The 52,117-nt window shown below is 72.4% G+C and carries 49 protein-coding genes; 29 read left to right on the forward strand and 20 right to left on the reverse strand.

Annotated elements, in window-relative coordinates:
• The first annotated feature begins 375 nt into the window (after positions 1-375).
• A complete protein-coding gene (locus ABTZ99_RS02500; protein WP_230566947.1) occupies positions 376-528 on the forward strand; it encodes a hypothetical protein in 153 nt (50 codons plus the stop codon).
• Positions 529-606: 78 nt separating this feature from the next.
• Here the strand turns inward: ABTZ99_RS02500 and ABTZ99_RS02505 are convergent, their stop codons facing one another.
• Entirely contained in the window at positions 607-1,482 is an 876-nt protein-coding gene (locus ABTZ99_RS02505) for a dioxygenase family protein (protein WP_499607555.1), read from the reverse strand.
• A gap of 125 nt (positions 1,483-1,607) precedes the next feature.
• The gene (locus ABTZ99_RS02510) at positions 1,608-2,504 is read right to left on the reverse strand and encodes a helix-turn-helix transcriptional regulator (protein WP_498783010.1); all 897 of its coding nucleotides are present in this window, start codon (positions 2,502-2,504) and stop codon (positions 1,608-1,610) included.
• A gap of 265 nt (positions 2,505-2,769) precedes the next feature.
• On the opposite strand from ABTZ99_RS02510, the gene ABTZ99_RS02515 reads away from it, so the two are divergent.
• From ABTZ99_RS02515 to ABTZ99_RS02530, 4 genes are read left to right on the forward strand one after another with little or no spacing between them, the layout of a single operon-like run.
• Positions 2,770-3,834, forward strand: coding sequence for an ABC transporter substrate-binding protein (locus tag ABTZ99_RS02515; protein WP_499607558.1), 1,065 nt, complete (start codon positions 2,770-2,772; stop codon positions 3,832-3,834).
• 1 nt (position 3,835) lies between these two features.
• Positions 3,836-5,338: a sugar ABC transporter ATP-binding protein gene (locus ABTZ99_RS02520; RefSeq protein WP_499607561.1), complete on the forward strand. Its 1,503-nt coding sequence runs from the start codon at positions 3,836-3,838 to the stop codon at positions 5,336-5,338.
• A complete protein-coding gene (locus tag ABTZ99_RS02525) occupies positions 5,335-6,285 on the forward strand; it encodes an ABC transporter permease (RefSeq protein WP_499607564.1) in 951 nt (316 codons plus the stop codon). Before ABTZ99_RS02520 ends, ABTZ99_RS02525 begins: the two co-directional genes overlap by 4 nt.
• Positions 6,286-6,338: 53 nt before the next feature.
• Positions 6,339-7,226 carry an ABC transporter permease gene (locus tag ABTZ99_RS02530; protein ID WP_498783054.1) on the forward strand — a complete coding sequence of 296 codons (888 nt, stop codon included), beginning with the start codon at positions 6,339-6,341 and terminating at the stop codon, positions 7,224-7,226.
• 21 nt (positions 7,227-7,247) lie between these two features.
• On the opposite strand, the gene ABTZ99_RS02535 is transcribed toward ABTZ99_RS02530, so the two are convergent.
• The gene (locus ABTZ99_RS02535) at positions 7,248-8,738 is read right to left on the reverse strand and encodes an AAA family ATPase (protein WP_499607567.1); all 1,491 of its coding nucleotides are present in this window, start codon (positions 8,736-8,738) and stop codon (positions 7,248-7,250) included.
• A 112-nt stretch (positions 8,739-8,850) separates the two neighbouring features.
• On the opposite strand from ABTZ99_RS02535, the gene ABTZ99_RS02540 reads away from it, so the two are divergent.
• The 4 genes from ABTZ99_RS02540 to ABTZ99_RS02555 are packed head-to-tail and all read left to right on the forward strand — an operon-like array spanning position 8,851 to position 13,709.
• A complete protein-coding gene (locus ABTZ99_RS02540; RefSeq protein WP_499607570.1) occupies positions 8,851-10,506 on the forward strand; it encodes a phosphorothioated DNA-binding restriction endonuclease family protein in 1,656 nt (551 codons plus the stop codon).
• Positions 10,507-10,515: 9 nt separating this feature from the next.
• Positions 10,516-12,318: a DNA helicase RecQ gene (recQ, locus tag ABTZ99_RS02545; protein ID WP_499607573.1), complete on the forward strand. Its 1,803-nt coding sequence runs from the start codon at positions 10,516-10,518 to the stop codon at positions 12,316-12,318.
• Positions 12,315-13,112 carry a pentapeptide repeat-containing protein gene (locus tag ABTZ99_RS02550; protein ID WP_499607576.1) on the forward strand — a complete coding sequence of 266 codons (798 nt, stop codon included), beginning with the start codon at positions 12,315-12,317 and terminating at the stop codon, positions 13,110-13,112. The genes recQ and ABTZ99_RS02550 overlap by 4 nt, the downstream gene beginning before the upstream one ends.
• 60 nt (positions 13,113-13,172) lie before the next feature.
• Complete coding sequence (locus ABTZ99_RS02555) at positions 13,173-13,709, forward strand: hypothetical protein (RefSeq protein ID WP_499607579.1); 537 nt, start codon at positions 13,173-13,175, stop codon at positions 13,707-13,709.
• Here ABTZ99_RS02555 and ABTZ99_RS02560 read toward each other — a convergent pair.
• Both ABTZ99_RS02560 and ABTZ99_RS02565 read right to left on the reverse strand, forming a co-directional pair.
• Complete coding sequence (locus ABTZ99_RS02560) at positions 13,678-15,693, reverse strand: NACHT domain-containing protein (RefSeq protein WP_499607582.1); 2,016 nt, start codon at positions 15,691-15,693, stop codon at positions 13,678-13,680. The two genes, ABTZ99_RS02555 and ABTZ99_RS02560, sit on opposite strands and share 32 nt — an antisense overlap.
• Before the next feature lie 127 nt (positions 15,694-15,820).
• Positions 15,821-16,621 (reverse strand): alpha/beta fold hydrolase, encoded by an 801-nt coding sequence (locus ABTZ99_RS02565; RefSeq protein WP_499607585.1) that lies wholly within the window; start codon positions 16,619-16,621, stop codon positions 15,821-15,823.
• A gap of 90 nt (positions 16,622-16,711) precedes the next feature.
• Here ABTZ99_RS02565 and ABTZ99_RS02570 point away from each other — a divergent pair, with 90 nt between their 5' ends.
• Together ABTZ99_RS02570 and ABTZ99_RS02575 are read left to right on the forward strand one after the other, a co-directional pair.
• Positions 16,712-17,095 (forward strand): RidA family protein, encoded by a 384-nt coding sequence (locus ABTZ99_RS02570; RefSeq protein WP_499607588.1) that lies wholly within the window; start codon positions 16,712-16,714, stop codon positions 17,093-17,095.
• Positions 17,096-17,167: 72 nt separating this feature from the next.
• Positions 17,168-18,418, forward strand: a complete 1,251-nt coding sequence (locus ABTZ99_RS02575) for an MFS transporter (protein ID WP_499607591.1) — start codon at positions 17,168-17,170, stop codon at positions 18,416-18,418.
• Here the strand turns inward: ABTZ99_RS02575 and ABTZ99_RS02580 are convergent, their stop codons facing one another.
• Complete coding sequence (locus tag ABTZ99_RS02580) at positions 18,419-18,838, reverse strand: CoA-binding protein (RefSeq protein WP_499607594.1); 420 nt, start codon at positions 18,836-18,838, stop codon at positions 18,419-18,421.
• 90 nt (positions 18,839-18,928) lie between these two features.
• Between ABTZ99_RS02580 and ABTZ99_RS02585 the strand changes: the two genes are divergently transcribed.
• Positions 18,929-20,209, forward strand: a complete 1,281-nt coding sequence (locus ABTZ99_RS02585; RefSeq protein WP_499607596.1) for a phosphoinositide-specific phospholipase C-related protein — start codon at positions 18,929-18,931, stop codon at positions 20,207-20,209.
• Here the strand turns inward: ABTZ99_RS02585 and ABTZ99_RS02590 are convergent.
• The 6 genes from ABTZ99_RS02590 to ABTZ99_RS02615 form a co-directional block, all read right to left on the reverse strand.
• Positions 20,206-21,036: a S1 family peptidase gene (locus tag ABTZ99_RS02590; RefSeq protein WP_499607599.1), complete on the reverse strand. Its 831-nt coding sequence runs from the start codon at positions 21,034-21,036 to the stop codon at positions 20,206-20,208. The genes ABTZ99_RS02585 and ABTZ99_RS02590 overlap by 4 nt on opposite strands.
• Positions 21,037-21,079: 43 nt before the next feature.
• Positions 21,080-22,165: a CaiB/BaiF CoA transferase family protein gene (locus ABTZ99_RS02595; protein WP_498783040.1), complete on the reverse strand. Its 1,086-nt coding sequence runs from the start codon at positions 22,163-22,165 to the stop codon at positions 21,080-21,082.
• A gap of 7 nt (positions 22,166-22,172) precedes the next feature.
• Positions 22,173-23,327, reverse strand: coding sequence for an NAD(P)/FAD-dependent oxidoreductase (locus ABTZ99_RS02600; protein ID WP_498783042.1), 1,155 nt, complete (start codon positions 23,325-23,327; stop codon positions 22,173-22,175).
• Positions 23,308-24,810 (reverse strand): aldehyde dehydrogenase family protein, encoded by a 1,503-nt coding sequence (locus ABTZ99_RS02605; protein WP_499607603.1) that lies wholly within the window; start codon positions 24,808-24,810, stop codon positions 23,308-23,310. Before ABTZ99_RS02605 ends, ABTZ99_RS02600 begins: the two co-directional genes overlap by 20 nt.
• A gap of 64 nt (positions 24,811-24,874) precedes the next feature.
• A complete protein-coding gene (locus tag ABTZ99_RS02610; RefSeq protein WP_498783046.1) occupies positions 24,875-25,384 on the reverse strand; it encodes a DinB family protein in 510 nt (169 codons plus the stop codon).
• A gap of 10 nt (positions 25,385-25,394) precedes the next feature.
• Positions 25,395-26,978 (reverse strand): thiamine pyrophosphate-binding protein, encoded by a 1,584-nt coding sequence (locus ABTZ99_RS02615; RefSeq protein ID WP_498783048.1) that lies wholly within the window; start codon positions 26,976-26,978, stop codon positions 25,395-25,397.
• 221 nt (positions 26,979-27,199) lie between these two features.
• Between ABTZ99_RS02615 and ABTZ99_RS02620 the strand changes: the two genes are divergently transcribed.
• The 7 genes from ABTZ99_RS02620 (at position 27,200) to ABTZ99_RS02650 (ending at position 34,157) form a co-directional block, all read left to right on the forward strand.
• Positions 27,200-28,162, forward strand: a complete 963-nt coding sequence (locus ABTZ99_RS02620) for a hypothetical protein (RefSeq protein WP_498783050.1) — start codon at positions 27,200-27,202, stop codon at positions 28,160-28,162.
• Between the two features lie 206 nt (positions 28,163-28,368).
• Complete coding sequence (locus ABTZ99_RS02625) at positions 28,369-28,974, forward strand: ANTAR domain-containing response regulator (RefSeq protein WP_053718528.1); 606 nt, start codon at positions 28,369-28,371, stop codon at positions 28,972-28,974.
• A gap of 278 nt (positions 28,975-29,252) precedes the next feature.
• Positions 29,253-30,428: a branched-chain amino acid ABC transporter substrate-binding protein gene (locus tag ABTZ99_RS02630; RefSeq protein ID WP_498783052.1), complete on the forward strand. Its 1,176-nt coding sequence runs from the start codon at positions 29,253-29,255 to the stop codon at positions 30,426-30,428.
• Between the two features lie 127 nt (positions 30,429-30,555).
• The gene (locus ABTZ99_RS02635; RefSeq protein WP_498780825.1) at positions 30,556-31,518 is read left to right on the forward strand and encodes a branched-chain amino acid ABC transporter permease; all 963 of its coding nucleotides are present in this window, start codon (positions 30,556-30,558) and stop codon (positions 31,516-31,518) included.
• Positions 31,515-32,681: a branched-chain amino acid ABC transporter permease gene (locus ABTZ99_RS02640; protein WP_498780824.1), complete on the forward strand. Its 1,167-nt coding sequence runs from the start codon at positions 31,515-31,517 to the stop codon at positions 32,679-32,681. Before ABTZ99_RS02635 ends, ABTZ99_RS02640 begins: the two co-directional genes overlap by 4 nt.
• 41 nt (positions 32,682-32,722) lie before the next feature.
• A complete protein-coding gene (locus ABTZ99_RS02645; RefSeq protein WP_498780912.1) occupies positions 32,723-33,463 on the forward strand; it encodes an ABC transporter ATP-binding protein in 741 nt (246 codons plus the stop codon).
• Complete coding sequence (locus ABTZ99_RS02650; RefSeq protein WP_498780822.1) at positions 33,453-34,157, forward strand: ABC transporter ATP-binding protein; 705 nt, start codon at positions 33,453-33,455, stop codon at positions 34,155-34,157. The genes ABTZ99_RS02645 and ABTZ99_RS02650 overlap by 11 nt, the downstream gene beginning before the upstream one ends.
• A gap of 24 nt (positions 34,158-34,181) precedes the next feature.
• Here the strand turns inward: ABTZ99_RS02650 and ABTZ99_RS02655 are convergent, their stop codons facing one another.
• On the reverse strand, positions 34,182-34,736 hold the full coding sequence (locus tag ABTZ99_RS02655) for a DUF4352 domain-containing protein (protein ID WP_498780821.1): 555 nt from the start codon (positions 34,734-34,736) through the stop codon (positions 34,182-34,184).
• A 61-nt stretch (positions 34,737-34,797) separates the two neighbouring features.
• On the reverse strand, positions 34,798-35,220 hold the full coding sequence (locus tag ABTZ99_RS02660) for a hotdog fold thioesterase (protein ID WP_498780820.1): 423 nt from the start codon (positions 35,218-35,220) through the stop codon (positions 34,798-34,800).
• Positions 35,221-35,285: 65 nt separating this feature from the next.
• Here ABTZ99_RS02660 and polA point away from each other — a divergent pair, with 65 nt between their 5' ends.
• Positions 35,286-37,961 carry a DNA polymerase I gene (gene polA / locus ABTZ99_RS02665; protein WP_498780819.1) on the forward strand — a complete coding sequence of 892 codons (2,676 nt, stop codon included), beginning with the start codon at positions 35,286-35,288 and terminating at the stop codon, positions 37,959-37,961.
• 85 nt (positions 37,962-38,046) lie between these two features.
• Entirely contained in the window at positions 38,047-38,496 is a 450-nt protein-coding gene (locus ABTZ99_RS02670; protein ID WP_499607611.1) for a hypothetical protein, read from the forward strand.
• Here ABTZ99_RS02670 and ABTZ99_RS02675 read toward each other — a convergent pair.
• A complete protein-coding gene (locus ABTZ99_RS02675; protein ID WP_498780817.1) occupies positions 38,485-38,940 on the reverse strand; it encodes a winged helix-turn-helix transcriptional regulator in 456 nt (151 codons plus the stop codon). The genes ABTZ99_RS02670 and ABTZ99_RS02675 overlap by 12 nt on opposite strands.
• Positions 38,941-39,017: 77 nt before the next feature.
• Between ABTZ99_RS02675 and ABTZ99_RS02680 the strand changes: the two genes are divergently transcribed.
• The 7 genes from ABTZ99_RS02680 (at position 39,018) to ABTZ99_RS02710 (ending at position 45,381) form a co-directional block, all read left to right on the forward strand.
• The gene (locus tag ABTZ99_RS02680; RefSeq protein WP_499607614.1) at positions 39,018-39,521 is read left to right on the forward strand and encodes a GNAT family N-acetyltransferase; all 504 of its coding nucleotides are present in this window, start codon (positions 39,018-39,020) and stop codon (positions 39,519-39,521) included.
• Positions 39,522-39,535: 14 nt separating this feature from the next.
• Complete coding sequence (locus tag ABTZ99_RS02685; RefSeq protein WP_499607617.1) at positions 39,536-40,837, forward strand: hypothetical protein; 1,302 nt, start codon at positions 39,536-39,538, stop codon at positions 40,835-40,837.
• 201 nt (positions 40,838-41,038) lie between these two features.
• Positions 41,039-42,331: a Gfo/Idh/MocA family protein gene (locus tag ABTZ99_RS02690; RefSeq protein ID WP_498780812.1), complete on the forward strand. Its 1,293-nt coding sequence runs from the start codon at positions 41,039-41,041 to the stop codon at positions 42,329-42,331.
• Positions 42,332-42,340: 9 nt separating this feature from the next.
• Complete coding sequence (locus tag ABTZ99_RS02695) at positions 42,341-42,937, forward strand: P-loop NTPase family protein (protein WP_499607621.1); 597 nt, start codon at positions 42,341-42,343, stop codon at positions 42,935-42,937.
• Positions 42,934-43,527: a Rossmann-fold NAD(P)-binding domain-containing protein gene (locus ABTZ99_RS02700; protein WP_498780810.1), complete on the forward strand. Its 594-nt coding sequence runs from the start codon at positions 42,934-42,936 to the stop codon at positions 43,525-43,527. Before ABTZ99_RS02695 ends, ABTZ99_RS02700 begins: the two co-directional genes overlap by 4 nt.
• Before the next feature lie 86 nt (positions 43,528-43,613).
• Positions 43,614-44,594, forward strand: a complete 981-nt coding sequence (locus ABTZ99_RS02705; protein ID WP_499607624.1) for a serine/threonine-protein kinase — start codon at positions 43,614-43,616, stop codon at positions 44,592-44,594.
• Positions 44,595-44,601: 7 nt separating this feature from the next.
• A complete protein-coding gene (locus tag ABTZ99_RS02710) occupies positions 44,602-45,381 on the forward strand; it encodes a hypothetical protein (protein ID WP_499607627.1) in 780 nt (259 codons plus the stop codon).
• Here ABTZ99_RS02710 and ABTZ99_RS02715 read toward each other — a convergent pair.
• From ABTZ99_RS02715 to ABTZ99_RS02735, 5 genes are all read right to left on the reverse strand, one after another.
• A complete protein-coding gene (locus ABTZ99_RS02715) occupies positions 45,378-45,971 on the reverse strand; it encodes a TetR/AcrR family transcriptional regulator (protein WP_498780806.1) in 594 nt (197 codons plus the stop codon). The genes ABTZ99_RS02710 and ABTZ99_RS02715 overlap by 4 nt on opposite strands.
• A complete protein-coding gene (locus ABTZ99_RS02720; RefSeq protein ID WP_498780804.1) occupies positions 45,968-47,863 on the reverse strand; it encodes a YhgE/Pip family protein in 1,896 nt (631 codons plus the stop codon). Before ABTZ99_RS02720 ends, ABTZ99_RS02715 begins: the two co-directional genes overlap by 4 nt.
• Complete coding sequence (locus ABTZ99_RS02725) at positions 47,860-48,489, reverse strand: P-loop NTPase family protein (protein ID WP_498780802.1); 630 nt, start codon at positions 48,487-48,489, stop codon at positions 47,860-47,862. Before ABTZ99_RS02725 ends, ABTZ99_RS02720 begins: the two co-directional genes overlap by 4 nt.
• A gap of 96 nt (positions 48,490-48,585) precedes the next feature.
• Positions 48,586-49,509 (reverse strand): GNAT family N-acetyltransferase, encoded by a 924-nt coding sequence (locus ABTZ99_RS02730; protein ID WP_498780800.1) that lies wholly within the window; start codon positions 49,507-49,509, stop codon positions 48,586-48,588.
• Between the two features lie 10 nt (positions 49,510-49,519).
• Positions 49,520-50,350 (reverse strand): class I SAM-dependent methyltransferase, encoded by an 831-nt coding sequence (locus ABTZ99_RS02735; protein WP_498780798.1) that lies wholly within the window; start codon positions 50,348-50,350, stop codon positions 49,520-49,522.
• 191 nt (positions 50,351-50,541) lie between these two features.
• On the opposite strand from ABTZ99_RS02735, the gene rpsA reads away from it, so the two are divergent.
• Entirely contained in the window at positions 50,542-52,038 is a 1,497-nt protein-coding gene (gene rpsA / locus ABTZ99_RS02740; RefSeq protein ID WP_033442914.1) for a 30S ribosomal protein S1, read from the forward strand.
• Positions 52,039-52,117: the final 79 nt, after the last annotated feature.

Genomic DNA, 52,117 nt, shown 5'->3' on the forward strand with positions numbered 1-52,117 from the left:
ACACGGACACAAGATTGACGACCACCCCGTACAACCACGGGAGGGCCGGGTTCGTTCCCCGGACCCTCCCCGGGTGGCCCAAGTCACCCGTTCGAGGGTGGGAGGGGTCACGGGCATCGCTAGTACATTGTGGACAGACGGGTGCGGGGTGCGATCCGCCGATCGGCCGTGTCGTCGGAGCCGACGTCGTGGTGGTGCGCCCGACACGCCCGCGCCAATGCTGTGGCGGTCACGGCACCGCGACGTGTACCGTAGGTCTCATCGGGGCGTTTCTCTATCTTCTCGAACCCCGAACACCCTCGCGCCGTGCGGGGATCTCCGGACCGGCATCGCCGACCGTGAGCACGCATCGGACGCGGAGAAAGTCGGAAACCCATGTCATCCACGTACCACGACCTGTTCAGCCACCCGGACACGGACCGGCCCGAGGACACCAGCGGCCCGCGCCGCGACGAGCAGCGCGCCTACACCGACCTGTTCCGCGAGCCGGCCGATGTGCCGCCGCAGGGCACCGGCAACACCGCCTGACCAGGGCACTCCACCCGCGCGGGAACCCCCGGTGTCATCCGCACACCGAGGGCTCCCTTCGCGGGCGTCAGGCCGCACTCACTCCGCGCGCCACAGCGCGGGCACGTTCGGCGGTTCCCAGCCCGGCTGGGCGAGGTGCCCCTGCAAGCACACGTACCCCACGCCGTTGTAGGTGACGGTCGCGCCGATCGCGTAGTTCGTGCCCACCGCCCACGTGCCGCCGCCCGGTGACGACGGGGTCGTGGTCGTGGTCGTCGGCCGCGTGGTGGTGCTCTGCGGCACGTTCAGCACGAAGTCGAACTTCGCCTCACGGCCGCCGCCGACGGTGCGCACCTCCATCAGCAGCCGCGGGTCGAAGATGCTGTCGGTGTTGTTGCGCGGCTCGCCCGGGAAGTACAGCTGGGTGGTGAGCACGGGCCGGCCGGGCGCCTGCAGCTTCACGTGGATGTGCCTGGTGCGGCCGGGGTAGAGGCCGGGCACGATCGTGCTCAGCGTGAACGTGCCGTCCGGGTTGGTGAACTGGTGGCCGCGGAACCGGTAGCCGGTGTTGTCGTACACGCCGTTGACGTCGGCCTGCCAGAAGTCCATCAGCACGTTGCCCAGCGGCAGGCACGCCAGGCCGAACACGTAGCCGGTGACGGTGAGCCTCGTGCCGGGCGTCCCCGCGTCGACCAGCGACGTGCGGCGCGGCGAGTTCGGCTTGAAGTACGGTCCCTCGGTCTGCGGCGGCGTCGGGTCGTCGCCGTCGTCGCACTCCGGCGTCAGCGCGACCTGCTCGCCGTTCGCGCCGACCGTGCGGGCCAGCGCGGGCACGCCCATCATCGCCACCGGCAGCGCGACCCCCGCGGCCACCGCGGCGCGCAGCACCGTCTTGCGGCTGAGGTGGCGTGCGTCCGACTCGTCGGCCGAGGGCTGCCCGGTCGTGCCGCGGTCGCCGTCCGTGGATGCGTCCATACCTGCTCCTCGTGGGGGCGTTCGGTTCGGGATCGACCACGAACCTACGGACGCCGCTCACCCGCGGACGATGGACTGGCGCCGCCGTTCGTGGTGATCCTCGCGGTCTCCGTTGCCGTTCGCGCTCACTGTGAACGGCCTGCCGCGCGGCGGAACGCCCCGGGGCTCGCGCCCGTCTCGCGGCGGAAGAAGCGGCAGAAGTAGGCGGGATCGTCGAAGCCGACCCGGTTCGCCACCTGCCGCACGCTCAGCTCCGTCTTGGCCAGCAGCCGTTGCGCCTCCTGCGTCCGCGCCTGGCGGACCAGCTGCGACGGCGTCCGCCCGGTCGCGGCCTTCACCGCCTCGGTCAGGTAGCCGGGGGTCACGCCGATCCGCTCCGCGTACGCGCGCACGGACCACAGCCGGTGGTCCGTGCGGCCGGACAGCCGGACGAACTCCTCCGCCACCGCGCCGGGTCGGGCGGGCGGCGGCGCGGCAGGTGTCGCGGTCAGCCGGGCCGCGCGCACGACGAGCACGTGCAGCAACGCCCGCAGCACCGTGTCCGCGCCCGCTTCGCCGTGCCGGTACTCCTCGTGCAGCTCGCCGATGAGCCGGCCGATCCGGGCGTGCGCGGGCTCGTCCAGCGTCAGCCAGGGCCGTTCGCTGAGCCGGCGCAGCAGGTCGCGGTCGGCGGGGTGGTCGAGCAGGAAGTCGTCGGTGAACAGCAGCACCGAGCCCTGCAGGTCGTGCGCGTCGTCCCAGTGGTGCACCTGGCCGGGCGCGATCACGCACAGGTGCGGCGGGCGCAGCTCCCAGCGGGCCAGGTCGACGACGTGCGTGCCGGTGCCGCCGGTGACGTGCACGATCTCGTGGAACGTGTGCCGGTGCGGGAACGGCGCGCGCGACATCGGCCCGATGGTGTCGAACGTGCCGACCGCGAACGGGAGCGCGCTGGGCGCCGGCACCTCCAGCCGGTGCAGCGGCAACTCGCCCTCGCGCGGCTCCCGGCACGGCGTTCCCGGTAACACGGTGGTGCCGCGCATAGTCCCGATCCCCTCTCCGGTGAAGGTCCAGACCAATTCTCGCTCTCGACCACCATGGCACGACCGGGCGCGCGGGGGAACGGCGGCGAGGTCGTCCGGTCGTCCTGGGTAAGCGCTTGCCTGCGGTGCGTCGGCCGTTCGCCGTCCGATCGCGCTCCGCAGCGCTGGCGGGGCGAACCTTTACAACGTTGTATCAACGATGTAAAACGGAGCCGCCCTTGAAGAGTGACGCCGCTCACTCACACCCGGATCGAGGAGCGCACGAATGCCCCTGCCTGCCCGCGTCGGCGTCGCGGTGGTCGCGACCGCCGCCCTGCTGACCTCCTGCACCAGCCGTGAAGCCGAACCGTCCACCCGCGGCACGGGCGGTCCCGCCGCCTCGGCCGCCGCCTCCCAGGCGAGCGGCCCCGGCTGCGCCCGCGAGCGGATCGGCTACCCGAAGATCGACGTCAAGGACGCCGTGATCGGGTTCTCCCAGTCCGAGAAGGAGACCAACCCGTTCCGCATCGCGGAGACGAAGTCGATCGAGGAGGAGGCCGCGAGGCTCGGCGTCCCGGCCGACAAGCTCCTCGTCACCAACGCCCAGAGCGACCTGAACAAGCAGATCAGCGACATCAAGTCGCTGCTGGACCGGGGCGCGCAGCTGCTGGTCGTCGCGCCGCTGAACTCCGACGGGCTCCAGCCCGCGCTGGACGCGGCGAAGGCCAAGAAGGTCCCGGTGGTCACGATCGACCGCAAGGTGACCGCCGAGCCGTGCGCCGACTACCTGACGTTCATCGGCTCGGACTTCGTCGAGCAGGGCAAGCGCGCCGCCCGGGCGATGGTCGCGGCGACCGGTGGCGTCGGCAAGGTGGCCATCCTGCTCGGCGCGTCGGGCAACAACGTCACCACCGACCGCACGAAGGGCTTCAAGGACGAGATCGCCAAGACGCCGGGCATCACCGTGGTGGCCGAGCAGACCGGCGAGTTCGACCGCTCCAAGGGCCAGGCCGTGATGGAGCAGCTGATCCTCGGCAACCCCGACATCACCGCCGTCTACGCGGAGAACGACGAGATGGGCATCGGCGCGGTCACCGCGTTGAAGGCCGCGGGGCGCACGCCGGGCCAGGACGTGAAGATCGTCTCGATCGACGGCACGCTCACCGCCGTCCAGCTCGTCGCCGACGGCGGGTACGACGCCGTGATCGAGTCGAACCCCCGGTTCGGCCCGTTGGCGTTCCAGACCTTGCAGGACTTCGCCGACGGCGAGGAGATCCCGCCGGCCGTGATCATCGCCGACGACTCCTACGACCGGTCCAACGCCGCCCAGAAGCTCGCGAACGCGTACTGACATGGTGTTGGAGGTCGTCGACGCCACCAAGGAGTTCGTCGGCGTCAAGGCATTGGACCGGGTGTCGTTCTCGGTGCGGCCGGGTGAGGTGCACGCCCTGGTCGGCGAGAACGGCGCGGGCAAGTCGACGTTGATCAAAGTGCTGACCGGCGTGCACCGGCCCGACTCCGGGCAGGTGCGCCACCGCGGCGAGCCGGTCGAGTTCCACCGGCCGCTCGACGCGCAGCGGGCCGGCATCTCCACCATCTACCAGGAGGTGAACCTCGTCCCGCTGATGAGCGTGGCGGCGAACTTGTTCCTCGGCCGGGAACCGCGCACCCGCTTCGGCCTCGTCGACCGGGCCCGGGTGCACGCCGAGGCGGCCGAGGTGCTCGCCGGGTACGGGATCCACGACGACGTGCGCCGCCCGCTCGGGACGCTCGCGGTGGGCGCCCAGCAGATGGTCGCGCTGGCCCGCGCGGTCGCGGCGGACGCGCACGTGGTCATCATGGACGAGCCGACGTCGTCGTTGGAGCCGCGCGAGGTCGAGACGCTGTTCTCGGTCATCGAGCGGCTGCACGGGCGCGGCATCGCGATCGTGTACGTCAGCCACCGCATGGACGAGCTGTACCGGATCTGCGACCGCGTCACCGTGCTGCGGGACGGCCGGCACGTGCACACCGGGCCGTTGGCGGACCTGCCGCGCATCGAGCTGGTGTCGATGATGCTCGGCCGCAGCGTCGGCGACATCCGCGCGCACGGCGCGACGGCGTTCAGCGAGGAGCACCGGGCGGGCGCGGAACCGTTGCTGCGCGCGGAGGACCTCACCAGCGGACGGCGGTTGTCGGGCGTCTCGGTGTCGATCCGGCCCGGTGAGGTCGTCGGCCTCGCCGGGCTGCTCGGATCCGGTCGTACGGAGACGGCGCGCGCGATCATCGGCGCGCTGCCGCTGGACTCCGGCACGGTCCTGCTCGGCGGCAAGGCGTTGCCGGGCAACGTCGGCGCGGCCGTGCGCGCGGGGGTGAGCCTGCTGGCGGAGGACCGCAAGACCGAGGGGATCGTGCCGAACCTGTCCGTGCGGGAGAACATCGTGCTCGCCGCGCTGCCCCGGCTGTCCCGCTTCGGCGTGGTCAGCCGGACCAGGCAGGACCGGGTGGTGGAGACGTTCATCCGGCGGCTGCGGATCAAGGTGTCCGGGCCGGAGCAGAAGGTCGCCGAGCTGTCCGGCGGCAACCAGCAGAAGGTGCTGCTGGCGCGGTGGCTGTGCACGCAGCCGAAGGTGCTGCTGCTGGACGAGCCGACCCGCGGCATCGACGTCGGCGCGAAGGCCGAGGTGCAGGCGTTGATCGACGAGCTGGCCCGCGACGGGCTGGCGGTGCTGCTGATCTCGTCGGAGCTGGAGGAGCTGCTGGACGGCGCGGACCGGCTGGTCGTGCTCAAGGACGGCGCGGTGGTGTCGGAGCTGGTCGGCGACCGGCTGACGCGCGACCACGTGCTGTCCGCGATCGCCTCGGGGGACTCATGACGGCTCTGGTCCGGGACCGCGCGCGCACGGCGCGGTGGTTGCAGGAGTACGGCGTGTACGTCGCCGTGGTGGCGTTGCTGTTGTTCAACATCGCGTTCACGTCGAACTTCCTGACCGCGGGCAACCTCCGCACGCAGCTCGTGCAGGCGGCGCCGGTGTGCATCGTGGCGTTGGGCATGGCGCTGGTGATCGGCACCGAGGGGGTGGACCTGTCGGTCGGCGCGGTGATGGCGCTGTCGGCCGCGGTCATCCCGCTGTACCTGGGGTACGGGCCGTTGCCGGCGATCGCCATCGCGCTGGTGGCGGGGCTGATCGCGGGCATGTTCAACGGGGTGCTGGTCGCCTACCTGGGCATCCAGCCGATCGTGGCCACGCTGGCGCTGCTGGTCGGCGGTCGCGGGTTGGCGCTGGTGATCGCGGAGGGGCAGTTGGTGCAGCTGCGCGACCCGACGTTCCTCGCGCTGGGGACGGGCGACGTGTTCGGCGTGCCGGTCGCGGTGGTGGCGGCGGCGGTGTTCGCGGTGGCCGTGGCGCTGATCGTGGGGCGCACGACGTTCGGCAGGCAGTTGGTCGCGGTCGGCGGCAACCGGGCGGCGTCGGTGCTGGCGGGCGTGCCGGTGCGACGGGTGCTGGTCGGCGTGTACGCGATCTGCGGCGTGCTGGCGGCGGTGGCGGGCGTGCTGTCCACGGCGCGGCTGGGCGCGAGCGACCCGGCCGACATCGGGCTGCTGATGGAGCTGTCCGCGATCACCGCCGTGGTGGTGGGCGGCACGCCGTTGACCGGTGGCCGGGTGCGGGTGCTCGGCACCGTGGTGGGAGCGCTGCTGATGCAGCTGGTGCGGGCGACGTTGATCAAGCACGACCTGCCCGACTCGACCGCGCAGATGGCGCAGGCCGCGATCATCGTCGGCGCGGTGTACCTGGCGCGTGAGCGGAGCAGCCGGTGACCGGGCTGCGCGGCGGGGTCGGCCGGCACGGCGCCGCGGTCGCTCTGGTGCTGATGGTCGTGGTGGCGTGGCTGTCGTTCCCCCGGTTCGGCAGCCTGGACAACGTGCGCGACCTGGCGTTGCAGGGGTCGTTCCTGGCGATCGTGGCGCTCGGCATGACGTTCGTGATCATCACGGGTGGGATCGACCTGTCGGTGGGGTCGGTGTACGCGCTGGGCGGCGTGCTGGCCGCGTACGGCTCGCAGTGGGGCTTCCTCGTGGCCCTGCTGCTGCCGCTGGCGGTGTGCGGGTTGATCGGGTTGCTCAACGGCCTGCTCGTGGCGCGGACCGGCATGGCGCCGTTCATCGTCACGCTGGCGACGTTGTTGCTGGCGCGCGGGCTGCTGCTGGCGATCACGTCCGAGGGGTCGACGACGTACCGGATCGCGTCCGGGTCGGCGTTCCTGGAGCTGGGGCGGGGGACCGTGTTCGGGTTCGGGTACCCGGTGTTCCTGGCGGCGGCGCTGTGCCTGGCCGGTGGTCTCGTGCTGCGGCGGACGGGGTTCGGGCAGTCGGTGTTCGCCACCGGCGGCGCGGAGCAGTCCGCGGTGCTGATGGGGCTGCCGGTGGCGCGGACCAAGGTGGTCGTCTACACCGTGAGCGGGGTGCTGTCCGGCTTCGCGGGCGCGGTGACGGCGGCGTACCTGGAGTCCGGCGTGACCGTGATCGGGGTCGGGCTGGAGCTGGACGCCATCGCCGCGGTCGTCATCGGCGGCACCCTGCTGACCGGCGGGCTGGGCACGGTGCTGGGCACGGTCGTCGGCGTCGCGCTGCGGGCCGTGATCCAGAACGTGATCAACCAGATCGGCACGCTGGACAGCAACTACCAGTCGGTGGTCAGCGGCGCGTTCCTGCTCGTGGTGGTGGTGCTGCAACGCACCCTGGCCGGGCGGGGCGGTTGAGCGCTCGTGGCGCCCGACCGCTTAGTACCTCTTGGTGGCCCTCACCGTGATCCCCTGCGGCGCCAGGCCCGGTTGCGCCGGGCCCGGCCCGCCGGGTCCCGGTCCGGTCGCCGTGCTCGCCGAGCCGCCGAGCAGGATGCCGGTGAGCGACGCGCGTTCGGCGGCCATGGCCCGCGCCACGTCGGCGAGCTCGTCGCCCACCACCGGCACGCCGCCCGCGCCGTCCGCCCGCACCGCGCCCAGGACGGCCCGCCGCAGCAGCTCCTTGATGAACGACGCCGTGACGCCCTCGGTCGCCTCGACCACCGGGCCCAGGTCGGCCCGCAGGTCGACGCCGCGCCCGTACAGCTCGACCAGCCTGCGGCGGCCGTCGGCGTCGGGTCGGGGCACCTCGATGGCCAGGTCGACGCGCCCCGGCCGGTCGGCGAGCGCGCGTTCCAGCTCGTCGGCCCGGTTCGTGGTGAGCACGAACGTGACGTCCGCGTCCGCGCCGACCCCGTCCATCGCGTCGAGCAGCGTGAACAGCAGCGGGTTCGTGGGGCCGGCCGCGTAACCGCGGTCCATGGCCACCAGGTCGACGTCCTCCACCACGACCATCGACGGCTGCAACCGCCGCGCCAGCGCCGCCGCCTGCCCGATCAGCCGCATCGCCTGGCCGGTCAGCAGGATCACCGTGCAGTCGGACAGCCGGCTCATCAGGTAGCGGACGGTGTGCGTCTTGCCGGTGCCGGGCGGTCCGTGCAGCAGCAGTCCGCGCTTGAGGTGCTGGCCCGCCGCGAGCAGCCGTTCGGAGTGCTCGGCGATGCCGACCACGTGCTCCTCGATCGTGTCCAGCACGCCGTCCGGCAGCACGACGTCGTCGGCGTCCAGGGCGGGTCGGGGGAGGAACGTCAGCAGCTCGTTGCCGCGGTGCTCGCTCACGCCGAACGCCAGCACTTGCCGCCGGAACACGTCGTGCTCCCGCATCAACCGCTCGATCTCACCACCGACCGCCCGCGCCGCCGCCCGATCGGCCGCGAGGACCTCCAACCGGCAGGCCGGCGGCCCGAAGTCGTTGGACCCCCGGATGCCCACCAGCACGGGCGTGCCGTCGGGAGCCGTGGTCGGCACCAGGCCGAGCTGGACGACCTCCACGCTGTCCTCCGGCCCCACCGCCGCGGTCGCGTAGTCGGCCGACCCGAGCCCGAAGCCGACCGAGTGCCGTGCGGCCAGGAGCATCCCCATGAAGTCCTCGTGGCCGCGGTGGTGCCCACCGACCCCGAACCACTCGGCCTCCGGCGTGTGCTCCGCGAGGTAGGCGTCGACACCCCGCTGGAGGTTGACGTGCTCCCACGCCTCGAACTTCGTGGCGACCGACAGCACCTGCGCCAACTCGCACCCGAGGTGATCCCGGAGCCGCGCGAGCAACGGCGCCGCCTCACCGTCCTGCTCGACGAGGTTCGCGGTCAACTGCATCAGGCGCCGCAAACTGCCGGCGAGCGCTTTCGCCTCGTCCCCGGAGAGTTCCCCCATGGCCGCCACCCCCTGCACGCCATCATCACGCATCCGGGGCCGCCGTGTCCCCACATGACCTGATGTCCACGTCTCCCGGATTTCACCCCATCGTGTCTGGCACGGTAGAGCGGTGCGAGTTGCGGACGATGCCGGCCACGTGTTGAACGCCGAGTTCTCGGTGAAGCCGGACGGTGAGCACCTGGCGGTGCTGTTGGAGAGCGCCGGCGGGCAGACCGCCGACGGCGGGGTGCGCAACGCCGACTACCGGCCCGGGTTGACCGCGCTGCTGAGCAGGCTGGCGGCGGTCGACGCCGTGCTGCTGGACGCGCTGGTCGACTCGCGCCAGGTCCGCGACCTGGCCGAGGACGAGCGCAGGCTCCTCCCGGAGCCGGTGTGGCTGGGTCGGGGCGTCGACATCTCCGAGCTGCGCCGGCGGCTCACCAGCGGCCAGGGGCGCATCGGGCAGCGGCCGGGCGCGCCGAAGGCGGGCAACAACAGCAAGCGCCTTCGGTTGCGGGTCGACGTGCCGGGGTACCGGCCGGCGGAGGCGGACGCCGAGCGGCTGGCGAGCGACCTCGCGCGGCCACTCACTCGGCTCCCCGAGCGGTTCCGCGTGCCCGACCTGCTGGCCGCGTTGGAGAGCCTGGTCGCGCACCGGCAGGGCGGCCGGGTCACGCTGCACAAGCCCTTGGCGCTGACGTGGGCCCTCGGGCAGCTCGCGGCCGGGCACGGCCGGTTGTTCGAGTGGGCCGAGTTCCGGACGCCGGTCGCCGCGCTGTTGCGCGAGTTCGGGCGGCCCGGCGCGAGCGCGACGCCCCAGTACCCGTTCTGGCGGCTCCGCTCCGCCGACGCCCTGTGGGAGACGCACGGGTTGACCGGCGAGCCGACGGCCGCGGACGGGTCGGCCCTGGCAGGGTTCACGGAGCAGGCCGCCGAGTTGCTGTCCGATCCCGTCGTGCGCGCGCAGGCGGCCGAGGTGTTGCGCGTCACCTACCTCACCGAGGTCGACCACCGGGCTTTGTGGCGGTGGGTCGGCCTGTCGGTCGCCGAGCCGCCGCGGGCGCTCGACGTGCTGCGAGACCTCATCGGCGCCGAGTTGCCGACGGCGTCCGGGCGGACCGTCACGGTGGTGGGAGTCGATGCGTCGGCCGCCCGGGTGGCGACCGCCGACGGACCGGTCGAGATCGCGGTGGACGAGGTCCAGGCGGCGCTCGACCGGCTCACGGAGGACGGGACCGCGTCCGTCGGGCAGAGCGAGGTCCTGGCCGCCGTGGTGGCGACGGTCGCCGGTGCGGCCGTCCAGGCCGGTCAGGCCGTGCTGGGCGCCGGCCGGGACGGGCGCGACAAGCACTTCGCCGAGCTGGACGGCCGGGTGGTCGCGAAGTACCGCAAGGAGCAGGGCGAACTGCGGAAGGTGCTGGTCGGGGACGCGGCCGAGGCGCCGTGCGCGCTGTGCGGGCGGGTGTTCCCGGTCGAGTTGCTGATCGCGGCGCACATCAAGCGGCGGGCGGTGTGCGACGACGACGAGCGCAACGACCTGCGCAATATCGCGATGCTCGCGTGCTCGTTCGGCTGTGACCGGCTCTTCGAGCTGGGGCACGTCTCGGTGGGCGAGGACGGCGTCGTGCTCGTCGCCTCCGACGGCGGCCTGCTCGATCCGCACCTCGAACACCTGCGCGGCCGCGTCACGGAAGCCTTCCACCGGCGGTCGGCGCGGTACTTCCGGTGGCACCGCCGCAACGTGTTCAAGGGTCGGACCGGAGAGGGTGTCGGAGGGGTCGGTTAGGATCGCGCGATGGCTTCGCAAGAGGTGCTGCGAAGGATTTTCGGGTACGAGTCCTTCCGCGGGGAGCAGCAGGACATCGTCGACCACGTCGTCGCCGGCGGGGACGCGTTGGTGCTCATGCCCACCGGCGGCGGGAAGTCGTTGTGCTACCAGATCCCCTCCCTGGTGCGCGAGGGCACCGGGGTGGTCGTGTCGCCGCTGATCGCGTTGATGCAGGACCAGGTGGACGCGTTGCGCGACCTCGGCGTGCGCGCCGGGTTCCTCAACTCGACCCAGTTCCCCGACGAGCGCTCGATGGTCGAGGCCGAGTTCCTGGCCGGCGAGCTGGACCTGCTCTACCTCGCCCCCGAACGCCTGCGCACCGAGCAGACCACCCGCCTGCTGGAGCGCGGCCGGATCGCGCTGTTCGCCATCGACGAGGCGCACTGCGTCTCCCAGTGGGGCCACGACTTCCGGCCCGAGTACCTCGCGCTCTCCCACCTGCACGAGCGGTGGCCGGAGGTGCCCCGCATCGCGCTCACGGCGACCGCCACGCCGGCCACCCACGCCGAGATCGCCGAACGCCTCAACCTCGGTGACGCGAAGCACTTCGTCGCCAGCTTCGACCGCCCGAACATCCAGTACCGCATCGTGCCCAAGAACGAGCCGAAGAAGCAGCTGCTGGAACTGCTGCGCACCGAGCACCAGGGCGACGCGGGCATCGTCTACTGCCTCTCGCGCAACTCGGTGGAGAAGACCGCCGAGTTCCTCAGCCAGAACGGCATCCCGGCCCTGCCCTACCACGCGGGCCTCGACTCGGGCACCCGCGCGCGCAACCAGTCGCGCTTCCTGCGCGAGGACGGCCTCGTGATGGTCGCCACCATCGCGTTCGGCATGGGCATCGACAAGCCGGACGTCCGGTTCGTCGCCCACCTGGACCTGCCGAAGTCCGTGGAGGGCTACTACCAGGAGACGGGCCGCGCGGGCCGCGACGGGCTGCCGTCCACCGCGTGGCTGGCCTACGGCCTGCAGGACGTCGTCCAGCAGCGCAAGATGATCGACGACTCCGAGGGCGACCAGCAGCACCGCCGCAAGCTCATGGCCCACCTCGACGCGATGCTCGCGCTGTGCGAGACCGTCGAGTGCCGCCGCGTCCGGCTGCTGGACTACTTCGGCCAGTCGGCCACGGCGTGCGGCAACTGCGACACCTGCCTCGCGCCGCCGGAGACGTGGGACGGCACGGTGGCCGCGCAGAAGGTGCTGTCCACCGTGGTGCGGCTGCGCAACGAACGGCGGCAGAAGTTCGGCGCGGGCCAGACGATCGACATCCTGCTCGGCCGCAAGACCGCGAAGGTCATCCAGCACGACCACGACCAGCTGAAGGTCTTCGGCATCGGCACCGAGCTGAACGAGAGCGGCTGGCGCGGCGTGATCCGCCAACTCCTCGCGCAGGGCCTGATCGCGGTCGAGGGCGAGTACTCCACGCTCGTCGTCACGCCGGCCAGTGACGAGGTGCTCTACCAGGGCCGCAAGGTGGCGATGCGGCGTGAGCCGGAGCGCGCGGCCAAGGTCAAGACCGCCAAGGCGGCCAAGAACGCGCCGGTGGACCTGCCCGCCGAGGCCGCGCCGGTGTTCGAGAAGCTGCGCGCGTGGCGGACCACGCAGGCGAGGGAGCAGGGCGTCCCGCCCTACATCATCTTCAACGACGCCACGCTGCGGCAGATCGCCGCGACCACCCCGTCCACCTTGGACGAGCTGAGCGCGATCAGCGGCGTCGGCGAGAACAAGCTGGCCAAGTACGGTCAGCAGATCCTGGACACGTTGAGCGCATGAACGACCTCCGCGCCGACTGCACGCGCTGCTTCGCCCTGTGCTGCGTGGTGCCCGCCTTCGGCAAGTCGGTCGACTTCGCGATCGACAAGCCCGCCCGCACGCCGTGCCCGAACCTGCTCGAGGACTTCCGCTGCGGCACCCACACCACGTTGCGGGACAAGGGTTTCACCGGCTGCACGGTGTACGACTGCTTCGGCGCGGGCCAGCAGGTGGCGCAGGTGACGTTCGGCGGCACGAGCTGGCGTGACGACCCGGCGTCGGCGTCCACCATGTTCGACGTGTTCCCGGTCATGCGCCAGCTGCACGAACTGCTCTGGTACCTGACCGAGGCGCTGGACCTGGAGCCGGCCCGCGAGCTGCACCCCGCCGCGCGCGAGCTGAAGGAGACGATCGAGGCCCTCACCGCCGGCACGCCCGAAGAGCTGGTGGAGCTGGACGTCGGACCGCACTGGGAGCGCGCCAACGCCCTGCTGCTGCGCGCCAGCGAGCTGACCCGCGGCAAGGGCAAGAACCGCCGGGGCGCGGACCTGATCGGCAAGGACCTCAAGGGCGCCAACCTCCGGGGGTCCAACCTGCGCGGCGCTTACCTCATCGGCGCCAAGCTGACCAACGCGGACCTGCGGCTGGTCGACTTCATCGGCGCGGACCTACGAGGCGCCGACCTGTCCGGCGCGAACCTGACCGGGAGCTTCTTCCTCACCCAGGCCCAGGTGGACGCCGCCAGGGGCGACGACGCGACGAAGCTGCCGAAGTCCGTGACCCGCCCGGCGCACTGGGTACGTCGAGGGGCGTAGTCGCGGGAGCCGCTGCCGGACCGACGCGGTGACGGGCGCCGGCGCGCCACGCTGTGCGCCATGGAAGCCGCGAAAGCCACCGAAGCCACCACAGCGGGGAAACCCGCCCGGGCCGGGAAACCCACCAGGTCCGCGAAGCCCGTCAGGGCCGGCAACGGCCTGAAACCCAAGGCCGGCAAGACCTGGCTGCTGCTGCACGTCGTCACGTCCGTGGGCTGGCTCGGCGTCACGATCGGGATGCTCGTGCTCGCGCTGGCGGCGTTCGACGCGCCGCAGCTCTACCAGGCGATGGAACTGCTCGGCGACCTCGTCGTGCTGCCGCTGGCACTGGGCGCGCTGGTCACCGGCGTGGTGCTGTCGCTCGGCACGAAGTGGGGCCTGGTGAGGCACCGGTGGGTGCTGGTGAAGTTCGTGCTGACCGTCGTCGCCGTCATCGCCACGACGTTCTCGCTGCGCTCGGGCCTGCACGAAGCGGCGGACGGTGTCGTCGCGGCGGGTGGCGACGTGCTGGCGGCGGCGTGCGTGTCGTTGGCGCTCTACACGTTCAACACCGTGCTGTCGGTGTTCAAGCCGTGGGGCCGGACCCGGTGGGGCTGAGCTCGGCGCGCCTGCGCTCGACGCTCGCCGTCAGCTCGACCGGGTCGCACTCGGCGAGGTGCTCGCGGACCAGGTCGTGCGGGAACCGGTGCTCGTCCACCAGCAGCACCCGGTCCCGCGCGGACTGCAGGACCGCCTTGCGCCGCAACGGGAACTCGTCCAGCGCGAGCGGCCGGGCCAGCAGCTCCGCCAGGAGGTGGAACGGCCGGTTCGCGATCGGCGTGACGGCCAGGCCGACCAGCAGCCCGGTCACCGCGCCCAACGCCGACAGGCGGACGTCGGCGCCCACCAGCGCCGCGAGACCCACCCCGACCGCGCCCGCCGCGGGCAGCCAGCGCAGGCCGCCGGCCGGGCGGACCCGCACCCCGGACCACACCTCGCGCAGGCCACCGACGAACGCGCCCACCAGCGCGCCCGTGCCGAGCCCGATGCCCAACCCGGCCGACACCTCCGCCGACGGTCCGGTCACCACCATCACGCCGGCGGGCACGAGCGCGCACGCCACCGCCCAGTACCGGTCACGGGTGTTGCCGTACGCGACGAGCAGCGCGACCACGACGACCAGCCCGTACCCGACCGCCGCGGGCCACCGCGCGACCTGCGTGCCGACCAGGCCGCCGAGGAACGCCACCCCGCCGGCCACCACCGCCCCGGCGACGAAACCCGTTGCCGCCCAGACGTTCCCCCGGCTCGGGTCACCGCGCGTCACCCGGAAAGCGCTGTGCGGCACCAGCACCGTGGCCACGGCGGCGACCGCGGCCGCCACCAGGCCGAGCCGCACGCCCACCACGAAGCACAACGCCGCCGCCGCGCCCGCCAACGCGCCCGGCGCGGCCCGCCGGAACAGCCGCCACACCGCCTCCGGGCCGACGAAGTCCAGCCACACGTGCCGCGGTGGCAGCCGCGACCGCGCCAGCAGGTCGTGCTTGCGCCGCGCGATGCGGGCCAGGAACCGCAACGCGCGCACCGTCCGCTCGGGACGCGCCGCGCCCCGTGCCGCCGACTCGACCACGTAGGTGTCCAGCACGCCCCGGTACTCCGCCCGCCCGGCCCGGTAGGCCAGCGCCAGCAGGCCGAACGCGAGCGGCGTGCGCAGCTCGTCCCACAGGTCCGGGTTCTTCTCCAGCTCGTCGTGCAGGCCGTCCAAGCGCGGACCGCACGCGGCGATCAGCTCCTGGACCACGGTGCGGGACAGCGGTTCCACCTGGACGACGTCGCACCGGGGCAGGTGCTGGTACTCGTCGTTCGCGGTGCACAGCACGACCTGCGGCACGTTCAGCGCGGTGATCCAGGCCAGGCACTCGACCCGGTCGGCGGGCGCCAGCTCGTCCAACCCGTCGAACAGCAGCAGGAGGTTGCGCTCCCGCAGCCACGCCCGGCCGACCCGCGGCGCGATCCGGTACCGGTCGGCCAGCACGCGCAGCAGCCACGCGCCGAAATCGTCGTCGCGCCGCCACCCGCCGAGGTCCACCACCACCGGTATCGGCCGGACCGGGTCGAGCGCGGCCCGCGCCAGCAGCGCCTCGGCCAGTTCCAGCAGCAACGTCGTCTTGCCCGCGCCCGCCTCGCCGGCCACGACGACCGGGTGGCGCACGCGCGTCGACAGGCGCGGCCCGACCCTGGGCGCGACACCCAGCTTGAGCCGCAGCTGCTCGGCCAGCGACCCGTCCACCCGCGCCCGCACGAACCGCTCGACCCGGTCCAGCGCCATCCGGCGGTTCGCGGGGTGCGCGGGTCGTCTTCGCACGAGCAGCGCGCTCAACCGGTCCCACGCCGCGAGGCACGCGGTGAGCGCGGACAGCACGACCAGCGCCGGCCACAGCCACCGCGCGTGCGGGCCGAGCACCGGCAGCGCCGACCCGCCCGTCGCGGCGTTGATCGCGACGGGGACGAGCACGAGGCACGTCACCCCGCCGACCGCGGCCAGGGCGACCAGGCGGGTGGTGCGGCCCAGCCTGGTCCAGCGGGCGCGTCGCGCATCCATCGGGCCTCCCACCAGGTCGCGATCGACGGTAACGGCGTTCGCGACGCGGGGGTAGGCGAGTTCCCGTGGTCGGCCGGTCACCGTCGGTGGTCATCTACTCCACCAACGGCCGCCGGACGGCGGCGGTTCAGCCCTGGAGGAAGTCCACCAGGAGCCGGTTGACCGCGGCGGGCTGTTCGAGGAACCCGAAGTGGCCCGCGTCGGCCACCTCCTCGTACCGCGCGCCCGGGATGGCCGCCGCCACCTCGCGGGCCAGGTAGGCGGGCAGGACCCGGTCGTCGGCGAAGCCCACCACCAGGCACGGCACGGTGATGGCGCGGTAGGCGTCGAGCCGGTCGTCGAAGTCGTTCATCTCCATCTGCGCGCGCACGCCCTTGCTCACCGCCGACCCGGTGAACTCGAAGACGTCCAGCCAGTCGCGCGCGCCGACCGGGTCGCGCAGCGTCGCGGGGGAGAGGTTCAGCACCGCGTTCACCGCCGCGAAGTACCGTGAGGGCAGCGTGATCCCCTGGTCGTGCAGCGCGCGCTCGCCGTGCGACAACGCCGACTGCACGGGGTCGTTGCGGCCCGCGGTCGCCAGCATCACGGCCTTGCCCACCAGGTCCGGCCGGGCCAGCGCGAGTTCCTGCGTCACCCGCGCGCCCATGGACGTGCCGACCACGTGCGCCCGACCGCCGAGCGACTCGATCAACGCCGCCACGTCGCCGACGAGGTCGTCGATGACCATCCCGGACGCGCACTCGTCCGTCGGCGGGATGCCCCGGTTGTCGAGGGTCGCCACCCGGAACCCGGCGTTGCGCAGCGCGGGCGCCTGGTGCGCGTGCCACACCCGGCCCGGACTGCCGGTGCCCATCACCATCACGACGAGGTCGCCCTCGCCCTCCACCTGGTAGCTGAGGTTGATCCCGTTGAGCGCGACGACCGGCATGGCCCGCAGGTTACTGACCGGCTCCGCACGGCGGCCATCACGGCGCGGAAACCGCTTCGAGGTCGGTCGGAAACGACATAGGTTGATCCCATGAGGCGAGCGATCCTGTCCGGTTCCACGTTCGAAGAGCAGATCGGCTACGCGCGCGCGGTGGTCGACGGCGACTGGGTGCACGTCTCCGGCACCACCGGCTTCGACTACACCACCATGACCATCTCCGACGACGTGGTGGCGCAGGCGGAGCAGTGCCTGGTCAACATCGCCTCGGCGCTGGCCGAGGCGGAGAGCGGCTTCGCCGACGTCGTGCGGGTGACGTACTACCTGCCCGACGCGAAGGACTTCGAGCCGTGCTGGCCGGTGCTGCGCGCGGCGTTCGGCGAGGTGCGCCCGGCCGCGACGATGCTGGAGTGCGGCCTGGCCGACCCGAGGATGCGCATCGAGATCGAGGTCACCGCGCACCGCCGGGCCCGCTAGCGGCGGGGTGTGCGCCGGCTCACGTCGCGGCGGATTGAAAGTGACACCGGTGGCAGGTTCGACCATGCGGGTATGCGATTCACCGCCACCGGAGCCGACACCGCTCACTCCGCCAACCCTGCTCGTGACGACACCGCCCGCGACGACACCGCGCCACCGAACGGGACCGGGAAGCTGCCGCTGCGGCCCCTGCTCGCGCTGGCCACGGCCGCGTTCATCACGGTCCTGACCGAGGCCCTGCCCGCCGGCGTCCTGCGCGGCATGAGCGCCGGCCTCGGCGTGAGCGAGTCCGCGACCGGCCAGCTGGTCACGGTCTACGCGATCGGCACGGTGGCGGCGGCGATCCCGCTGTCCGCCGCCACCTCGACCTGGCCGCGCAAGCGCTTGCTGCTGGCCGGGGTGGCGGGGTTCGCGGTCGGCAACACCGTCACCGCCGTGTCCTCGGCCTTCCCGCTCACGCTGGCCGCCCGGTTCGTCGCGGGTGTGGCCGCGGGCGTGGTGTGGGCGCTGCTGGCCGGGTACGCCCGCCGCGTCGCGCCCGACCACCTGCGCGGCAAGGCCACCGCGCTGGTCATGGCGGGCATCCCGGTCGCGCTGTCGCTCGGCGTCCCCGCGGGCACGTTCCTCGGCGGCGCGCTCGGCTGGCGCGCCGCGTTCTGGGCCATGACGGCGCTGGCCGTGGCGCTGATCGCCTGGGTGGTGGCGGTGGTGCCGGACCGGCCCGGTCAGCCGCGCGGCGGCCGGATCCCGGTCGCGCGGACACTCGCCCGGCCCGGTGTGGCGCCGGTCCTGGTCGTGACGCTGGTGTTCGTGCTCGCGCACACGATCCTCTACACCTACCTCGCCGCGTACCTGGCGCGGCTCGGCCTGGCCGACCGGATCGACGCGGTGCTGCTGGTGTTCGGCGTCGCGTCGGTGGCGGGCATCTGGGTGGTCGGCGCGCACATCGACCGCCGGCTGCGCGCCCTGATGATCGCCGCCGCCGTGCTGTTCGCCGTCGCGGTCACCGTGCTGGCCGCCGACCTGGCCCTCGCGCCCCTCGTCTACGTCGCGGTGGCGTTGTGGGGCCTGGGGTTCGGAGGTGTGCCGACCCTGCTCACGACGGCCGCCGGCGACGCGGGCGGCGAGGCCGCGGACTCCGCGCAGGCCCTGCTGGTCACGTTGTGGAACGCGGCCATGGCGGGCGGCGGCGTCGCGGGCGGCCTGCTGCTCGACCGGTTCGGCGCGGGCTCGCTGCCGTGGAGCGCGCTGGTGCTCCTCGTGCCCGCCCTGGCCGTCATCGTCGCCGCCCGCGCGCACGGGTTCCCGGCGGTCCGGCGGTGATCAGCGCGGCCCGTGCGCGGGCCACTCGATGGCGGGGCAGCGGTCCATGACCACGTCCAGCCCCGCCGCCGTGGCCCGCTCGTAGGCCGCCTCGTCGATCACGTCGAGCTGGAACCACACCGCCTTCGCCCCGATCGCCACCGCCTCGTCGGCGAACGCGCCCGCCGCCTCGGACCGGCGGAACACGTCGACCACGTCGACCGGGAACGGGATGTCGGCCAGCGTCGCGTAGCCCTGCTCGCCGTGCACGGTCGGCGCGTCCGGGTGCACGGGCACGATCCGCTTGCCGCGCTGCTGGAGGAACTTCGCCACGCCGTACGCGGCGCGGTGCCGGTGGTCGGCCAGGCCCACCACGGCCCACGTCTCCCCGCCGTCGAGGACGCGGCGGATCTTGTCGGGGTCACCCCACGGTTCGGTCATGGCACCAGCCTAGGACGGGCTGACGTGAAGAGCTTTCGCGTTTACCCTGTGAGCTGTCCGCCGCCGCGGAGCCTTCGAGAGGACTTCTTGATGCGCGCCACCCGATCAGCCCTGGTCGCCACGCTCGTCGCCGCCCTCGCGACGCCGCTCACCGCCCAGGCCGCACCCGCCGACGGCGTCTACTACGTGCAAAGCGCCACCACCGGTCTGAACGCCGGCGCGTCCGGCACGTCCGTGCTGCAACGGCGGCCGAAGGGCGACGAGGACCACCAGCAGTGGACCCTGGCCGGCCGCACGCTGCGCGAGGGCGCGCTGTGCCTGGGCCGCCAGGGCGACCAGGCCGTGATGTCGTCCTGCGACAGCGCCGACGCGCAGTGGGACGTGCTGCCCGACGGCGACCGCCACCGGCTCAAGGTGCCCGGCGCCGACCGCTACCTGATCGCCGTCGGCACGGACCAGGTGCGGATCGGCGCCGGCGCCGACCTCTGGTACCTCACCCCGGTGTCGCCCCGGCGGGCGCCGGTCCCGCCGGAGGGCGAGCGGCGCTTGGACCAGGTCACCTTCCTCACCGCGCACAACGCCTACGCCAACGGCGTGGACGGCGGTTTCGCCCCGCCGTTCGTCAACCTCGCGCCCAACCAGGCCCGCGGCATCGACCAGCAGCTCAGGGACGGCGTGCGCGGGTTCCAGCTCGACGTGCACCAGACCCCGGACGGCGCGATCCTGTGCCACAACAGCTGCACTTGGGTCAGCCGGCCGGTGGCGCTGTGGGTGGACGTGCGGCGGATCGTGGACTTCCTCGAGCGCAACCCGGACGAGTTCGTCACCATCTTCCTGGAGGACTACGTCTCCGCCGAGGTGCTGCGCGCCGAGCTCGCCCGCGTCGACGGCCTCGCGGACGTCCTGTTCCGCCCGGACCAGGCGGGCGTGCGGGCGAACGGCTGGCCGACCCTGGCCGCGCTGCGCGCCGCCGGCAAGCGGTTGATGATCTTCACCGACCACGGCCGCTCGGGCGACTCGCCGCAGCGCGACACGTTCGGCGTGATGTACCAGTCGGAGTGGACGGTGGAGAACCACTGGTCGATGGGCCCAGGCCTGGGAGCGTCCGACTGGTCCTGCTACAGCCGCTGGAGCACGCCCCTCACCCGCACCGAGCCCGGCTTCCGGCCGCTGTTCGTGATGAACCACTTCCGGGACGTCCCGCTCACCGCCACCGCGACCACCGACAACGGCAAGCTCGCCGACCGGGCCCGCCGGTTCTGCGAGCCGCCCGCCCGCAAGACGCCGACCTACCTGGCCGTGGACCACTACCACCTGGGCAACCCGATGGCCGCGGTCGCGGCCCTGTCCGGGGAGCGGTTCGAGCCCTAGGCCGCCGGTCGCGGCAGCCCGCAGCCGGGGGCGGCCAGGTCCACCACGCCGCCCCCGGTCAGGCACGGCACGATCTGGTAGGTCTGCTGCGCGTACCCGATGCCCTGGCGGACGGTCACCTCACCGGCCTGGTCGACCTCGCACGGGTTGTTGTCGGTGCACCGCTCGCCGTCCTCGTTGCCGGTGTTGTTGACCGCCACCACCTTGCCGGTGGCCACCTCGACCACGGGCGAGCCGGACGTGCCACCCCTCGTGCGGCACTCCTCGGTGTAGCGCATCGAGTCCAGCCAGGTCCACCGGCCCTCGCGCAGCTGGTGCACGTAACCGTCCGCCCGGCACGAGTAGACCTGCCGCCAGTAGCCCGACACCACACCGATGTCGATGCCCGCGCCGGGGTGCTCCGCCGACAGCTCCAGGGCCCGGCCGCCCATCGCCTCGACCTCGCCGTAGGTGGACGTGAGCCGGTACAGCGCGACGTCGGTGCGGTGCATGGTGGCGTAGACCAGCGTGGACGCGCGCAGCGTGGCGAGCGAGCCCTCGCCGGAGCGGTCGAGCAGCGTGAACTTCCGGTCCGCCGGCACGTCGACCACGACCTCCTCGGGCTCCAGGAACCTCACGCAGTGCCCGTTCGTCATCACCAGCGCCGAGTCCGACGGCCGGTGGTCGGGCGGCCGGACCACCGCGCCCGAGCAGCCGTTCAACGACACCGCGCCGGTGAAGTCGAGCTCGGCGCGCGCCGGGGCCGGTGGCGCGGCGGGCGCGGCGAGGGCCGATGAGGCGGACACGGACAGCACGAGCGCGGCGAGCACCGCTACCAGGTGGCGCATGGGCGCTGATCCAATCAGCCGCCGCCGCACGGCGCACGCCCGTTCACCCGCTCGCGTCATCGCCGAGCCCCGGCGGCGGCAGCCGGTAGGTCGGCGGCGTCGCGGACATCCGGATCGGGTTCGACACCAGCTCCAGCCCGTCGACGTCGGTGGTGGGCCGCAAGCCGAGCGACTCGGCCAGCTCGAACGCGCCGGCCAGGTCGTTCACCGGCCCGCACGGCACGCCGAGCGGCGTCAGCACCGCGAACCAGTGCGCCGCCGGCCGCGTCCGCAACCGACCGGCCAGCAGCTCGGCCAACGCGTCCACGTGCGCGACCCGCAGCTCGTTCGTGGCGAACCGCGCGTCCGCCGGCAACCCCAGCGCCTCGCACAGCCGGGTGAACTGCCGGTCGTTGCCCACGGCCAGCGCCACCGGCCGGTCGGCCGTCGGGAACACCTCGTAGGGCGCGATCGACGGGTGCCGGTTGCCCAGCAGCCCGGGCACGACGCCCGCCAGCGCGTAACCCGCGCTCTGGTTGACCATGCTCGACAGCAGCACGGACAGCAGGTCGACCTCCACCAACTGGCCCTCGCCGGTGGCGTCGCGGTGCCGCAGCGCGGCGAGGATCCCGACCGCCGCGTGCACCCCGGTCAGCACGTCCACCAGCGCGACGCCGACCTTGGTCGGCTCGTCCGCGCCGGTCACGCTCATCAGCCCGCCGACCGCCTGCACCAGCAGGTCGTACCCCGGCAGGTCCGCGCCGCGGCCCGCGCCGAACCCCGTAACCGAGCAGTAGACGAGGCGGGGGTGCTCGCGCGAGAGCGCCTCGTGGTCGAGGCCGAACTTCCGCATCGTGCCCGGCCGGAAGTTCTCCACCAGCACGTCCGCGCCCAGCGCCAGCTCCCGTGCCGCGGCCCGGCCCTCCGCGGTGGCCAGGTCGAGCACCCGTGACCGCTTGTTCCGGTTCACCGAGAGGAAGTACGTGGCCTCGCCGCGGGCGTGCGGCGGGCCCCACGCCCGCGTCTCGTCACCACGCGGGTGCTCCACCTTGACCACCTCGGCGCCCAGGTCGCCCAGCACCATCGTCGCGTACGGCGCGGCCAGCACCCGCCCGAAGTCCGCGATGACCACTCCGTCCAACGCGCCCACGTCACCCTCACACGATGTTCAGCTCGGGCCGGAGCCCCGCGGCGAACCGCGTGACGTCCAGCGCGGACACGTCCACCACCGGCGCGCGACCCAGCACCAGGTCGCGCAGCACCTCGCCGACCGCGGGCCCTTGCAGGAACCCGTGCCCGGAGAAGCCCGTGGCGTAGAGGAAGCGGCTCACCTCGCGCGACTCGCCGATCAGCGCGTTGTGGTCCGGCGTCACCTCGTACAGCCCGGCCCACCCGCCGGTCACGCCCACGTCCAGCAACGAGGGCGCGCGCCTGCCGATCGCCTCCGCGAGCCGGGGCAGCCACTCGTCGGACCGGTCGAGGTGGAAACCGGGCTCCTGCGCGGGATCCGACATGCCCATCAGCAGTCCGCGGCCCTCTCGGTGGAAGTAGAACGTGCTGGCGAAGTCGATCGTGAACGGCACCACGGCGGGCAGGCCGGGCACCGGCCCGGTGATCACGAGCTGCCGGCGCAGCGGCGTCACCGGCAGGTCGACCCCCGCGAACCCGCCGACCCGCGCCGACCACGCGCCCGCCGCGCAGATCACCGTGCCGGTCGCGATCACGCCCCGATCGGTCGCCACGGCGCGGATCTCGCCGCCGGACGTCGCGATCCCCGTCACGGTCGTGCCCGTCAGCAGTCGCGCGCCCAGCCGCCGGGCGGCCGTCGCGTAACCCAGGACCACCGACTCGGGCGTGCAGTGGCCGTCGTCGGGGGAGTAGGCGGCGGCGAGCAGCCCGTCGGTCGAGATCAACGGCGACAACCGCCGCGCCTCCGCGACGTCCAGCACCCGGCTCGGCACGCCCAGCGCGTTCTGCGCCACCACGTTCCGCTCGAAGGCCGCGACGTGCGCCGGCTCGGAGAGCAGGAACAGGTAGCCGACGCGGCGCAGGTCGATCTCCTGGCCCGGCCTGGTCGGGAACCGCGCGAACGCCTCCAGGCTCCGCGCGCCCAACCGGATGTTCACCTCGTCGGAGAACTGGGCCCGCACCCCGCCCGCCGCCTTGGCCGTCGAACCGGAGCCGAGCGCGTCCCGCTCCACCAGCACCACGTCCCGCACACCGGCCTCGGCCAGGTGGAACGCCGCGCTCACGCCCATCACGCCGCCGCCGACGATGACGACGGACGCCCGGTCAGGCCAGCCGGAAGTCAAGGTCCGCCTCGACCCGCCGCGTGTCCAGCTGCGCCTTCTGCAACGACCCCGAGCGGTCCCAGTTCATCGACTGCCACCGGGTGAACTGGTCGAGCACCCACCCGCCGGACTGCCGGGAACCGTTGCCCGACTTGCCGTTCCCGCCGAACGGCAGGTGCGCCTCCGCGCCGGAGGTCGAGTTGTTCACGCTCACCATGCCCGCGCCGATGCCCTCGCGGAACGCGAACGCCTTCGCCGGGTCCGTGGTGTAGATCGCGGACGACAGGCCGTAGCCGGGCAGGTTGCCGAGCTCGATCGCCTCCTCCAGCGCGCGGTAGGCGGTGACGCCGACGACCGGCCCGAACGTCTCGTGCCGGAACAGGTCGTCGTCCGGCCGCACGCCGTCCACGACGACCGGGTGGTAGAACAGGCCGCGCTCCGGGTCGCCGCGGAAACCGTTGCGGGGGTTGGCGTCCGTAATCCGGCCCGACCCCGTCGAGCCGTGCGTGACGTGGTGGTCGCCGATCCAGCCGAGGTACTCCTCGAACCGCGCCGCGAACTTCCCGTCCAGCATCGGCCCGTACAGCACGTCCTCGTCGAACGGGTCGCCGACCACCGCCGTCCCGACCGCCTCCGCGAACCGCCGCACGAACTCGCCGTGCACGTCCTCGTGCACGATCACCGTGCCCAACGACGTGCACCGCTGCCCGCCGGTGCCGAAGCCGGAGAACAGCGCGCCGCGCACCGCCAGGTCCAGGTCGGCGTCCTCGGTGACCACCATCGGGTTCTTGCCGCCCAGCTCCAGGCACGGCGACTGGAGGTGCCGCCCGCACAGCTCGCCGAGCCGCGAGCCCACCGCCGACGACCCGGTGAACGCGACCTTGTCCACCAGCCCCTGCCCGAGCCCCTGCCCGAGCCCGCGGAAGGTCTCCTCGCCGTCGGCGAAGACGATCTCGAACACGCCTTCCGGCACGCCGGCGCGCATCACGACGTCGTAGAACGCCCGAGCGGACGCGGCCGAGTACTCGGCGGGCTTCCACACCACCGAGTTGCCGCACAGCAGCGACGGCACGATGCTCCACGAGGGCACCGCCACCGGGAAGTTGCCCGCCGTGACGACCACCGTGCCACCGACCGGCTCGCGGAACGTGAACAGCTGCTTGTCCGGCATCTCCGAGGGCACGGTCTGCCCGTAGAGCCGGCGTCCTTCACCCGAGAAGAACGTGCACGTGTCCACGACCTCCCGCACCTCGCCGCGGGCTTCGGGCAGCGGCTTGCCGATCTCCCGGGTGACGATCCGGGCGAGCGCCTCGGCGTTGGCCTCGACCAACCGCCCGATGTTCGCCACCACCTGCCCCCGCACCGGCGCGGGCACCCTGGCCCACTCCCGCTGCGCCGACCGGGCCCGGCGCGCGGCGGCCGCGAACTCCTCCGCCCCGACCAGGTCGACGCGCGTGACGACGTCGGACAGGTCGGCGGGATTGGTGGACACGTAGGTCGTCATGGGCCCAGCGTCGTCCGGACCGCGCCACGTGCCAAGGGTCGATCGGCCGGAACACCCCGGAGGGCTACTCGCCCTTCTGCCCGTCCGCCAGCTCGCGCAGGAAGTCCAGGTGGCCGACGTGCCGGCCGGTCTCCTGCACCAGGTGGGCGAGGACCCAGCGCACGGTGCGGCCGTTGCCGTCGTGGTCGCCCTTGGTGCGGTCGTCCGGGCCGAGGCCCGTCAGCGCGGCGGCCGACCGCTCCCACTCGGCGCGGTACTCGGCGATCACCGACTCCACCGTGTCGCCCTCGTGCAGGAGCCACGACGCGTCCGCGTCCTCGCCCCACAACGACGGCAGCTCGACCCCGCCGGTCTCGATCGACAGCCACCACCGCTCCACCGCGGTCAAGTGCCGCAGCACGCCGAGCGCGCTCACCACCGGTGACGTCGGGATCGGCGTCGCCGCGGCGTCCTCCCAGCTCAGGCCCTCCACCTTCGACACGGCGGTCAGTCGCAGGAAGGTCAGGAACTCGGTCAGCAGCCGCAGCTCGTCGTGCGCGTCCGCCGCGGGCCACACGCGTTCGTTCGAACTCATGTTCGACACCTTAACTCCTGCGGTACCAGCGCGGCGACGTGGTGACCGGTGGCTTCAACGCCGCGGCGCGCACCACCAGCACGTTGGGCCCCGACCGCGCCGCGTAGTCGTCCAGGCGCGACCGGAACTCCTCGCCGAAACCGTCCACAGCGGACGCCTCCACGCCGAAGCTCTCGGCCAGCGCCACGAAGTCCGGCGACCGCAGGTCGACCCCGAACGGCTCGTGCCCGGCCCGCACCTGGTCGTGCCGCAGCATCCCGTAGCCGCCGTCGTCCACCAGCACCACGGTCACCGGCAGCTGCTCCTGCGCGGCGGTGGCCAGGTCGCCGACCGCGAACAGGAACCCGCCGTCACCGCACACCGCCACCACCCGCCCGGTCATCGCGGCGCCCAGCGCGGCGGGGAAGCCGAAGCCGAGCGTGCCCCACCCCACCGGGTACGCCAGCCCGCGCGGCCGGGTGAACCGGCCGAACCCGCCGACCCAGTACCCGGCCACGCACATGTCGGCCACCACCCGGCGCCCCTCCAGCGCCTCCAGCAGCGGCACCGCGCGCGGCTCGTCCGCCTCGACCGCCTTGCGCACCAGGTCGTTCAGCTCGGCCACCCGGGAGGCGACCCCGGTGTCCGGGCGCGCGGGCACGGCGGCGGCCAGCGCCGACACCACCATCCGCGCGTCGCCGCGCAACGTCACGTCCGGCGAGTAGTTGCGGACCGGCTCCACGTTCACGTTCAGCAGCCGGGGCGGCGCGGGCTGCAGCCAGTTCTGCGTCATCATCCCGTCGAAGTCGCTGCCCACCCCGATGACCAGGTCGGCCTCGTCCCACAGCGCGCCGACCTCCGGCAGGTGGACCGGCCCCTGCACCACGTGGGGGTGGTCGACCAGCCCGCGCGCGCCGTACGTGGTGACGATCGGCGCGCCGATGCGCGAGGCCAGCGCGCCCACCGCCGCGCCGGCGCCCGACCGCGCGGCGCCGCCACCGGCCCAGATCAGCGGGCGTTCGGCGGCCGTCACCAGCTCCACCCCCGGCGCGAGGTCCGGCACGGACGGCGCGCGGGTCGGGATGCGGTTCCACACGCCGGCGTCCGCGGTGAGGAAGTCGGTCGGCACGCCCAGGTACACCGGGCCCTGCGGCGCGGTGGTGGCCAGCAGCGCCGCGCTGTCGGCGTAGATGCCGATCGACTCGGCGGCGCGCAGCGTCCACCCGCCCTTGACCACCGGTAGGAACATCGCCCGCTGGTCGCGAGTCTCGTGCAGGGTGCCCCGGTACTCGCCGGGACGGCGCAGCGTCGACGGGATGTCGGTGGCGATCACCAGCACCGGCGACCCGGACGCGTACGCCTCGCCGGTCGCGCCCAGGCAGTTCGCCGCGCCCGGCCCCGTGGTCACCAGCGCGACGCCGAGCCGGCCGGTGGCGCGGGCGTAGCCGTCGGCCGCGTACACCGCCGTCTGCTCGTGCCGGACGCCGACCAGCCGGATGCCGGAGGTCCGCAGCGCCTCCCACACGGGCAGGTTGTGCACACCGGGCAACCCGAACACGACCTCGACGCCGTGCGCGGCCAGCACACCCAGCAACCGCTCCGCCCCGCTCACCATGCGCCAGACGCTAGGGACGCGACGCCTCGCGGGCAACGTTGCGCTATCGTCGGCAGCGGCGTGCGTGAGCAGACGTGAGGCTGGAGCCACTCCCCGGCAACGGGTGGCAGATCCGCCGCGGGGTGAGGGCACCCCTGCTCATGGAGTACCACCGAAGACCGTCGACCGACGCTTGACGCGTCCTTGTCACGCCGAGCCGGGCGGCGGGAGCGAGGACTGCCATGGCGCGATCGTCGTTGACCGAACAGCTGGTCGACCTCCGCCGGAGCTACACCGGCGAGAACCTCACCCAGGCCGTGCCCGCGGTGAAGGCGGTGCTGCACGACCTGCCCGACGACCGGCGCGAACGCGTGGTCGACGCGCTGCGCGGCCAGGCCGACGTGCGCGGCCTGTTCCTGCCCGACACCGAAGAAGACGACCAGCGCGCGCTGGAGTGCGTGCTGCTGCGGGCCGGGCTGGACGCGGGCGGCCACCTGCAACTGCGCCCGCCGGCGAGCATGCTGCGCCCGGCGCACGCGTTCCGCACCGTCGAGCCGGGCAGGCGCCCGCGGGTGCACCTCACCGAGCACGCCCTCGGACCGCTGCTGTACGAGTTGCTGCCGCGCCACGACGAGTCGTGGGTGGCGGGCGTGCCGGGGTTGCGCGTCATCCACCACCCGCGGTCGGTCGAGCTGCGGCTGGTCGGGCTCGACGCGGCGGTGCACCTCGCGGGCGTCGACGAGCGGGCCTGGGCGGACGGCCTGAAGTACGTGCGCACCCTGCTCAAGGGGCGCAACCTGGGCGGCACCTTCATCGACGGCCCGCTGACCGCGGTCGAGCGGGACCACCTGGCCGAGACGCCGTACCCCACGGGCGTGGGCAGCGCCGTGCTGCGCCGGTACCACCTGTTCAGCGCGGCGCCGTGGGTGCGCGCGCTGGCGCAGGGCGACCGGTGGTGGGTCGAGTGGCCGGCGAGCCTCGGCGTGCCGAAGATCGCCGACCGGCTGCTGCACCCGGTGTTCGGCCTGCCCGACGCGGTGGAGGTGCCCAGCGCCGGCGGCGGCCTGGGCGTGTCCACCGGCTGGTACGACCTGTTCCTGCGGGAGGTCGACGGCCCGGACCCCGACCACGAGGAAGCGCTGGCCGCGATGCAGTGGCCGGAGGGCGTGACGGGGTGGTGGGAGCCGCCGCAGGCCGTCAAGTGAGCCGACCTCCCCGGGCGGGTGACACCTGCCCGGGGAGGTGTTCACCCACGGCGTTCGGCCGAGCGGAGGCCGCCGAACCGACGAAGTCGTCACCGGTGGCCGTGATCACGGCCCAACCGCGCGGACCGGGCGGTGCACGCCGGTAGACTGCGGTTTCGTCCGGCGCGACCGCGTCGAGCCGCCGTCAGAGTGTCAGGAGGACCCCGGTGACCCATCAGGCTGCCGAGGCCCAGCCCGAGGTCGCGCCCCGGCGCGTGCTCGTGGCCGAGGACGAGGCCCTCATCCGCCTCGACCTGGTCGAGATGTTGCGCGAAGAGGGGTACGAGGTGGCCGGGCAGGCCGCCGACGGCGACGAGGCGGTCACGCTGGCCACCGAGCTGCGGCCCGACCTGGTGATCATGGACGTGAAGATGCCCAAGGTCGACGGCATCGAGGCCGCGTCGGTGATCGCCGGCAAGCGCATCGCGCCGGTCGTGATCCTCACCGCGTTCAGCCAGCGGGACCTGGTGGAGCGGGCGCGGGACGCGGGCGCGATGGCCTACCTGGTCAAGCCGTTCGCCAAGCGCGACCTGGTGCCCGCGATCGAGTTGGCGATGAGCCGGTTCGCGGAGCTGCAGGCGCTGGAGAACGAGGTCGCGGGCCTGACCGAGCGCCTGGAGACGCGCAAGGTCGTCGAACGCGCCAAGGGATTGCTGATGACCAAGCAGGGTCTGTCGGAGCCCGAGGCATTCCGCTGGGTGCAGCGCACCGCGATGGACCGGCGTACCACGATGAAGGCCGTGGCCGAAGCCGTCATCGAAAACTTCGGGTGACTATCCCCGCGAGTGATACACGTTCGAGTATCGGACGGCCCGCCAGGTCATTCTTGGTTACTGCGCGCATTGACCTTGTGACCTGCGGCGATTTGAGCTGGATTTAAGGTGCTTATCGCCGGAGCATTTTCCGGTGACTACCGTCACGATGTGGACACAGAGCAGTAAGACCACCTGTTCAGCGAACTCAACTGAAGCTACGTTCCCTCCCTAACCCACGCCCTCGTGTGAGGGCTCCGCCTACCGGCGGGATGGTTGGTGTCATGGGAGGTATTCCGGTGTCAGGAGCACGACTCGGCCGAGTTCTGGCGCTGGCGGCGGCTTCGTCGCTGGTGCTCGCGGCTTGTGCCGGAGGCGGCGGCGGTGGCGAAGCTGGTGGCGACGTCACCTCGGTCAAGATCGGGTTCATGGGTGACCTCACCGGTGAGAACGCGGCGATCGTGATCCCGCCCCGGAACGGTGCGGTGATGGCGGTCGAGGAGTACAACGCCAAGAACCCCAAGGTCAAGATCGAGCTGGTGCAGTACGACAGCCAGGGCAAGGCGGACCAGGCCACCTCGCTGATCACGAAGGCCATCACGCAGGACAAGATCGTGGCCCTCATCGGCCCGGCCTTCTCCGGTGAGTCCAAGGCCATCGGCGGCCAGCTCGAAGAGGGCAAGATCCCCAGCGTCTCGCCGTCGGCCACGAACCCCGGTCTGGCGCAGAACGGCTGGACCTACTGGCACCGCGTCGTGGCCAACGACGCCGACCAGGGCCCCGGCATCGCGGACTTCCTGGTGAAGGCCAAGAGCCCGAAGAAGGCGTTCGTCCTGTCCGACGACCAGGAGTACAGCGTCGGCCTGGCCGACGCCGTCGCCCAGTCGTTCGAGAAGGCGAACGTGACGGTCGAGCGCGACAAGTTCTCCAAGGACGCGTCCGACTACTCGTCCACCGTCACGAAGGTCGCCGCGGCGAACCCCGACGTGATCGTCTTCGGCGGGTACTACGCGCAGGCCGGCCGGCTGCTCAAGCAGCTGCGCGACGGCAACGTCACGGCCACGTTCGCCTCCGGTGACGGCTCGCTCGACCAGCAGCTCGTGACCGGCGCGGGCACCGCGGCCGCCGAGGGCGCCGTCCTCGCCTGCCCGTGCAACATCCCGACGCCCGACGTGACCGGCGCGCTGAAGACGTTCTTCGACAACTACAAGAAGAGCGCCAACGTCGACCCCGCGATCTACGCGACCGAGGGCTACGACGCCGCGACGTCGTTCATCAAGGCCGTCGAGGCGGGCAACACCACCGGCGAGAAGATCAACGAGTTCCTGAAGACCGTCAGCTTCGAGGGCGTCTCCAAGCCGATCAAGTTCAAGGCGAACGGCGAGCCGGAGAACAACGCGATCTTCATCTACCAGGTCGTCGACGGCAAGGTGAAGCTGTTGGGTCCGGCGGAGGAAGCGAAGCTGGAAGGCTGATCCCGAGACGGATCAGGCAAGCAAGCTAGCGCGCTGGGGAGCGGGAGTGTCGTGGGTACGACAGCTCCCGCTCCCCACCACTTTGGCGAAGTTTCTCCCCCCGCCCGTCTCGTGAGGCAAACCTGTCATGCTTGATGATTTCCTCAACCAGTTCCTGCCCAGCACGGTGGGTGGACTGGTGTTCGGCTCCATCTACGCGCTCATCGCCCTCGGCTACACGATGGTCTACGGCGTGCTGCGTCTGATCAACTTCGCGCACTCCGAGATCTTCATGATCGGCACGTTCACGTCGCTCGTGGTGATCACGGCGATCGCGCCCGCGTCGCCGCTGACCGGGATCGCCCTGTTCGGCGTGATGCTGTTGATCATCGTGGCGTCCGCGGCGATCTCCGGTGGCGCCGCGATGCTGCTGGAGGTGGTGGCCTACCGGCCGCTGCGGCGCAAGGGCGCGACCAGGCTCACCGCGCTGATCTCCGCGATCGGCGCCTCGCTGTTCCTCCAGGAACTGTTCGCGCTGGTCATCATCCCCTGGCTGACCGGCAACGCGGGGCGCAACCAGCAGTCCGCGCCGCGCATCGTCGACCGCGACACGGTGTTCACCATCGGCAACGCGGCGGTGCGCACCGACCACATCATCGTCGTGGTCGCCGCGGTCATCATGATGATCGCGCTGGACCGCCTGGTGAACAAGACCAAGATCGGTCGCGGCATCCGCGCCACCGCCCAGGACCCCGAAGCCGCGGTGCTCATGGGCGTCAGCATCGACAACATCGTGCGGGTCACGTTCCTGCTCGGCGGCGCGATGGCGGGCGTCGCGGGCGCGCTGTATTTGATGGAGTTCGAGAACACCGTCTTCAACGTCGGTTTCGTGCTCGGCATCAAGGCGTTCACGGCGGCGGTGCTCGGCGGTATCGGCAACCTGCGCGGCGCGCTGCTCGGCGGTATCGTGCTCGGCCTCATCGAGAACTGGGGCGCGATCTTCCTGGGTTCGGAGTGGAAGGACGTGATCGCGTTCACCGTGCTGGTGATCGTGTTGATGTTCCGCCCGACCGGCATCCTCGGCGAATCCCTGCAGAAGGCCCGCGCATGAAAGGCAACGGAGTGACTGGCAACGCGAATCCGTTGAGGCGCGTCGGCGCCCTGTTCGACGGCGCACGCGACTGGTGGGAACGCGCCAAGACCTGGCAGCGGTTCGTCGTCTACATCGGCGCGCTCGTGTTCGCGCTGATCCTGCCCGCGCCGTGGATCGGCTCGTTCATGTCGCCCGGCGCGGACTGGACGACGGTGCTGATCTACCCGATCGGCACCTACATGCTGCTGGCGATCGGCCTGAACGTGGTCGTCGGCCAAGCGGGCCTGCTCGACCTCGGTTTCGTCGCGTTCTTCGCCATCGGCGGCTACACGCTGGCCTACTTCGCCACCGAGCACGGCTGGTCGTACTGGCCGACGGTGGTGTTCGGCATCTTCCTGGCGGCGGTCTCGGGCGTCATCCTCGGCGCGCCGACGCTGCGGCTGCGCGGCGACTACCTGGCGATCGTGACGCTCGGCTTCGGTGAGATCATCCGCATCACCGCGAACAACACCGACGAGATCGGCGGCGCGCGCGGCATCCCCAACATCCCGCACCCGACGGACATGCCGGCCATCGGCCTGGACTTCGGCGTGCTGCCCGCGCCGTACTACTACCTGATGGTCGCCGCGATCGTGGTGGTGATCGTCTTCTCGGTGCGGCTGCAGAAGAGCCGCGTCGGGCGCGCGTGGGCGGCGATCCGGGAGGACGAGGACGCGGCCGAGCTGATGGGCGTGCCGACGTTCAAGTTCAAGCTGCTCGCGTTCGCGATCGGCGCCATGATCGGCGGTCTGGCCGGCGGCATCTACGCGGGCAAGGCCGTGTTCATCGAGCCGGGCACGTTCCCGTTCATCCTGTCCGCGACCATCCTCGCCGCGGTCGTGCTCGGCGGCGCGGGCAACCTGCCCGGCGTCATGCTCGGCGCGTTCGTCATCGCCTGGCTGCCCGAGCGGTTCCGCGAGGTCGAATGGCTCAAGGACGCGCTGGGCAAGGACCCGGCCGAGTACCGCATCCTGCTGTTCGGCGGTGTGCTGGTGCTGATGATGGCCCTGCGGCCGGAGGGCCTGCTGCCCTCCCGCAGGCGCAAGGCCGAACTGCACGAGGGCACCGGCGGCATGGGCACCATGGGTGCCGAGGTCGCGGGTCCGGACACCGATGTCTCGACGACGGAGGCGGCCAAGTGAGCACTCCGAGCACCCCCGTCCTCCAGCTGGACAACGTGACCATGCGCTTCGGCGGCGTGGTCGCGCTCCGCGAGGCGAAGATCAGCGTCGGCCAGGGCGAGATCTTCGCCCTGATCGGGCCCAACGGCGCGGGCAAGACCACGGTGTTCAACGTGGTCACCGGCGTCTACCAGCCCACCGAGGGCCAGGTGCTGTTCAACGGCGCCCGGCTCGACGGCACCAAGCGGTTCAAGATCACCAAGCAGGGCATCGCCCGCACGTTCCAGAACATCCGGCTGTTCCACAACATGTCGGCGCTGGAGAACGTGATGGTCGGCGCGGACGCGCACCACAAGACCGGTGCGATCGGCGCCACGCTCGGCCTGCCGTGGCACCGCAAGGAGGAGAGGCGCGGCCGCGAGCTGGCCCGGGAGCTGCTCGACTTCGTCGGCATCCCCGGCCGGATGACCGAGACCGCGAAGAACCTGCCCTACGGCGACCAGCGGCGGCTCGAGATCGCCCGCGCGCTGGCCACGGACCCGAAGCTGCTGCTGCTGGACGAGCCGGCGGCCGGCATGAACCCGGCCGAGAAGGAATCGCTGCAGGCGCTGATCCGCAAGATCCGCGACAGCGGCCGGACCGTCCTGCTGATCGAGCACGACATGAGCCTGGTCATGGGCGTCAGCGACCGCGTGGCGGTGCTGGACTTCGGCCAGCTGATCGCAGAAGGGCTCCCGCAAGAGGTGCAGAACAACCCGAAGGTCATCGAGGCGTACCTGGGGGTGTCCGAAGATGCTTCTTGAGCTCAAGGACATCCACGTCCACTACGGCAAGATCGCCGCGATCAAGGGCATCAGCCTCCAGGTCGAGGACGGTGAGATCGTCTCGCTCATCGGCGCCAACGGCGCGGGCAAGACGACCACGCTGAAGACCATCTCCGGGTTGCGCCCCCTGACCAGCGGCCAAGTGGTGTTCAACGGCGAGGACATCTCCAAGATGCCCGGCCACAAGCGGGTCATCGCGGGCATCGGCCAGTCACCGGAGGGCCGCGGCGTGTTCCCCGGCATGACGGTGCAGGAGAACCTGCTGATGGGCGCCTTCACCCGCAAGGACGCGCTCGACGCCGACCTGGCCGAGGTCTACGAGCTGTTCCCGCGGCTGGCGGAGCGCAAGAGCCAGTTCGGCGGCACCATGTCCGGCGGCGAGCAGCAGATGATCGCCATCGGCCGGGCGCTGATGACCAAGCCGAAGGTGCTCCTGCTCGACGAGCCGTCGATGGGCCTCGCGCCCATGCTCATCGCGCAGATCTTCGAGATCATCAAGGAGATCAACAAGCGCGGCACGACCGTGCTGCTGGTCGAGCAGAACGCGCAGCAGGCGCTGAAGCTCTCCGACCGCGCGTACGTGCTGGAGACCGGCCGGGTCGTGAAGAGCGCGCCCGGTCCGGAGCTGCTGGACGACCCGCAGGTGCGCGCGGCGTACCTCGGCGGGCACTGAGCCCGGGACCCGCCGGCCCGGCCCTCAGGGCTGGGCCAGCGGGATCTCGGTGCTCGACTCGTCCTTCAGGTCGGTCAGCGTCGGCCCGCCGTACACGCGCAGGGCCAGCGGTTTCGCGTCCTTGGGCAGGTCGTAGTAGACGTCGTACTCCAGGCGGACGTTCGCGCCGAGGTCGATGGTCTCCGGCTGTCGCTTGATGGCCATGGCCTGGGTGTCGACCGGGTGCTCGGCCTCGCGGTCGTCGATCAGCACGTGCCGGCGCGCGTCGAAGGACACGCTGCTGCGGCCGTTGTTGATCACGCTCATCCGGATCCGCACGAACTGGCCCTTGGCGTGGAACTCGGCGTGGCTGCCGATCAGCGTCGGCATCTCGGTGGTCAGCCCGACCAGCGTGAACGCCGTGTCGCCGTCCGCGGTGGTGGGAATCTTGAGCGGCTTCTCGTCCGGGCGCACGGTCTGCACGGGCACCGGGTACGTCGCCGCCGACGTCGCCGTCGTCTCCGGCCCGGCCACGACCGGGGTGTCACCGCACCCGGCCGCCGCCAGCACCACGGCCATCACCAACACCACGCGCCGCACGCCCACCTCCGACTCACCGGGTCACCTTGAATTGCACACCTCGGGTGACCGAACCGCACCTTCACACCTTCGGGGCATCCTTGAGGAAGCACGTCAGCCGGGCCGTGCAGGCGCGCCGGTCCTGCTCGTCGGTGATCACGATCTCGTAGGTGGCGGTGCTGCGGCCGCGGTGGATCGGCGTGCACACCCCCGTGACGAAGCCCTCGGCCACGGCCCGGTGGTGCGTGCACGACAGCTCCAGGCCCACGGCCAGCCGCTCCGGCGCCGCGTGCATGGCCGCCGCGATCGACCCGAGCGTCTCCGCCAGCACCGCGTTCGCGCCGCCGTGCAGCAGCCCGTACGGCTGGCGGTTGCCCTTCACCGGCATCGTCCCGACCAGCCGATCGGCATCCCATCGGGTGATCTCGATGCCCAGCTTCGCCGTGAGCTGCTCGTGGGCGGCGGCCTGGTCGGCGCCGGGGATGTCCTCGGGTGCTGGCGTCACGTGTGCTCCAGTCGGTGCTGCCCAGTCGGTGCGATGATGTCGGACCCTCACCCTAGACTCGGGCCGTGAGCACTTCTGAAGCCTCCCGCCTGCTGCTGGTCGACGGTCACTCCATGGCCTACCGCGCCTTCTTCGCGCTGCCCAAGGAGAACTTCCAGACCGGGACGGGCCAGACCACCAACGCGGTCTACGGCTTCACCTCGATGCTCATCAACCTGCTGCGCGACGAGAAGCCGACGCACATCGCGGTGGCGTTCGACGTCTCGCGCAAGACCTTCCGCACCGAGGCCTACGCGGAGTACAAGGCCGGTCGCAGCGAGACACCGGACGAGTTCCGCGGCCAGGTCAGCCTCATCGAGGACGTCCTGGGCACGCTGAACGTGCCGGTGCTGTCGAAGGCGAACTTCGAGGCCGACGACCTGATCGCCACGCTCACCACGCAGGCCACGGCGCTGGGCTTCGAGGTGCTGATCTGCACCGGCGACCGCGACGCGTTGCAGCTGGTCACGGACAAGGTGACGGTGCTGTACCCGGTCAAGGGCGTCTCCGAGATGGCCCGGTACACCCCCGAGCTGGTGCTGGAGAAGCAGGGCGTGCCGCCCGAGCTGTACGCCGACTACGCGGCGGTGCGCGGCGACTCGTCGGACAACCTGCCGAACACGCCCGGCGTCGGCCCCAAGACCATCGTGAAGCTGCTCACCCAGTTCGGGTCGCTGAACGGGCTGATCGACCACATCGACGAGGTGCCGGGCAAGGTCGGCGACGCGCTGCGGGCGAACCTGGCCAACATCATGCTGAACCGGCAGCTCACCGAGCTGGTGCGCGACGTCGAGCTGCCCCTGGGCCCGGCGGAGCTGGCGGCCAGGCCGTGGGACCGCGACGCCGTGCACCGGCTGTTCGACGAGCTGGAGTTCCGGGTGCTGCGGGACCGGCTGTTCTCGACCCTGTCGACCGCCGAGCCGGAGGCCGAGGAGGGCTTCACGGTCAGCGGCGGCCCGGTGGAGGCGGGCGCGGTGGCCGCGTGGCTGGACGCGCACGCGCGCTCGGGCCGGGTCGGCATCGCGTTCCGCTCCTCGGGCGGCGACCTGGAGGGCCTGGCGCTGGCCGCGGTCGGCGGCGAGGGCGGGTACGTCGAGGTCGCGTCGCTGACCGAGGCCGACGAGAACGCGCTGGCCGCGTGGCTGGCCGACGAGTCGGTGGTCAAGGCGGCGCACGACCTGAAGCTGCCGCTGCGGGCGCTGCGGGCGCGCGGCTGGAAGCTGCGCGGGGTCGCCAGCGACACGGCGCTGGCCGCCTACCTGGTGCGACCCGGCCAGCGGTCGTTCGCGCTGGACGACCTGGCGCTGCGCTACCTCAAGCGCGAGCTGCGGGCCGAGGAGCCCGACGACGGGCAGCTGTCGCTGCTGGCCGACGAGGCGGAGGAGCGGCAGAAGACCGCGCAGGCGGCGATCGTGCGGGCGTTCGCGGTGGCGGAGCTGGCCGACGCGCTGGACGCGGAGCTGGTCGCCACCGGCCAGGAGTCGCTGCTGGCGAACCTGGAGCTGCCGCTGATGATGGTGCTCGACGACGTCGAGGCCGTCGGCATCGCGATCGACACCGAGCACCTGGCGGCGCTGGAGGCGCACTTCGCGGCGGGCGTGAAGCAGGCCGCGCAGGACGCGTACTCGGTGATCGGCAAGGAGATCAACCTCGGCTCGCCCAAGCAGCTGCAGACGGTGCTGTTCGACGAGCTGAACATGCCGAAGACGAAGAAGACCAAGACCGGCTACACCACCGACGCGGACGCGCTGCAGAACCTGTTCGAGTCCACCCAGCACCCGTTCCTGCAGCACCTGCTCGCGCACCGGGACGTGACCAGGCTGAAGTCGACCGTGGACGGGCTGCTCAAGTCGGTGGCCGACGACGGTCGCATCCACACCACGTTCCACCAGACGATCGCGGCGACCGGGCGGCTGTCGTCCACCGACCCGAACCTGCAGAACATCCCGATCCGCACCGACGAGGGTCGGCGCATCCGCGAGGCGTTCGTGGTCGGGCCGGGCTACGCGGAGCTGATGACCGCGGACTACAGCCAGATCGAGATGCGGATCATGGCCCACCTGTCCGAGGACGCGGGCCTGATCGAGGCGTTCCGCAGCGGCGAGGACCTGCACACGTTCGTCGCGTCGCGCGCGTTCTCCGTGCCGACCTCGGAGGTCACCGCCGAGCAGCGCCGCCGGGTGAAGGCCATGTCGTACGGGTTGGCCTACGGGCTCTCGGAGTACGGGCTGGCGCAGCAGCTGCGGATCTCGGCGGCCGAGGCGCGGGAGCAGAAGGAGGCGTACTTCGCCCGGTTCGGCGGGGTGCGCGACTACCTGCACGCGGTGGTCGAGGACGCGCGGAAGAAGGGCTACACCGAGACGATCCTCGGCCGCCGGCGCTACCTGCCCGACCTGACCAGCGACAACCGGCAGCGCCGCGAGATGGCCGAGCGGATGGCGTTGAACGCGCCGATCCAGGGCAGCGCGGCGGACATCATCAAGGTCGCGATGCTCGGCGTGTTCCGCGCGCTGGAGGAGTCGGGCCTGCGGTCGCGGATGCTGCTGCAGGTGCACGACGAACTGGTGCTGGAGATCGCCGAGGGCGAGCGCGAGCAGGTGGAGGCGCTGGTCCGCGCGGAGATGGGCGGGGCGTACCGGCTGTCGGTGGCGATGGAGGTCTCGGTGGGAGTCGGCCGTTCCTGGGACGCCGCCGCGCACTGAGTCGGTCCGGCTTCGGGGTACGGACAGCCGTACTTCGCTCGCCTCCTCCAGCGGTCATCATTCCGGTGGCGGAGGGGGTGGGGCGATGTCCGGCGGTCCGGTGTGGGGTGGCGGTGCCCGGTGGTCGAGGCTGTTCCTCCCGATCGGCGTGTTCCTCGCGCTCTTCGGCCTGCTGAACGCCGCCGAGCTGCCGCTGGGCTGGAAGGACCGGCAGCAGCAGTTCGGCCGGTACCTGGACGCCACCGTCGGCCTGGGCGCCGACTGGGTGCTGCCGTTGATCTGGTTCGTGAAGCTCGTCGAGCTGGCGCTGGGGCTGGTCGCGGTGGCCGCCGTGCTCCGGCGCAGCACCCGGTGGCTCGCCGCGGCCGTGATCGGCTGGCTGGGGGTGTTCACCGCGTTCACCGCCATGGACGTGTGGGCGGCCGACCGCGTCGAGCTGCAGGAGCACACGGTCTACTTCGTCATGTTCGCCGTGCTGCTCGGGCTGATCTTCGTCGTCTCCGCGGTCGAGCAGGTGCTCGCCTCACGCACGTGAGTCGCGCAGCGGCGTGACGCGGACGTCGCGGGCGGTCAGCTCGGCGCCGCACCCCTCGCACGACACGTGCACGTCGACGTCGCCGCCGCACGTGCGGTGGTGCAGGTCGAACGACGGGCCCTCGGGCGAGGCCATCCAGCGGTCGCCCCACTTCCGCAGCGCCATCAGCACCGGGTAGAGCTCGTGGCCCTTCTCGGTCAGCCGGTACTCGTACCGCGTCCGCACGTCCTTGTACGCCTCACGGCGCAGGATGCCCTCCTCGACCAGCGTGCCGAGGCGCTCGGTCAGCACGCTGCGCGAGATGTCCATCTCGGTCTGGAAGTCCTCGAACCGCCGCGTGCCCAGGAACGCCTGCCGCAGCAGCAGCAACGTCCAGCGCTCGCCCAGCAGGGCGGCCGGCAGCGACACGGTGCACAACTCGTCGGCGACCTTCACGGGGGCCATGCCCACTGACGATACCCCTTGCGTTCGGAAAACGAATCCAGCTAGGGTTCGGAATCCGAACCCAAGGGGCGCTCGTCATGAAGGTCCGCGAACTGCACGCCGCCGAGGCGGGCCACGCCGTCGACACGGTCTTCGACGGCCTGTCCCCGCGGAGCCGCTACCTGCGCTTCCACGCGCCGGTGCCCCGGCTCACCGCGTCCATGCGACGCCGGCTGACGGACCTCGACGGCCTCCGCAAGGTCGCCGTCGTCGCGGAGTGCCACCGCACGCCCGTCGGCATCGCCCGCCTGATCGCCACCGGCGAGGACACCGCCGAGATCGCGCTCGCCGTGGTCGACCCGTGGCAGCGCAAGGGCGTCGGCACCGAGCTCATGGCCGCGCTCGGCCGGCTGGCCCTCGACCTGCGCTACGCCGAGCTGCACGGCGACGTGCTGGGGGAGAACGAGCCGATGCTGCGCCTGGTCGCGCGCGTGTTCCCCGGCGCCCGGCTGACCCGCGACGAGGACGACGTCATCCGGGTCTCCTATCCGTTGGACCACCGGTTGACCCACGAAGACCTGGTGGCCGACCTGCGGTGGTGAGCAGAATGGGGCCCATGCGACGGATCTTCGGGTTGGCGCTCGTCCTGGTCCTGCTGGCGCCGCCGGCCGCGGCGTCGACGCCGCCCGGCGACCGGCCACTGCCCGGCTACACCATCGACAACCCGCCGTTGCCCCCCGCGCAGGTCGGCGGCGAGCCGTCGCGCGTGCTGCAAGGCGTGCACGAGCACGCGGCCTACGCGATCGAGGTGCCGCCGCGCTGGAACGGCCGCCTGGTCATGTGGGCGCACGGCTTCCGCGGCGCGAGCACCGTGCTCACCGTCGACCCGCCCGCGTACGGCCTGCGCCAGAAGCTGCTCGACCAGGGCTTCGCCTGGGCCGCGTCCAGCTACTACGCCAACAACTACGACGTGAAGGCCGGCGTGCTGAGCACGCACGACCTGGCCAAGCACTTCGGGAAGCTGGTCGGCAAGCCCCGCGACACGTTCATCGTCGGCGTCTCCATGGGCGGCCACGTCATCGGCCGCTCCCTGGAGCAGTTCCCCGGCTTCTACGAGGCCGCGCTGCCGATGTGCGGCGTGCTCGGCGACCAGGAGCTGTTCGACTTCTTCCTGGACTTCAACCTCACCGCGCAGGCCATCAGCGGGATCCGCGCGTGGCCCGCGCCGGCCGACTACCTGACCGCGGTCGTGCCGCGCATCCAGGCCGAACTGGGGCTGACCGGCACTCCGAACGAGCGCGGCGCGCAGTTCGCCTCGGTCGTCGCCAACCGCAGCGGCGGCCCGCGTCCCGGCGCGGCGCCCGCGTTCGCGTACTGGAAGGACTTCCTGTTCGGCCTCGCGGTCACGTCGTCCGGCGAGGGCCTGGCGAGGAACCCCGGTCAGGTCGCCACCAACGCGCTCACCCGGTACGAGCCGAACGCGCCGGTCGACGTCGACCGCGAGGTGCAGCGGGTGCTGCCGGCGAACGTGAAGGCCCGCGTCACGCCGAAGCTGACCGAGGTGCCGCGCGTCGCCGGCCGCCCGACCGCGCCGGTGCTGTCGCTGCACGGCCTGGGCGACCTGTTCGTGCCGTTCTCGATGGAGCAGCTCTACGAGCGGGACGTCGAGCGCAACGGCCGCGGCCACCTGCTCGCGCAGCGGGCGATCCGCGCGGTCGGCCACTGCGAGTTCAGCCCGAACGAGGTCGGCACGGCTTGGGACGACCTGGTGACCTGGGTCGACACCGGCCGCCGCCCCGCCGGCGACGTGGTGGACGACCCGGCCGCCGTCGCCGCGCCGGACTACGGCTGCCGCTTCAGCGACCCCGCCGCCTACACCGCGCCCAACACCACCCGCCGCCTCTTCCCGGCCTGCTAGGCGGCCTCCGGTCGGCCGCGCGCCGATGGGGATCGGGCCGATCCCCATCGGCAACGGGGCGACCGGCCCGCCGGTCCGTGCCGGCGTCGTCCGCCGGCAGTGCTCGGAGCCGGCGTTGCCGCCCAACCGGTGGGACCAGGCCTTGACGGTGTGCCGTCCGGCCGGGTTAGCGTGGTGGAAAGCGCTTACCAGGAGGCACGCATGGCACGCAGGCGGTACGCGGTCGTCGGCACCGGAGCACGCGCCGAACTGCACGTCGACGCGATCGTCCGGCACGCGGAGCAGGGGGAGCTGGTCGCGTTCTGCGACGTCAACCCCAGCCGCATGGCCGCGCACAACGAACGCCTCGACCGGCCCGTCCCGACCTACGCCGCCGCGGACTTCCTGCGGATGATCGAGGCCGAGCGGGTCGACGTCGTCGTGGTCTGCACGGTCGACCGGCACCACGACACCTACATCGTGGAGGCGTTGGACGCGGGCTGCGACGTCGTCACCGAGAAGCCGATGACGGTCGACCCGGCGGGCGTCGGCAAGGTCTTCGACGCGGTCGAGCGGACCGACGGCCGGGTCACCGTCACGTTCAACTACCGGTACAACCCGGTGCACGAGAAGGTCCGCGAGCTGCTGACCGGCGGCGCGGTCGGCGAGATCGGTTCAGTGCACTTCGAGTGGCTGCTCGACGTCCGCCACGGCGCCGACTACTTCCGCCGCTGGCACCGCGACAAGGCCAACTCCGGCGGTCTGATGGTGCACAAGGCCACCCACCACTTCGACCTGCTCAACTGGTGGGTCGACGCCGTGCCGGAGGTCGTGTACGCGCACGGGCGGCTGTTCTTCTACGGCGACGAGAACGGCAGGCGCCACGGCCACCACCGGCCCTACGACCGGGTGCACGGCTCGCCGGAGGCCCAGGACGACCCGTTCGCCCTGCACGTCGAGCGCGACAAGTGGCTGCGCCGGCTCTACCTCGACGCCGAGCACGAGGACGGCTACCACCGCGACCGGAACCCGTTCGCGCCCGGGGTGTCCATTGAGGACGACATGTCGGTGCTGGTGCGCTACTCCAACGGCGCGAACCTGACCTACCACCTCACGGCCTACTCGCCGTGGGAGGGCTACCGGCTGATGGTCAACGGCAGCCGCGGCCGGCTGGAGCTGGAGGTCGTGGAGAACAGCTGGGTCAGCGGGCAGCAGCCGGCGGTGCACGGCAAGGAGGCCAACCCCGAGGAGGGCCACGTGCGGCTGACCGTGCAGCCGCTGTTCGGGCGGGCCGAGGAGATCCCGCTGGAGGCAGGCGGCGCGGGGCACGGCGGCGCGGACGCGCGGATGACCGGGGTGCTGTACGGGCCGCCCGGCCAATCGGACCCGCTGGGCCGCCGGGCCACGCACCGAGACGGCGCGTTGTCCCTGGCCACGGGGTTCGCCGCGAACCGGAGCTTCGAGACCGGGGTACCCGTGCGCGTGGCGGAGTTGCTCGACGTCGGTTGGCGGTAGCCTGGCTCGGTGCCGCTCCTGGGACCAGCCGACGAGTTGCCGCACCCGCCGCGCCGGGTGCTCGTGGCCGGCACGTCCGGCTCCGGGAAATCGACCCTGGCCAGTCTCGTCGCACGCACCCTCGGCCTGTCCTATGTGGAGATGGACTCGCTGTTCCACGGTCCACAGTGGACACCGAGGCCGGAGTTCGAGGCCGACGTGCGCCGGTTCGTCAAGGGCGACGCGTGGGCCACCGAGTGGCAGTACAGCCTGGTGCGGCCGGTGCTGCTGGAGCACGCCGACACGCTGGTCTGGCTGGACCACCCGCGGCACGTGGTGATGCGGCGGGTCACGGTGCGGACGGCGGTGCGCCGGCTGCGCCGCGAGGAGCTGTGGAACGGCAACGTCGAACCGCCCCTGCGGACGGTGTTCACCGATCCCGAGCACCTGTTGCGGTGGGCGTGGAAGTCGCATGCCCGCACCGGCGAGCGGGTCGGGGCGGTGCTCCGGGGCGAGCACGCCGGCCGGCTCGCGGTGGTGCGGCTGCGCGGGCAGCGTGAGGTCGACCAATGGCGGTCAGGCCCGTTGCGACGGGCGGCGGAGCGGGGCGAGGAGTCGGTGCGATGAGCGAGCGGACGGCGTTGGTCCTGGGTGGCACCGGGATGCTGAAGGGGTGCGCGGAGGAGCTGCTGGCGCAGGGGTGGCAGGTCGTGCTGCCCAGCCGGCGGCCCGAGGGCGTGCTGGGCAGCGCGGCGAAGGCGGCCCTGCGCGGTCGCGCCCACGTGCCCCACGTGAGCGGCGCGGAGGGGTCGCGGGTCGCCGTGGCGGCGGACTGGGCCAGACCGGCCGAGCTGGCCGACCGCGTGCGCGAGGTGATGGACCAGCCCGCCGACCTGCTGGTCGCGTGGGTGCACGCGAGCTACCGGGACGCCGTGCTGCGGGCCGTCGCGCCCCTGCTCGCGCCGCACGCGCCGGTGGTCGAGGTGCACGACAGCGGCGCCATCCAGGCGGTCCGGGGTGTGCCCGACCCGGCTCTCGACGGCCACCCGACGCAGCAGGTCGTGCTGGGCTTCGTCCGGCACGGCGGCAGCACCCGCTGGCTCAGCCACGAGGAGGCGTCGGTCGGCGTGCTCGAAGCCGTCCACCGCGCCCTGGACGGCAAGGCGCCGTCCGTGCACCAGGTCGGCGAGATCGACACCTGGGCCGCGCGGCACTAACCCACCGACACGCCTCATCAGTGCGGTTTCACGCTGCGGGTCCGGTGCGATACTCAGCGTGCCGGCACGCACACGGGGAGGCGCGCATGAAGCCCGGGACCTCCTCGACCACCGCGCCGGCGAAGGCCGACCGAGCCAGACCGTCCCCCGCCGACGCGGTCGTCACCGCGATCGAGGTGGTGGTGGCCGAGTGGTCCGACGACGACCCGCCGATCACGGTCGCCGTCACGGGGTGGGACACGGGAGGCCGGCCGGACATCGCCGACCTGCTCCGGGAGCGGCTGCCCGCGCGGTCCCACGTCGTCTGCTCGCTCGACGCGGCCGACTGGGAGGGGGGCGCGCAACCGGCGGACGCGCTGCTGGCCCGCGGCGTCGCGCGCGCGGTCGGACAGCGCCGGAACTGGGTGCGCAGGGTGTTCCAGCCGATCTCCGGCGCGATGAGCTCGCCGCAGACGCGACGGCGGCGCAAGGTCCTCGCCGGTGTGGTGTCGGCGGTCATCGCGGGCGGCGTGGTCGCGTGGCCCGGCGGGCGCGCCGTCGTGCTCAGCCTCGCGGGGAAGGGCGGTCCGATCGGCGAGCTCGCGTCCCAGGCGGTCCGCTCGCCGGTGGTCGCCACCATCCTGCTCGCCGTCGTGTTCTGGGTGCTGGTGAGCCGCGCGTGGACCGCCACGACCGCGCTCGCCCGGTTCACCGCGAGCGTTCGGGACGAAGCCACCAAGGGCACGTTCGAGGAGGTCCGCGACCACCTGGCCAAGCTCGTCCGCCAAGGGTTGCGCGCCCGCCGGCACGGGCGCCGGCTGGTGGTCGTCGTGCGCAACATCGACAGCTGCGGCGGCGACTTCGTGCTCGACCTGTGCGAGAAGGCCAAGAAGATCGTGCGCGCTCCCGGCGTCGTGCTGGTGTTCCTCGGCGACCTGAGGACGATGGAGGAGGCGGCGGTCCGCAAGACCGGGCTCCCGGTGGAGTCCGCGCAGGCCCGCCGCCTGGGCCGCCGGCACGTGCGGAAGCTGATCCCCAACGTCGTGGCCCTCCCGCACGCGACGAGCGACGAGGTGTGGGAGCGGTGAGCCGGGCATGACGGCGGACATCCTGTTGGCGGTCTCCGACGACACCGTCGCGGACCAGATCCGGATGTTCATCGCGCCCCTGGCCGCGATCATCATCGGCGTCATGGGGATCAGGTACCTGTTCGGCGATCAGAAGAGCCTCGCCGGGTTCATCGGATTCCTCTTCCTCGGCATGGTCGTCTACTCGCTCATCCAGTGGGGCGAGACCATCCTGACGTCGCTGGGCGGGCTGTTCCGGGGTTGGGTCGAGGGCGACAACGCACTGGCCGTCGCGGCTGCGGTCCTGATCGGGGTCGCGGCGCTGGCGTTCGCGGTCGTGTTCCTCCCGAACCGGGACTCAGGGCGGGCGGCCGGGAGCGGGGCGTCCGCGACGGTGGCCGACGAGCCGCCCGCCGAGGACCGGCGCCCCACCCGTGAAGACCGCACCCGGGCCGCGTGGGCGGCGTTGCGGGACTGCGCGCCGAAGCACGCGGACCCGGTCGACGTGGGCCGCTGGCGCAACCAGGTTCGACTCGCCGTCGTGGTGGCGGTGGAACGCGGCGTCTTCGACGAGGGGTCGCCCGTGACGCCGGCCCACCTCGCCAAGTGGGTGGTGCTCCGCGACCTGTGGCCGGACGTCGTCGACCGGCTGTGGACCGACGGCGACCTGCTGCGGTTGCTGGAGGAGTCGCCGCACGTCGGGGACGAGGACGACGAGGCGCTCGTGCGGTTCCTGACCACCGGACCGCGGCTGCACCCGGTGGTGCGGAACCTGCTGCACATGGTCGCGTCGGCCGACGCCGGCTAGCCCGGCCGCAGGCCCCGCACCAGCGACAACACCGATTCGCGCACGTCGACGAGGCTGCGCTCGGGCTGGAACACCTGCCAGTCCAGCGCGGTCACCAGCAGCGTGCCGAACAACGCCGCCGACGCCGTCCCGACCGGCACGCCGTCGGGCAGCCGGCCCGCGTCGGCCAGCCGCTGCACCTGGCCGCGCACGATGGACACGATGTCGTCGCGCAGCAGGCTCAGCGTGTCGTGCCACTGGCCGGGCGTGCGCCACAGCTCCGACACGAGCAGCTGCCCGAACGCGGGGTACTCGGCGAAGAACCCGAGCATCCCGTCCACCAGCGACGCCATCGCCGCGGACGTCTCGGCCTCCTCCTCGGCGACCTTGAGCCGCGCGGCCAGCAGGTCGACCCCGTGCCGCAGCAGCGCGTCCACCAGCGCGTCCTTGCTGGCGAAGTTGTAGTAGACGGTGCCCTTCGCCACGCCCGCCTCGGCGGCGATCTCGTCCACCGTGACACCGGCCGCGCCCCGTTCGCCGACCAGGCGCAGCGCGGCGTCGAACAGCTTCTGCTTGGTCACGGCGGTGCGGCCGGGGCGCGCGCCGGTCACAGGACCAGTTCTGGTTCGAGGCGGCTGGGAGTCCACACCCGCTGCTTGTACGCGGCGAGCGTCGCCAAGGCAAGGCCCGCCGCCAGGTAGCCGACGAGGATCAGGGCGTCCCGGCCCACGCCGCCCAGCGACCCGCCGTACATCAGGTGCCGCAGGCCGTCCACGGCGTAACCCATGGGCAGGCCGTAGTGCAGCGGGTACAGCGGCACGGGGATGGTCTGCCACGGGAACGTGCCGCCCGCGCTGACCAGCTGCAGGATCAGCAGCACGAGGCCGATGAACTTGCCGACCGCGCCGAACAGGGCGTTCAACGCGTGCAGCACGGCCACGAACGTCGCCGACACCAGCAGCAGGAACGCCAGGGCGCCCAGCGGGTGCGACGGCCGGATGTCCACCACCAGGGTGACCACCGCGTACATCACCACGACCTGCGCCGCGCCGAGCAGCGCGCCCGGCAGCCAGCCGCCCAACGCCACCCGCAGCGGCGACTGCCCGGCCGCCAACCCGCGCCTCGACAGCGGCTTGAGCAGCAGGAACAGCACGAACGCGCCGATCCAGGTGGCCAGCCCGAGGAAGAACGGCGCCAGGCCCGCGCCGTAGCTGCCCGCCGACGTCTGGCTCACCCCGCGCACGTTCACCGGGTCGCCGATGGTCCGCGCGGTCGACTCGCGGGTCGGGTCGTCGGGGTCGGGTATCTGCGAGACGCCGGACGCCAGGCCGTCGCGCAGCTGGTTCGCGCCGTCGACCAGCTGCGCCTCGCCGTCGCGCAACCGGCCCGCGCCGTCGCGCACCTGAGCCGCGCCGGACGACACCTGCGCCGCGCCGTCGTTCAGCTGGGTGATCGCGCCGGTCAGCGCGGGCGTGCTCGCGGCGAGCTGCGCCGCGCCGTCGGAGACCTGCTTGGCGCCGTCGGCGAGGGCGCGCAGCTGCCCGGCGGTGCCCTGCACCTTGCCGTTGGCGTCGTCCACGGGCCGGCGCGCCTCGCCCAACGCGCCGAGCACGCGTTGCACCTGCTCCTCGGTGAACCCGAGGGCGCGCAGCCTGGCGGCCACGTCGCCGTTGACCGCGTCCAGCCGGTTGACCAGGTCCTGCGCCTTGGCGGCGTAGTCCTCGGCGGTCCTGGCGACGGTCTCGTTGCCGTCGGCGACCTGCTTGGCCCCGGCCGCCAGCTGCTGCGACTTCGCCGGCAGGTCGGCCGTCGAGTCGCGCAGCCGGGTGAGGCCGGACGACACCCGGGTCGCGCCGTCCGCCAGCGGCACGGTTCCGTCCGCGAGCTGCTGCGCGCCGGTGTAGGCGTCCTGCTGGCCGGTGGCGAGCTTCGTCGCCCCGTCGGCGGCCTCGGCGGTCCTCTGCCGGATCGTGGAGAAGCCGAGCAGCAGCTTGTCCGCGGCCTCCGCGCCGACCTTCACCGACACCGACCGGCGCACCTCGGCCACGACCTGGTTGGCGATCGTGGAGCCGAGGTAGTTGTTCGCGTCGTTGGTGGTCAGCACGATCACGCCCTGGCGCGGCGTGAAGTCGCCGGACGACAGCAGGGCCCGCGAGAAGTCCGCGGGCAGGGTCAGCGCGAACGTGTAGGTCCCGTCGCGCACGCCCTGCTCCGCCTGCGCGGCGTCCACCCGGCGCCAGTCGAACTTGTCGCCGGACACCAGCTCCTCGGCCACCTCGTGGCCCGCGTCCAGGCGCGTGCCGTCGCTCGCGGTCGCGCCCTCGTCCTCCACGACGAGCGCGGCGGGCACCTGGTTGAGGTGCGCGTACGGGTCCTTGTTGGCGTAGAGGTACAGCGCCGCGTAGAGCAGCGGCACCAGCGTCAGCGCCAGCACCGCGAGCTTGGGCAGCGTGCCGGAGGTGATCCGGCGCAGCTCGTTGAACGCCATCCGCAGGGAGGTCACTCGGACTCCTCGTTCTCCACGACGTTGTCGGCGCCGATCCGCGCGACGGGCACGTCGAGCAGGGCGGCGCTGGTGGTGGTGCACAGGACGACGACGGACCGCTCGGGCGTCACGTGCCCGCGCGCCGACTCCAGCCACCCCCGCGGGTCGCCGTGGTAGCGGTCGGGGCTGTCCAGCACGAGGGTCGTCGCGCCGGGCCGACCCGCGGCCAGCTCCAGCATCAGCGCGCACCGGGTGGCGGCGGGCACCTGGTCGAACCGGTGGTCCAGGTGCTCGTCCGCGCCCCGCTCGACCAGCCAGTCGGCCACCGCCTTGCGCCCGCTGCGGGCGCCGTTCACGGCCAGCTCCTCGCCGACCACGCCGGCCAGCGCGAGCGACCCCTCGGGCTCGCTCACGTCCGGTGAGTCGACCAGCACGACGTGCCGGCGCAGTTCGGCGGCCGAGGGGGAGACCTCGCCGGTGCTCGGCCGCATCCGCCCGGACAGCACCAGGCCGAGCGCGGTGTGCCCGGCGCCGGGGTCACCCGCCACCAGCACCAGCTCGCCCGGCTTCACCAGCAGCGACGTCGGCTTCAGCAGCGGGCCGTGCGGCCCGGTGACGCCGACGCGCCGCGCGTGGATCCGCACCGTCCGACCTCCTATTTGAACTGACTGGTCAGTACAAATAGTGGTCCCGGCGAGGGCGCCGCGCAACTCGACGCGGTGTGACGTGGCACGCGGTGGCTAGCGCAGCGCGCCGGCGGGGCGGACCTCCCACATCGTCCACAGTGGACGATAACCCTGCCGCGGCCAGAAGACCGAGGACAGCGGGTTCGGCGGGTTGTAGTACAGGTAGGTGCCGACCGTGCCCAGCCGGTGCAGCTCGCGGTGCGCGTGCGCCATCAGCTGGCGGCCGACGCCGGTGCCGCGCGCGCCCGGCAGCACGGAGACGCAGTTCACGTAGCCCCAGCGGCCGTGCGGCAGCCTGGTCGCCGTCCAGTTGCCCGGCTCCGACGTCACCACCGCGCACTCCGCCAGCGCCACCGCGATGCCGTCCCGCTCGGCCAGCCACGCCGGGCCGCCGGTGGCCAGCCGCTCGGCCAGCGTCCGCCGCTTCAGCGCCACCGCGTCCGGCCGGTGCACCGTCGAGCCCACCATGGACGAGTAGCGCAGCTCGGCCAGCGCCAGGGCCAGCACCGTCTCCAGGTCGGCGGGCGTCGCCCGGCGGATCGTCGCCGCGCCCGTCACCGGCGGGGGAGGGGCCTGCCGCACCGCGACCACGGTCAGCGGCACCAGGCCGTGGTCCAGCAGCGCCCTGGTCGACTCGGCGTCCCGGCTGGGCCAGGTCAGCACGCACGCCGAGTCGCGGTCGGCCGGCGCGAGCAGGTCGAGCCGCTTGCGCCAGGCGCGCAGCAGCACGTCCATGCCCGCCGCGCCCGCGTTGCCCAGCAGGGGCGTCAGCTCCCACACCTCGGTGGCCGACCAGAGCCTGGCCGGCGACCGCCGGTCGTGCACCTGGCGTTGCAGCACGCCCGCGACCCTCGTCCCGTCCGGCAGCGCCGCGGTGATGACGTCGCCGTCCGGCGGCGCGACCGCCGGCGGTAGCAGCGGGTCGACGCTCGCGAAGCGCGCGCTCTGCGCCTCCATCAGCCCTTGACCGACGGTCATACCAGGCAGGTTACGGCTTTCGGGTGCGGAAGATCGCGGTGCCCGGGAACAGCCGGCCGCGCAGCGGGCTCCACTGCCCCCAGGTCCGGGTGTGCCCGGCGGGCCACTCCGGCTCCACCACGTCCACCAGCTCCAGGCCCGCGCCGACGAGCGCCCGCACGTAGTCCCCGGTGGTCCGGTGGTGCTCGACGTACGTCGCCCGACCGGTGTCGTCGACCTCCACGTACGGCGTGCGGTCGAAGTACGACTGGGTGACGGTCAGCCCACCCGGCCCCGGGTCGTCCGGGAAAATCCACCGGATCGGGTGAGTTACCGAGAAGACCCACGGCGCGCCCGGCCGCAGCACCCGCGCGACCTCGCCGAACACCTCGCCCACGTCGGCCACGAACGGCACCGCGCCGAACGCCGAGCAGGCCGCGTCGAAGCTGCCCGACGCGAACGGCAGCTGGTCGGCGCTGGCCTGCACCAACGGCACGCGCACACCCGTCGCCGCGTTGGCCGCCACGGCGTGCCGCAGCATCCCGGCGGAGATGTCGAACGCCACCGCGTGCGCGCCCCGCGACGTCAGCCACCTGGCGCACGGCGCGGAGCCGCAGCCGACCTCCAGCACGCGGCGTCCGCGCAGGTCGCCGAGGTAGCCGGCGTCCTCCTCGCGGACGCCCTCGGGGCACCAGACGAAGTCCGCCGCGCCCAGGAAGTCGCCGTGCTCGGCGTGGTAGTCGTCGGCGTCGGCGTCCCACCACATGCGGTTGGCCGCGCGCGACTCGGCGGCGTCCACGCCCCGCTTGGCGATGCCGGTGGTGCCGAGCGCGTGTTCCGCGCTCGCGTGCTGGTGGGACACACTGCTCCATTCAAGGGGTCCGGTTTGCCCGGCGGGCTCGCGGCCGCGTACGATATCGCCCGCGTAGTGGGTTCGCGCTGTCCTCGATCGGTGATCACTCGGTGAGTCGGTCTTCGCGGTGGGGCGTGCCCTCCGCGTAGCGTTGAACCCGCAGGCCACCAACCCCAATCCGTACCGGAGCCACCTACCTAATGTCCACCGACACCACCACTGTCCCGGTTGCCGCTGCGCCGAAGCAGGTCGCCATCAACGATATCGGGACGGAGGAGGACTTCCTCGCTGCTATCGACAAGACGATCAAGTACTTCAACGACGGCGATATCGTCGAGGGCACCATCGTCAAGGTCGACCGGGACGAGGTCCTGCTCGACATCGGCTACAAGACCGAGGGCGTCATCCCCTCGCGCGAGTTGTCGATCAAGCACGACGTCGACCCCAACGAGGTCGTCAAGGTTGGTGACGAGGTCGAGGCTCTTGTCCTTCAGAAGGAGGACAAGGAAGGTCGGCTGATCCTCTCCAAGAAGCGCGCCCAGTACGAGCGCGCCTGGGGCACCATCGAGGCCCTCAAGGAGAAGGACGAGCCCGTCAAGGGCACGGTCATCGAGGTCGTCAAGGGCGGCCTCATCCTGGACATCGGCCTGCGCGGCTTCCTCCCCGCCTCCCTCGTCGAGATGCGTCGCGTCCGCGACCTGCAGCCGTACGTCGGCCGCGAGCTCGAAGCCAAGATCATCGAGCTGGACAAGAACCGCAACAACGTGGTCCTGTCCCGCCGCGCGTGGCTGGAGCAGACGCAGTCCGAGGTCCGCAGCGAGTTCCTCAACCAGCTGCAGAAGGGCCAGGTCCGCAAGGGCGTCGTGTCCTCCATCGTCAACTTCGGCGCCTTCGTGGACCTGGGTGGCGTGGACGGCCTGGTGCACGTCTCGGAGCTGTCCTGGAAGCACATCGACCACCCGTCCGAGGTCGTCGAGGTCGGCCAGGAGGTCACGGTCGAGGTCCTGGACGTCGACATGGAGCGCGAGCGCGTGTCGCTGTCGCTCAAGGCGACGCAGGAAGACCCGTGGCGCCAGTTCGCCCGCACCCACGCGATCGGCCAGATCGTGCCGGGCAAGGTCACCAAGCTCGTCCCGTTCGGCGCGTTCGTCCGGGTGGACGAGGGCATCGAGGGCCTGGTCCACATCTCCGAGCTGGCCGAGCGCCACGTCGAGATCCCGGAGCAGGTCGTGCAGGTCGGCGACGACGTCATGGTCAAGGTCATCGACATCGACCTGGACCGCCGCCGCATCTCGCTGTCGCTCAAGCAGGCCAACGAGGGCTTCACGGTCGACTCCGAGTTCGACCCGACCCAGTACGGCATGGCCGCCGAGTACGACGACCAGGGGAACTACATCTACCCCGAGGGCTTCGACCCGGAGACCCAGGAGTGGCAGGAAGGCTTCGACAAGCAGCGCGAGGAGTGGGAGCGGCAGTACGCCGAGGCCCACACGCGCTACGAGGCCCACATGAAGCAGGTGGCCAAGGCCGCCGCGGCCGAGGAAGAGGCCGCCGGGGAGACGAACTACTCCTCCGGTGGCGAGGCCCCGGCCGCCGCGACCTCGTCCAGCACGGGCGCCCCGGCCCAGGCCGGCGGCACCCTGGCCAGCGACGAGCAGCTGGCCGCGCTCCGCGAGAAGCTGTCGGGCGGCGCCTGAGCAGCACCGGCGGGCGGACCTCCGCCTGCTGACTGAACGACGACGATCGCCCCTCGCCCCCCGCCCGAGGTGGGCGAGG

Source organism: Actinosynnema sp. NPDC002837, from assembly GCF_040295345.1.
Lineage (GTDB): Bacteria > Actinomycetota > Actinomycetes > Mycobacteriales > Pseudonocardiaceae > Actinosynnema.

What these genes read in the sequence shown, in the direction of transcription:
- ABTZ99_RS02500 (WP_230566947.1), top strand. Translation starts at nt 376, where the DNA reads ATGTCATCCACGTACCACGACCTGTTCAGCCACCCGGACACGGACCGG.
- ABTZ99_RS02505 (WP_499607555.1), bottom strand. Translation starts at nt 1,482, where the DNA reads ATGGACGCATCCACGGACGGCGACCGCGGCACGACCGGGCAGCCCTCG.
- ABTZ99_RS02510 (WP_498783010.1), bottom strand. Translation starts at nt 2,504, where the DNA reads ATGCGCGGCACCACCGTGTTACCGGGAACGCCGTGCCGGGAGCCGCGC.
- ABTZ99_RS02515 (WP_499607558.1), top strand. Translation starts at nt 2,770, where the DNA reads ATGCCCCTGCCTGCCCGCGTCGGCGTCGCGGTGGTCGCGACCGCCGCC.
- ABTZ99_RS02520 (WP_499607561.1), top strand. Translation starts at nt 3,836, where the DNA reads ATGGTGTTGGAGGTCGTCGACGCCACCAAGGAGTTCGTCGGCGTCAAG.
- ABTZ99_RS02525 (WP_499607564.1), top strand. Translation starts at nt 5,335, where the DNA reads ATGACGGCTCTGGTCCGGGACCGCGCGCGCACGGCGCGGTGGTTGCAG.
- ABTZ99_RS02530 (WP_498783054.1), top strand. Translation starts at nt 6,339, where the DNA reads ATGGTCGTGGTGGCGTGGCTGTCGTTCCCCCGGTTCGGCAGCCTGGAC.
- ABTZ99_RS02535 (WP_499607567.1), bottom strand. Translation starts at nt 8,738, where the DNA reads ATGGGGGAACTCTCCGGGGACGAGGCGAAAGCGCTCGCCGGCAGTTTG.
- recQ (WP_499607573.1), top strand. Translation starts at nt 10,516, where the DNA reads ATGGCTTCGCAAGAGGTGCTGCGAAGGATTTTCGGGTACGAGTCCTTC.
- ABTZ99_RS02550 (WP_499607576.1), top strand. Translation starts at nt 12,315, where the DNA reads ATGAACGACCTCCGCGCCGACTGCACGCGCTGCTTCGCCCTGTGCTGC.
- ABTZ99_RS02555 (WP_499607579.1), top strand. Translation starts at nt 13,173, where the DNA reads ATGGAAGCCGCGAAAGCCACCGAAGCCACCACAGCGGGGAAACCCGCC.
- ABTZ99_RS02560 (WP_499607582.1), bottom strand. Translation starts at nt 15,693, where the DNA reads ATGGATGCGCGACGCGCCCGCTGGACCAGGCTGGGCCGCACCACCCGC.
- ABTZ99_RS02565 (WP_499607585.1), bottom strand. Translation starts at nt 16,621, where the DNA reads ATGCCGGTCGTCGCGCTCAACGGGATCAACCTCAGCTACCAGGTGGAG.
- ABTZ99_RS02570 (WP_499607588.1), top strand. Translation starts at nt 16,712, where the DNA reads ATGAGGCGAGCGATCCTGTCCGGTTCCACGTTCGAAGAGCAGATCGGC.
- ABTZ99_RS02575 (WP_499607591.1), top strand. Translation starts at nt 17,168, where the DNA reads ATGCGATTCACCGCCACCGGAGCCGACACCGCTCACTCCGCCAACCCT.
- ABTZ99_RS02580 (WP_499607594.1), bottom strand. Translation starts at nt 18,838, where the DNA reads ATGACCGAACCGTGGGGTGACCCCGACAAGATCCGCCGCGTCCTCGAC.
- ABTZ99_RS02585 (WP_499607596.1), top strand. Translation starts at nt 18,929, where the DNA reads ATGCGCGCCACCCGATCAGCCCTGGTCGCCACGCTCGTCGCCGCCCTC.
- ABTZ99_RS02590 (WP_499607599.1), bottom strand. Translation starts at nt 21,036, where the DNA reads ATGCGCCACCTGGTAGCGGTGCTCGCCGCGCTCGTGCTGTCCGTGTCC.
- ABTZ99_RS02605 (WP_499607603.1), bottom strand. Translation starts at nt 24,810, where the DNA reads ATGACGACCTACGTGTCCACCAATCCCGCCGACCTGTCCGACGTCGTC.
- ABTZ99_RS02610 (WP_498783046.1), bottom strand. Translation starts at nt 25,384, where the DNA reads ATGAGTTCGAACGAACGCGTGTGGCCCGCGGCGGACGCGCACGACGAG.
- ABTZ99_RS02615 (WP_498783048.1), bottom strand. Translation starts at nt 26,978, where the DNA reads ATGGTGAGCGGGGCGGAGCGGTTGCTGGGTGTGCTGGCCGCGCACGGC.
- ABTZ99_RS02620 (WP_498783050.1), top strand. Translation starts at nt 27,200, where the DNA reads ATGGCGCGATCGTCGTTGACCGAACAGCTGGTCGACCTCCGCCGGAGC.
- ABTZ99_RS02635 (WP_498780825.1), top strand. Translation starts at nt 30,556, where the DNA reads ATGCTTGATGATTTCCTCAACCAGTTCCTGCCCAGCACGGTGGGTGGA.
- ABTZ99_RS02640 (WP_498780824.1), top strand. Translation starts at nt 31,515, where the DNA reads ATGAAAGGCAACGGAGTGACTGGCAACGCGAATCCGTTGAGGCGCGTC.
- ABTZ99_RS02645 (WP_498780912.1), top strand. Translation starts at nt 32,723, where the DNA reads ATGCGCTTCGGCGGCGTGGTCGCGCTCCGCGAGGCGAAGATCAGCGTC.
- ABTZ99_RS02650 (WP_498780822.1), top strand. Translation starts at nt 33,453, where the DNA reads ATGCTTCTTGAGCTCAAGGACATCCACGTCCACTACGGCAAGATCGCC.
- ABTZ99_RS02670 (WP_499607611.1), top strand. Translation starts at nt 38,047, where the DNA reads ATGTCCGGCGGTCCGGTGTGGGGTGGCGGTGCCCGGTGGTCGAGGCTG.
- ABTZ99_RS02675 (WP_498780817.1), bottom strand. Translation starts at nt 38,940, where the DNA reads ATGGCCCCCGTGAAGGTCGCCGACGAGTTGTGCACCGTGTCGCTGCCG.
- ABTZ99_RS02680 (WP_499607614.1), top strand. Translation starts at nt 39,018, where the DNA reads ATGAAGGTCCGCGAACTGCACGCCGCCGAGGCGGGCCACGCCGTCGAC.
- ABTZ99_RS02685 (WP_499607617.1), top strand. Translation starts at nt 39,536, where the DNA reads ATGCGACGGATCTTCGGGTTGGCGCTCGTCCTGGTCCTGCTGGCGCCG.
- ABTZ99_RS02690 (WP_498780812.1), top strand. Translation starts at nt 41,039, where the DNA reads ATGGCACGCAGGCGGTACGCGGTCGTCGGCACCGGAGCACGCGCCGAA.
- ABTZ99_RS02700 (WP_498780810.1), top strand. Translation starts at nt 42,934, where the DNA reads ATGAGCGAGCGGACGGCGTTGGTCCTGGGTGGCACCGGGATGCTGAAG.
- ABTZ99_RS02705 (WP_499607624.1), top strand. Translation starts at nt 43,614, where the DNA reads ATGAAGCCCGGGACCTCCTCGACCACCGCGCCGGCGAAGGCCGACCGA.
- ABTZ99_RS02710 (WP_499607627.1), top strand. Translation starts at nt 44,602, where the DNA reads ATGACGGCGGACATCCTGTTGGCGGTCTCCGACGACACCGTCGCGGAC.
- ABTZ99_RS02730 (WP_498780800.1), bottom strand. Translation starts at nt 49,509, where the DNA reads ATGACCGTCGGTCAAGGGCTGATGGAGGCGCAGAGCGCGCGCTTCGCG.
- rpsA (WP_033442914.1), top strand. Translation starts at nt 50,542, where the DNA reads ATGTCCACCGACACCACCACTGTCCCGGTTGCCGCTGCGCCGAAGCAG.